Source organism: Acinetobacter sp. WC-323 (assembly GCF_000314615.1).
Taxonomy (GTDB): Bacteria; Pseudomonadota; Gammaproteobacteria; order Pseudomonadales; family Moraxellaceae; genus Acinetobacter; species Acinetobacter courvalinii.
The window spans coordinates 1-57,671 of sequence record NZ_AMZS01000023.1; the positions used below are offsets into that span (position 1 = coordinate 1).

The window sequence follows — 57,671 nt, forward strand, 5'->3', positions numbered from 1 at the left end:
CCGCTATAAGGCGGGTATCATAAGCTGAATACATAGGCTTATGAAGCGAACGAGGGGAAGTGAAACATCTCAGTACCCTTAGGAAAAGAAATCAATTGAGATTCCCTTAGTAGCGGCGAGCGAACGGGGAGCAGCCCATTAAGTTATGTGTGTTCTAGTGGAACGCTCTGGGAAGTGCGAACGTAGAGGGTGATATTCCCGTACACGAAAGGGCACACATAATGATGACGAGTAGGGCGAGGCACGTGAAACCTTGTCTGAATATGGGGGGACCATCCTCCAAGGCTAAATACTCCTGACTGACCGATAGTGAACCAGTACCGTGAGGGAAAGGCGAAAAGAACCCCTGTGAGGGGAGTGAAATAGATCCTGAAACCGCATGCATACAAGCAGTGGGAGCACCTTCGTGGTGTGACTGCGTACCTTTTGTATAATGGGTCAGCGACTTATATTCAGTAGCAAGGTTAACCGCATAGGGGAGCCGTAGAGAAATCGAGTCTTAATAGGGCGTTTAGTTGCTGGGTATAGACCCGAAACCAGGCGATCTATCCATGAGCAGGTTGAAGGTTGGGTAACACTAACTGGAGGACCGAACCCACTGTCGTTGAAAAGCCAGGGGATGACTTGTGGATAGGGGTGAAAGGCTAATCAAGCCTGGTGATAGCTGGTTCTCCCCGAAAGCTATTTAGGTAGCGCCTCGGACGAATACCATTGGGGGTAGAGCACTGTTTCGGCTAGGGGGTCATCCCGACTTACCAAACCGATGCAAACTCCGAATACCAATGAGTACTATCCGGGAGACAGACTGCGGGTGCTAACGTCCGTAGTCAAGAGGAAAACAATCCAGACCGCCAGCTAAGGCCCCAAAATCATAGTTAAGTGGGAAACGATGTGGGAAGGCATAGACAGCTAGGAGGTTGGCTTAGAAGCAGCCACCCTTTAAAGAAAGCGTAATAGCTCACTAGTCGAGTCGGCCTGCGCGGAAGATGTAACGGGGCTAAAACTATGTGCCGAAGCTGCGGATGTATACTTGTATACGTGGTAGGGGAGCGTTCTGTAAGCCGATGAAGGTGTATTGAGAAGTATGCTGGAGGTATCAGAAGTGCGAATGCTGACGTGAGTAACGACAAAACGGGTGAAAAACCCGTTCGCTGAAAGACCAAGGGTTCCAGTCCAACGTTAATCGGGGCTGGGTGAGTCGACCCCTAAGGCGAGGCCGAGAGGCGTAGTCGATGGGAAATTGGTTAATATTCCAATACTTCTGTGTAATGCGATGAGAGGACGGAGAAGGTTAAGTCAGCCTGGCGTTGGTTGTCCAGGTGGAAGGCAGTAGGCATGCATCTTAGGCAAATCCGGGGTGCTCTATGCTGAGAGCTGATAGCAAGCTGTACTTGTACAGTGAAGTGGCTGATACCATGCTTCCAGGAAAAGTCTCTAAGCTTCAGTTACACAGGAATCGTACCCGAAACCGACACAGGTGGTCAGGTCGAGTAGACCAAAGCGCTTGAGAGAACTCTGCTGAAGGAACTAGGCAAAATGGTACCGTAACTTCGGGAGAAGGTACGCTGCTGACGGTGATGGGACTTGCTCCCTGAGCTTTGGCAGCCACAGAAACCAGGCCGCTGCAACTGTTTATTAAAAACATAGCACTCTGCAAACACGAAAGTGGACGTATAGGGTGTGATGCCTGCCCGGTGCTGGAAGGTTAATTGATGGGGTTAGCGTAAGCGAAGCTCTTGATCGAAGCCCCAGTAAACGGCGGCCGTAACTATAACGGTCCTAAGGTAGCGAAATTCCTTGTCGGGTAAGTTCCGACCTGCACGAATGGCATAATGATGGCGGCGCTGTCTCCAGCAGAGGCTCAGTGAAATCGAAATCGCTGTGAAGATGCAGTGTACCCGCGGCTAGACGGAAAGACCCCGTGAACCTTTACTGCAGCTTGACATTGAACTTTGACCTTACTTGTGTAGGATAGGTGGGAGGCTTTGAAGTTAGAACGCTAGTTCTAATGGAGCCGTCCTTGAAATACCACCCTGGTAATGTTGAGGTTCTAACTCTGCCCCGTAATCCGGGGCGAGGACCATGTCTGGTGGGTAGTTTGACTGGGGCGGTCTCCTCCTAAAGAGTAACGGAGGAGTACGAAGGTGCGCTCAGCGTGGTCGGAAATCACGCGTAGAGTATAAAGGCAAAAGCGCGCTTAACTGCGAGACCCACAAGTCGAGCAGGTACGAAAGTAGGTCTTAGTGATCCGGTGGTTCTGTATGGAAGGGCCATCGCTCAACGGATAAAAGGTACTCTGGGGATAACAGGCTGATACCGCCCAAGAGTTCATATCGACGGCGGTGTTTGGCACCTCGATGTCGGCTCATCTCATCCTGGGGCTGAAGCAGGTCCCAAGGGTATGGCTGTTCGCCATTTAAAGAGGTACGCGAGCTGGGTTTAGAACGTCGTGAGACAGTTCGGTCCCTATCTACCGTGGGCGCTGGAAATTTGAGAGGATCTGCTCCTAGTACGAGAGGACCAGAGTGGACGAACCTCTGGTGTACCGGTTGTGACGCCAGTCGCATCGCCGGGTAGCTATGTTCGGAAGGGATAACCGCTGAAAGCATCTAAGCGGGAAGCCTACCTCAAGATAAGATTTCCCTAGGAATTTATTCCTCTAAAGAGCCGTTCGAGACTAGGACGTTGATAGGTTGGGTGTGGAAGCACGGTGACGTGTGAAGCTGACCAATACTAATTGCTCGTGAGGCTTGACTATACAACACCCAAACAGTTGTTGTATTCAAGATAAATTCAATACATAACTTGATTTAGTGTCAAAACTAGTTACAATACGACTCGATTAAACTAATCCGTTAATAACTCTTTCGGTACTAAGTGGCAAAAAATGTAAGACCACCCAAAACCAAAACAGTTTGCTGGCGACAATAGCAAGAGTGAACCACCTGATCCCTTCCCGAACTCAGAAGTGAAACCTCTTAGCGCTGATGGTAGTGTGGCACTTGCCATGTGAGAGTAAGTCATCGCCAGCTTTTAAATATGAAACACCCCCTAACTAACGTTAGGGGGTGTTTTTTATTGCGTGGAATGAATATTAAGTGCAAAAAAGCATTAAATGTTAAGAATATTGATCTAAAGAGCTTATTCTATTTATAAAAATAACAATGAAATGAATCAAATGGCGAAGGAGTTCAAACAATGGATCAATGCGTAGACTCATCCTTTATCTATTCTATTTTTTGGTCAATAATATTAGTTTTAGCAATAGCTAAGCTTAGAAGTGACAATTATATGAGACCATTTCTAATGGAGCTTTATAGTCCGCCTATATTGCTAGCATTCATCATAGCTATGGTATTTACATATTTCTTCTATGAATCTTTACCTGAAACAGAAAGACAAACTATAGGTACACTCTTTAGTAGGCTAACTAATATAATCCAAAAATTTATCTGTACTTTTCACACCACATTTAACATTCTAGGCCTAATTTTGCCATTTATTACCATATATACATTTCTTGAAAAAAATCATCCTCAAATCATTCGATCAGCCAAGAATAGAATTAAAGACTTATTTATGTAGAATTAACTTTGCACAAGGCTAGTGTGAAGTAGTATTTGAAAATCGTTATCTCAATTGAATTGTAATCCTATTGCCCTGTCTCGTTTCATTAAATTATATAAGAAAAGATACAGGTGCTTTAGTTTAATGAATTCAAGATAGATACGTCACTAAATTTAGGTTTTAATTATGATTGTCACCAAAATATGAGTCGCTACATATGAAACTCAACTCTTTCTCTCCACTCCCTGAAGATGATGATGAACTGTATCTTCCTGAGCTGGTGTATTGGGCATCTTTAGGTGATGTGGAACAGGTCGAGCAGCTATTGGCAGAGGGTGCAGATCCAAACCAGACCGATGATGAAGGCTATAGTGCGTTACAGGCTGCTTCCGAGAATGATCATCTAGCGGTCGTGAAGCTGTTAGTGACTAAAGGTGCGAATGCAGCTTATAAGGGAGAATATACCGCCTTACAGCTTGCTGAAATGGCAGAGCATCGCGATGTAGTCGCGTATCTCAAAAGTCTTTAAATCGCAGATCAAAATGATAGATAAAAAGAAGCCCCATCATCCTGACGGGGCTTCTTCATATTTCGCTTATGTCGTTGATATCCTATTAACGACCACGTCCTGTGTGTTTTATTATTCTCAATGAGACTTCCTGTCTCTCTATGATTTGTATAATAGGCGAAAAGTTGAGTTCGGGCTATTCGCCAATGGCTACGATTGTTGTAGGTTTTGGCGTACATCAATCGGGAATAATGAAATGATGAGCGATAAAAAACGGAATCTATAGATTCCGTTTCTGTGTTATTCGAATCTTAGAAATGAACATCTAGACCAATATAAGGACCTTTAAAGTTAAATTTAAGATCATTCTTTTCATAGTCATCTAACTTGATATCCAGAATACGGTAGCCTGCTTTCAAGCCTACATCGACCAGTAGATTGTCGATAAAGTTGTATTGCAATTCTGCTTGAGCATCGGTGATTTTAGTATCATTAAAGTTGCTATATAAGAGTTCTGCTTTGGCACTTAGGCCAGTAAACGGCAGTTTTACCCCCGCCGATCCATAGATCACCGGTACAGTTTTATCGATATCTGTTTTGCTGATATTCAGGGTTTTGACATCGCCATTTAAGTTGGTTGCACCTAAACCGACATCTGCATTTACAATCGTGTCTAAAATTTCATAGTATAAAATAAAATCGGTATGATCGATGTTGAGGTCGTAAACTGGTTGGCCTGCGACTTTATGATCGGTTTCGGTATTTAAATTGACATAACGGATTTTTGCATTGGGAATCAGGGGAATTGGATGCTCAACAGCAAGGGATACTTGAGCGGAACCTTTACGTTTAAGATCCTGATCTGGTGCATTGCTTTGGTCTGCCATATTGGCTTCGCCATTGTAGTTCCAGTAGCTGAGGTCGCCTTTAACACCAATAACGTCGGCTTGCGCCAGGCCACAAATGCTCGTTCCTAAAGCCAGCATTGATATTTTTAATAATTTCATTGCATTATCCTAATACATATCGAAAACAGTAATGAATTGTTGTGAATTCACCTATGAATGGGCGAATCATATAGTGATCTGGATAAATATGCAGTAGTCTAATTTTAAATTTTTATAAAGGAATAAATAATAATGACGGATAAACAAAGTGTGGTGGATTATCCGCTTTATGTGGCTGGGAAAGCCGTCACAACAGGACAATGGCTAGAAGTTTATGATAAGTATAACAATACCGTTTATGCACGAGTGGCATTGGCGGATGCCAAAGTACTTGAAAAAGCCATAGCGGCTTCGGTGAAGGCAGAAGCTGAGATGGCCGCCTTAAAACCATTTCAAAAACAAAAAATCTTGCTGCATTGTGTAAAGCGTTTTAATGAACTGCGGGATGAGCTGACTGAGATCCTGATTGCAGAAGGGGGTAAGCCACGGGGTGCAGCAAGTGCTGAAGTAGAACGTTTAATTAATACTTTTCAACTGGCCGCAGATGCGGTGACACAGCTTGATGATGGACAGTTAATTCCTTTGGCGGTGACACCCGCTGCCGCGCATTTTCGTGGCATGGTCAAACATGTGCCGATTGGTGCAGTTTCATTAATTAGTCCGTTCAATTTCCCTCTCAATCTGGTGGCGCATAAGATTGCACCTGCGATTGCTGCGGGTTGTCCCTTTGTATTGAAACCGGCCAGTTTTACTCCAATCAGCGCTTTAAAGATTGCAGCCGTATTGGCTGAAACCGATTTACCGAAAGGTTCGTGGTCGATCTTGCCTTGTAATCGTGAGGCAGCAGATATTTTAGTGACCGATGACCGTTTTAAACTCCTCAGCTTTACCGGTTCTGATCAGGTCGGTTGGGAGATGAAAGCGCGGGCAGGACGCAAGAAAGTCACACTGGAACTTGGTGGCAATGCCGCAGTCCTGATTGATGCAGATACAACCCTTGATGATGCCTTGATTGATCGTCTGATCAGTGCTGCTTATGGGCAGGCAGGGCAGGTCTGTATCAGTGTGCAACGGATTTTAGTGCATGCCGATCTTTATGCCGAGCTGAAAAAGAAAATGGTGGCCAAACTGAAAAAGATTAAAGCCACTGATCCTGCTTTAAGTACCACATTGGTTGGCCCAATGATTAAGGAAGCAGAAGCATTACGCTTAAAAAAATGGATTGATAAGGCGGAGAAAAAAGGCGCAAAAGTGCTGCTCGGTGGCAGTTTACAAGGTGTCTTGTTTGAACCAGTGTTATTGGAAAATGTCGATGCCAAACTGGAAATTTATAAGGATGAAGCGTTTGGTCCCGTGGCCATTTTAGAAAAATTTAAGCAATTTGAGCAGGGTATTGCCACCATTAATCAAAGCCGTTTCGGTTTGCAGGCAGGCGTCTATACGCAAAATCTAAATAACATGCTGTATGCGTGGGATCACTTACAGGTAGGTGGCGTCATCATTAATGATGTCCCGACATTCCGCGTTGACAATATGCCCTATGGTGGAGTCAAAGATTCAGGTTTGGGCCGCGAAGGCATCCATTCTGCCATCCGCGATATGCAGGAACAAAGACTTTTAGCAATTAAACAATAGAGGAGGAAAAGTGTGGTGAGGATTTGGCTTGCCTGTTTTATGTACTTGATTTTTATAGATTGACTGCAAGGTCAAATTTACAGGCAGTTGAAAAATAATCAGTTGTTCTGAAAAGTTGATATTTTCTTGCAGAATTTACAGTAAAAAGAAATAAAAACAGGTATTGTTCGGCTATTAAAAGCAGAAAAACAATGCCCAATCTTTAAGGAAGATGGTTTGGTTTTTTGTTTGTTTGGTCTTGAAAATAAGAAGCTCACAAGGTTGAAAGTTCATCCAAACAAAACAAGATTTTTTATGGCATTTTCATGTCTGTTGGATAATAAAAAACTGAAAGCAGCATGGAAGGTCAGCAGGACAATTTTAGGTGTTATATGGCAGATTCTCGTGAAAACTGGACATCACGATCTGGTTTTATTATTGCAGCTGTTGGTTCAGCTGTAGGTTTAGGTAATATCTGGCGGTTCCCGTATGTTGCTTATGAAAATGGCGGCGGAGCGTTCCTTATCCCTTATTTACTGGCGTTAATTACCGCCGGCTTACCTCTTTTATTTTTAGACTATGCTACAGGTCACCGTGCGCGTAACTCTCCACCCAAGGCCTATCGTGCCTTATTCAAAGGGGGCGAGACATTGGGCTGGTGGCAAGTCTGTGTCTGTATCATTATCGGTTTGTATTATGCCAGCGTGTTGACCTGGGCGGGGAGTTATGTGTACTTCTCGATTGGTCAGGCATGGGGCAGTGACCCGGAAAGTTTCTTCTTCAATACCTATTTGCAGACCTCAAAAGCGTCAGGATTTGATCTCAATTTTGTGAGCCATCTGTTCTGGCCAATCGTGGGTATCTGGGCACTGACCTTAATCATTCTGTATGGTGGCGTTAAAAAAGGCGTTGAATTATCCAATAAGATTTTCATGCCGCTATTATTTGTATTATTTACAGTGCTTGTGATTCAGGCATTACGTTTACCAGGTGCGGCTGAAGGCTTAAATGCATTCTTTACTCCGAACTGGGCTGCGATGATGGATTATAAAGTCTGGTTAGCAGCTTATGGTCATACCTTCTTCTCGCTGTCCGTTGGTTTCGGGATCATGGTGACCTATGCCTCTTATCTCAAACCAAAAACCAACTTAACCGGTTCTGGCCTGATCGTTGGCTTTGCCAATGCATCAACTGAAATTCTGGCAGGTATTGGTATCTTTGCTGCACTAGGCTTTATGGCCCATGTGGCAGGTAAAGAAGTACAAGATGTCGTAAGCGGTGGTATCGGTCTGGCATTTATTGCTTTCCCGAAAATCATTTCAAGCTTGGGCGCAGGTGCTGACTTATTCGGCTTACTGTTCTTCTCATCACTCTTCGTTGCGGGTATTTCTTCAATGGTGAGTATTCTGGAAGTGCCGATTGCAGCAATGCAGGACAAGTTGAAATGGAGCCGTAGCAAAGCTGTGACCATTATTGGTGGCGGTAGTGCGCTGGTTTCAGTGATCTTGTTCTCAAGCGTGAATGCGATCAAACTGGTGGATATCGTCGATCACTTTATCAATAACATTGGTATTGTCGGCGGTGCACTGGTTTCGATACTTTGTATTACTTGGTTTAAGCGTTCTGCCTTGCTGGAGCTGCGTGATCATATCAACCGCATTTCAACCATTCAACTGGGGAAAGGCTGGGCATTTACTTTAACGGTAATTACCTCTCTCATCTTGTTAACCACCTTAAGCATGACCGTGTTTAATCTGGTGAAAAATGGTTACGATAGTTATAGCATGAGCTTACAAGGCTTATTTGGCTGGGGCAGTGTGATTTTCTGTGCTGTTGTCGCTTTTATACTCAGCAAAGTAAAAGATCGCTAGGAGAATACAGATGAATACTTCGGCAATTATTATGATGGTTATTGCGATGCTGTTTGTTTGGGGAGGATTAGCATTATCCATCCTCCACCTGATGAAACATCCAGAAGAACTTGATGATGTTCTGGAAGAAGTCAAAGATCAGCACACGCTTTAAAACAGATTTAAAAAAAAGCAGGCCTCAAGCCTGCTTTTTTATTTTGATTAAGCTCGTTTTTTAATTCGGCAATAATAGAAACCATCGCCGGATTGCGCCGAAGGGAGCAACTGACGACCATGGGTCTGTTCCATGCCCCAATCTGCATCAATTTTGATTTCTTCAGCATCGGCATGTTCAGCAAAGAAAGCCGCCATTTGTTGCTCATTTTCAGCTTTGAGAATCGAACAGGTGATATACAGCAAGGTACCGCCCACTTTGAGTTGTTGCCACATCTGCTGCAAAATCTGTTGCTGTAAGGCCACCGTTTGCGCGATATCGGTTGACTGTCTGAGTAGACGGATATCGGGGTGACGGCGAATCACACCTGTGGCAGAACAAGGCGCATCCAGCACGATACAATCGACGGGTTCTGGTGCCTGCCACGTGGTCGCATCAGCGGTCACAATCTCAACATTGTTCTGGCCGAGGTCAAGACGTTCCAGATTTTCAGATACACGTAATAAACGTTTGGCATCATGATCCAGCGCAATCAATTTTTGAGGATTAAAGCGCTCAAGAATGTGTGCAGTTTTACCGCCGGGTGCAGCACAGGCATCGACAACAACTTTGTTATCTAAGTCCGATAACAGCGTCGCGCACAATTGGGCATGTTCATCCTGAACAGAAAAACCACCCTCTTCAAAACCCGGTAAATGGGTAATATTGCCCGTTTGCTCCAAAACAATCCCGACATCTGAAAGTAGGCAAGGGCGAGCATCAATCTGTTCTTCGTCTAAAATATCTAGATATTCGTTACGACTGACTTGGCGTTGATTAACGCGTAGGGTCAGTGGTGCGACTTGTTTTAAGGCTTGGCATAACGTTTCTGCTTGCTCAGGCCAATCTTTTTTAAGTCGCTTGAATAACCAGCTTGGTAAGCCATGCGTATGATTCAACGCGGTTTCAAATTCAGCTGTTTCACGTGAAACACGGCGCAGGATCGCATTGACCAAACCACTCATTGGCTCAAAACCCAGTTGCTTGGCCGCATTTACCGTTTCTGAAATCGCCGCATGCACCGGAATACGCGTACATAAAATTTGATATAAACCAAGATATAAACAACTTTCTAGCGCTTCATTGTCTAATGGTTTTGTCAGCAAGGGTAGAGTAATGGCTTTTAAAGAAAACCATTGGCGTAAACAGCCTAAAGTCAGTTCGTGATATAAACCACGATCACGTTCAGCAACGATATTGATATGTTGATTCAGAACAGAAGACAAGGATTGCCCATTTTGAACGGCCAAAAGTGTTTTGACCACTTGTGCACGCAGATTCAAATTTTTTGTAGATGATTGGCTCATGGGAGAATTTGTCCAATATGTAATTTTTGGGTTTGAGCAATTTGTACAGGATTTAGGGCTTTAGCACCTGGCCATTGCAGACTGGTGAGGCACACCGCGGTATTGTCGCCACACGCCACATGTACGCCTTGTTTATCGATCGCCAGGATTTCGCCGCTTTGTGCATCAGCTTTTTGATGCTGAGAAAGCATTGAACCCCACACACGTAAGGCATTGCTTTCATCCAGTTGAATAAACGCCACAGGCCACGGATTGAAGGCACGGATATTACGGTCGATTTGTACCGCATTCTGGCTCCAGTCAATACGGGCTTCTGCTTTCACCAGTTTATGGGCATAGACGGTCAGGGCTTCATCTTGTACTTCACGCTTTTCAATGAAATCCTGCAAGCTTTGTTCTGATTCAAGCACGGTACAAATCGCTTCGGCACCTTGATCGGCCAGTTTATCGTGCAAGCTGGCAGAGGTATCTTCTGCGGTGATTGGACAGTAAGTTTTATACATCATGTCGCCGGTATCCAGACCTGCCGCCATTTGCATGATGGTGATGCCTGTTTCTGCATCACCTGTGGCAATGGCACGTTGGATCGGTGCAGCCCCCCGCCAGCGTGGCAGTAAGGAACCGTGGATATTTAAACAGCCATATTTCGGCGTATCTAACACCGCTTGCGGCAAGATCAGGCCATAGGCTGCAACCACCATCACATCGGCACCCAAGTCAGCCAGTTGTTGGCGAGCTGCCAGACCTTCCTCTGTCGATGCTTTAAAATTCAAAGGCTGATACACCGGTAAACCGTGCTCAAGTGCCAATTGTTTCACAGGGGATGGCGTTAATTTTTGCCCACGGCCGGCTTTACGGTCAGGTTGGGTATAAACCGCAATGATCTGGTGGGATGTTTTTAATAATGCCGCCAATGCGGTTGCCGCAAATTCAGGCGTACCAGCAAAAATGATTTTCACAAAGACAATCCAACTAAAACTTGCTGCAAATTATAAGCGAAAAAGTGATGAGTCCCTAATCAGATGGCTTGAATTGCTTTTGTACAAAAAAAGATAGGCCTATTGGTCATCTGTTAAACGATAACTTGTAGTATGATGCAGAAAGCTCAGTATCATTTCGCCAGAGCGAATGTCCTATTCGTCTCGAGCACAAACTTGTTGGGAATACAAAATGCCTGATTATCGTTCAAAAACATCAACACATGGAAGAAATATGGCGGGCGCGCGTGGTTTATGGCGTGCGACCGGTATGAAAGATGAAGATTTTGGCAAGCCTATTATTGCGGTGGTCAACTCATTTACCCAGTTTGTTCCCGGTCACGTGCATCTCAAAGATTTAGGTCAACTTGTTGCGAGAGAAATTGAAGCGTCTGGTGGTGTGGCAAAAGAATTTAATACCATTGCCGTTGATGACGGCATTGCCATGGGCCATGACGGGATGCTGTATTCACTGCCATCACGTGATTTGATCGCCGACTCGGTGGAATACATGGTCAATGCCCATTGTGCCGATGCCATGGTCTGTATTTCAAACTGTGACAAGATCACCCCGGGAATGCTGATGGCGGCAATGCGCCTGAATATCCCGGTAGTGTTCGTGTCTGGCGGACCAATGGAAGCGGGTAAAGTGAAGTTCCGTGGTGATGAAAAGGCCATTGATCTGGTTGATGCCATGGTGGTTGCAGCCGATGAAAGCTATACCGATGAAGAAGTACAGGCTTTTGAACGTTCAGCATGTCCAACCTGTGGTTCATGTTCAGGCATGTTCACCGCGAACTCGATGAACTGCTTAACCGAAGCATTGGGTCTATCTTTACCAGGTAACGGTTCAATCGTGGCAACCCATGCCAATCGTGAAAAGCTATTCTTAAAAGCCGGTCGTTTGGTGGTGGAACTGGCGAAGCGTTATTACGAACAGAATGATGACAGCATTTTGCCACGTTCAATTGCAACCAAAGCGGCGTTTGAAAATGCCATGACACTGGATATTGCAATGGGCGGTTCAACCAATACCGTATTGCATTTGCTTGCGGCGGCGCACGAAGCCGAAGTTGATTTCACCATGGATGATATCGACCGTTTGTCTCGTCAGGTTCCGGTATTGTCCAAAGTTGCACCGGCAAAACAAGACGTACATATGGAAGATGTACACCGTGCGGGTGGCATCATGGCGATCTTGGGTGAGCTGGATCGTGCCAACTTGCTGAATACGTCATGTCCAACTGTACATGAACCAACGTTAAAAGATGCTTTGGACAAGTGGGATATTATCCGTATCGAAGATGCGGATGTTTATGAATTCTATCGTTCATCACCGGGTGGTATTCCAACGCAGGTGGCGTTCTCGCAAAACCGTTACTACTCAACCTTAGATGGCGACCGTGAGAAAGGCGTAATTCGTAATGCTGAACATGCTTTCTCTAAAGATGGCGGTCTGGCGGTGCTGTACGGCAACATCGCTCTAGATGGCTGTATCGTCAAAACTGCAGGTGTGGATGAATCCATCCTGAAATTCACCGGTACAGCACGCGTGTTTGAAAGTCAGGATGCAGCAGTAGAAGCCATTCTGGATCATAAAATCGTGGCAGGCGATATCGTGGTGATTCGTTATGAAGGCCCACGTGGCGGACCGGGTATGCAGGAAATGTTGTACCCAACCAGTTACCTGAAATCCAAAGGTTTGGGTAAAGATTGTGCCTTGATTACCGATGGACGTTTCTCGGGTGGTTCTTCAGGTCTGTCGATTGGTCACGTGTCTCCAGAAGCGGCTGAAGGCGGTGCGATTGGTCTGGTTGAAGATGGTGATACCATTCAGATTGATATTCCAAACCGTACCATTCACCTGGATATCGATGATGCCACCATGGCGCATCGCCGTACGGTTCAGGACGCCAAAGGCTGGCATCCTGCGGAAGAGCGTAAACGTAAAGTGTCTAAGTCATTGAAGATTTATGCAATGCATTCGACCAGTGCTGCTAAAGGCGCAGTACGAGTTTTGTAATCCCTTTGAGTCCCTCTTTCAATTAAGGGGGACTTTTGTCTCATTTTATAAGATACTGAACATACTTATTGGCTCACCTGTTCTGGCTCAGGTTTGAGTAAACTTTATCCATTTTGCATTTTATGACCATTAGAGGCTATCGACATGTCTTTGTTACGTCGTTGGTTTGATCCCATACGATCGAGTTGGTTCTATCAGAAACCTTCTCGTCAGGCGGAATTACCTACGGAACAGGGTTTAAGTATTTACCTGCGTCTAGACGATGTGTATAGCTATCTGGCAGTGCAAGAGCTGGATCAGCTCAATGAGATCCTCAGTGATGAGCTCAAACCGCTAAAAGTCATTATTTCGAGGCAAGATGCCGAGCCTCCGAATGGCATGTCCAAGCAAGACTGGCAAAGCTATTGCTTAAATGATGCCAAAATCCTGGCCAAGCAGCATCGTTTTGGTTTTGATGAAACCCCAGAAATACCGAGTGCAGAAGCCTTACAACAAGCAGAAACAATTTTAAGAAATACCCCGCTCAGAGAACAAAACTTTTTACATTTGCTCGAAGATGTCTTCCACATGCTGTGGCAGCAGCAATACGGTAAATTGCGTACCTTATATGCAATGGCCTCCCAGCATCAGAAACCCCAAGATTATCCTGAACGTATTTTCAAAGACGTGCCTGTGATCGCCAGTTATTTTGAATTTGGTGAACGAAAATATCAGGCGGTTGATGACTTGTTACGTCTGACACGCCGTTTAAAACAGCAGAAACTCCTGACCGGAAATCCCATTTTCCTGATCAATCATATCGAGTGGCGTGAGCATCTCATTAATGATGCCGAGGCATTGGCCGAAGTCCAGGCCTTGCATCCGGAACTGGATCTGTATATCGCGCTTGAAGACCCGATGAGCTGGTTATTATTGGCGTATATCCAGGAAGAACTGGCCAATTATTATAATATCCAGCTGAAGGTGTATCCGCTGAGTTATCACGGCCGGGACTGGTTTGACTGGGGCCTGGCAACTCGTGTTTCCAAGCGAACCCAGGTCGCATTTACCCCGTTCTGCCGACCAACCAGAGAAGCGACCTATGAAATGGCCCGACTGTTTTATAGCGTGCCTGAAGAACAGCAAGTGGATTGTATCCATGAAATTCTGGAAGCGGTATGGACACAGGGCAAAGACCTGTCGTTTAAAGCCCATTTTCAACGGATGCAGAGACGTCTGGACATTGCGCAGCTGACTGAACAGGATATCGACGCACAGTTAAAGCAAAATGATGAATGGTGCCAGCAGAAGCATCAGCCTGATTTTCCGGTATTGGAGTTACGGATTGATGGACATAGCTATGTCTTTAATAGCCTGTATCGGGTCTGGATGATTGAAAGCATTCTCAGTAACGTACTGGAAGAAAAATATAAAATGGCCTCAACTTTTGATTGAGGCCCACTCCCAAAAATAAGAATAGGGCAAGCCACGGTTTTTCCGTAGCATAGCTTCGATGCAAAATCGGAGTTAAAGCGTGACTTTTCTAGCCATTATTATCGTGGTCTTTGCCTTTGCCGGCATGATTAAAGGCATGATCGGACTGGGCCTTCCTGCGGTCTCTATGGGGTTACTGACCATTGCCATGAGTCCGTTTCAGGCTGCGTCTTTATTGATTGTGCCGTCGATGGTCACCAATATCTGGCAACTGTTTGCCGAAGGTCGGGTCTGGGCCTTTATTCGCCGTTTTTGGACGTTACTGGTTGGAATCGTGGTAGGGTCGATCTGGAGCTTTTTACCGACCCTAAGCCAGAGTCATGGGCACAGCAGTGAGATTTTACTGGGCTGTATGCTGGCGTTATATGGACTGTATGGTCTCTGTGTGAAAAGACTGCCTCATCTGGCGCAACATGAGCGCTGGTTATCACCTATTGTCGGATATATCGGCGGTGCAGTGACCGTTGCCACAGGGGTGGTGATTATTCCAGTGGTGCCGTATTTGCAGTCCCTACATTTGAAACGGGATGAACTGGTGCAGGCCTTAGGCTTGACCTTTACCGTTTCCACCTTCTGTCTGGCTTTTTTCCTGCATCACAATCCGATAGAGGGAATCACACTGGATTATCGTCTGTCTGCGATGGCTTTAGTTGCTGCTTTATTGGGGATGTGGCTAGGTAAAAAAATCCGTTATCAACTTAACGAGCAACGTTTTCGCCGTTTATTCTTTATTGGATTGATGGCCTTAGGTTTATATATGATTGCGCATTAAGGGCAGTTAACAGGATGGGCGATGTTGCATTAAAAACTCAGCAAATTGTTGATAAGCATGCGGGAGCTGAGCGAAATCCTGTGCTGCTAACAGCAGTTTACGGTTGGCCCAGGCGCCATGTAATTGTACTGCATAAAAATCATAATCTGGCTGTAAACGCTGTGCCGCACGTGCGGGCATAATCGCAATACCGACCCCTTTGGCGACAACCTCGGCAATGGCAGAAAAGTTAGGTAAGCGTAGCCGATACTGGATATTGAAACCCAAGAGCTTGGCTTGCGTTTCAATCGATTGCTGCAAAGAATGATGCGGCATCAGGCCAATAAAACCATAAGCTAAGGCATCGACCAGATTCAGCTGTGTTTGCCGGGTCAAGGCATGATGAGCGGGACAGATCAGCACCAATGGATCACTGGCAAACTCCTGTGTTTGCAAATGACGGGTATCAAAGAAGCTGGAGACCAGTCCTAGGCGTGCCACACCTTGAGTCAATGCTTCAACGATTTCAGAACTTTCTGCTTCATGTAGGTCCAGATTGATCTCGGGATGTAGCATCAGATAGTGCGGTAACAGCGGCGGTAAATATTCACTCTGTGCAGACGAATTACACCATAAAGTCAATGATTCAGGTGCCGTGGGCCGAAAGCGTTGCATGTCCTGTTCAAGCAGATCTTTTTGCTGCATCAGCCGTCGGGCATGCTCAGCCAGGGCATGGCCCGCAGTGGTCAGCTCAACACCTGAGGTCTGCCGAATAAATAACGGTGTTGCAAAATAGTGTTCGAGTTTTTTAATTCGTTCGCTGGCGGCTTGCAGGGAAATGGCAGAAAGCTCGGCGCCCTTGGTCAGGCTGCCTGTCGAAACAATATGCAGAAGCAGTTGTAAATCGAAGAAATCGAAACGCATGAGCGGAACGTATTGAAATATAAACAGCCATCATACTAAAAGTAAGCAAGATAAAGATAGGGGAGAAGTCCAAGACGGAAAAAAGGCAGCTTGCGCTGCCTTGAAGATTTTTAGTTTTTATCTTTTAAACTGAACAGCAGGTTCAGGAAAATTGCTGCAAAAGTTGCCGTCCCGATACCACCGAGATTGAAGCTACCAAATAACAATTCAAAGTTACCCGCCCCTAAAATAATGGTCACTGAAGCCACGATCAGGTTTTTATTGTTGGAGAAGTCGACTTTATTTTCGATCCAGATTTTTGCACCGGCAATGGTGATCAGACCAAACACCACAATAGATGCACCGGTGAGTACTGCATTGGGAATGGTACTAATGACGGCACCAAACTTAGGTGAAAGACCGAGGATAATGGCAAAGATACCTGCAATCACAAACACCAGTGTTGAGTAAACGCGGGTAACCGCCATCACTCCGATATTTTCACCATAAGTGGTCATACCGGGTGCACCCACACCGCCGGATAAGGTGGTTGCGACACCATCTGCAACAAAGGCTTTACCTAGTTGTGGCGTGAGGTTTTCACCTGTCATTGCGCCAACAGCCTTGATATGCCCTAGGTTTTCTGCCACGAGAATCAGGGCCACAGGGGCAATGATCAGAATGGCATTCAAATCAAAAGTTGGATGCGAGAAGCTTGGGACACCAAACCATGGCGCCGCTGAGATCTGGGAGAAATCAATCGGCTTGCCATAACCCAGACCATTGCTGGCAATGGCATAAATGGCATAGGCAATTAAAAGGCCAATCAACAGTAATAAACGTTGTAACAGGCCTTTGGTAAAGACCGCAATGATGCCCATGCTGAGGACGGTAGTTAAGGCCATCCACATTTCAAAAGGCTGACCCGCAACGCCTTTAATGGTGACAGGCGCAAGATTAAGACCAATGATCATCACGATTGCACCGGTGACCACAGGTGGCATCAGTTTTTCGATCCAGCGGGTTCCTGTCAGCATCACCGCAAAGCCAATCAGGGCATATACGATACCGCAGACCACAATCCCGCCCAGTGCGACGGACAGGTTTGGATTCGCACCTGAACCGGTAATATGACCCGTTGCCGCTGCCACCACGCCAATAAACGCAAAACTTGAGCCTAAGTAGCTTGGAACACGCCCACCTGTCATAAAGAAAAACAGGATGGTACAGATGCCTGACATTAAAATGGCCAGGTTCGGGCTAAAACCCATCAATAAAGGTGCAAGTACGGTTGAGCCGAACATGGCAAATGCGTGTTGAACCCCCAGCACCGCGCTTTGTAAGGGCGGTAAATATTCATTGGTCGCAACAGGGCGATGATCGACCGTCCCCTGATACGGCTGCCATTTTGGAAACCAACTGGACATAAATTAGACTCATGATTTGATATCAGCGCGTATGATACCCTGTCTTAAAACGAGCTTTCACCTATAAGTCCTTGAGAGGATTGTCACAATAGGCTGTTAGAGCTTAAATTTTTACCTTTTGGTAAAATTTGTTTCAAAATAAGCTAGTGGAATTATTATTTATTTTGTCTGGACAATTTAAAAAATTAACTCTTTTATTTTTAAAATAATTTTAAAAATTTTTTCAATTTTTTTATCGCAATGGCATATTTTGCCAATCTGGCCATCAACAGAAACGATTTCTGCGGATGGCCCTCTGAAAATGGCCACTTAGCCCGTGTTACGCAAGCCCGCTGCAATACCTGCAATGCTGACCATCAAGGCATGATCCACTGGACTATGTTCGGTTTGATGCTCTGCCAGATACAGGCGACGTCGTTTCATCAACTCGGCCTGTAATAAATGCAAAGGTAATAAATACGGTTTACGTACCTGCATCGATTGATCCAGTACCTCATTATTGCTCAGCAGTTTAGATTCACCTTTCAGGCTCAGCAGGGTATCGACTGCATTTTGCAGACGTTGGCGCAACTCGACACCAAGCACTTTTAAGTCCTGATCCTGAGTCAGATGCGATTCATAATACAGCGCGATATTGGCATCGGATTTGGACAGTACCATTTCCAGCATATCAATCAGTGTCTGGAAATAAGGCCATTGTTCCAGCATCTCATCCAGCGTGTTTTTGTGTTGTCCATGCACCTGATTGATGGCCGTGCCGGTACCGAGCCATGCTGGCAGCATCAGGCGAATCTGGGTCCATGCAAAGACCCAAGGAATGGCACGCAGCGATTCAATCCCGCCACTGACTTTACGTTTGGCAGGGCGAGAACCCAGCGGCAGCATTTGTAATTCCAGTTCAGGGGTTACGGTACGCAGATAGCTGACAAAATTTGGATTTTCACGCACGGTTTGGCGATAAACCTGTACCGATAAATCCGTCATCTGGTTCATCAGGTCACGCCATTCTTGTTTCGGTTCAGGTGGCGGTAACAAGGTTGCTTCCAGAGTCGCTGCAGTATAGATTTCCAGATTTTGCAGGGCGATCCCTTCCAGACCGAATTTAAAGCGAATCATTTCACCTTGCTCGGTAACACGGATCGCGCCTGAAATTGAACCGGGTGGTTGCGAGAACAGTGCTTGCTGTGTCGGTGCACCGCCACGGCTAATTGAACCGCCACGACCATGGAATAAGGTCAATTGCACCCCATGCTGCTGCGCAATCGCGGTCAGTTCTTCCTGAGCACGATATTGTGCCCAGTTGGCCGACATAAAGCCTGCATCCTTGGCGGAGTCCGAGTAGCCAATCATGACTTCATGTTTGCCTTGAATATGTTGTTTATACCAATGCATATTGAACAGGGTATTCATGGTTTTGGCTGCACCGTCGAGATCCTTCAAGGTCTCGAATAAAGGCACTACACGTAGCGGCTGCTGGATGCCTGCTTCTTTTTGCAGCAACAATACTGCCAGTACATCACTTGGATATTCCGCCATGGAAATAATATAGGCACCGAGACTCTCAGGTGGCTGTTCGGCCAAGGTGCGCATGGTGGCAAACACTTCCAGTACATCGGAATGCTGAATCAGGCTGCCTTCAGGCTCATTAAAAAACTTTGGCAGTAAGGGGCGCTTACTTTGCAGTTCCTGAATCAGGAAGTTCTGGCGGGCCTGCTCGGTCCAGGATTCAAAATTACCCAGACCCAGATATTCGGTAATCGCGGAAATGGCTTGGCGATGGCGACCTGATTCCTGACGGATATCCAGTTTGAGCAGCTCAATACCAAAACAGTTGACCCGATAAATAAAGTCGAGTAATTGTCCGTTGGCGATCTCAGCCAGATTACAATCCATCAGTGAGCGGTAGCACAGCAGTAGCGGCGCCAACAATTCATCTTTGGTTCTGATGATGTTGCTGTCATCGGCATCTGTGCCTTGCAGGCGATGGGCCAGCCATGAGCGGGTGGCTTTTAAACGTTCACGGGTTTCGCGTAAATATTCACGATAGGGTTCCGGATGCTCATAGCCCAGTGCCTGAGTCATTTCAGCGGAACAGCTTTGAATCGATAATTCCCAGCGTAGATTTTCGATATCACGCAGGTACAGATCAGCTGCTTGCCAACGCGATAACCACAGGACTTCTTGCGTGACTTGATGGGTCACGTTCGGGTTGCCATCCCGGTCTCCGCCCATCCATGAAGCAAAGCGGATCGGTGCAACATGCAGTGGCAGACTTTGTTCACAATGCTGCTGGGTCAGTTCATTCAGTTCACGGACGAATTTAGGGACCGCATTCCAGAGTGATTGCTCAATTGTGGCAAAGCCCCATTTGGCTTCATCGACTGGGGTTGGACGATGTTGACGGATTTCATCGGTTTGCCAGGCTGAACTGATCAATTGCTTGAGCGTGGCAATGGTTTGCTGACGCTCTTTCGGGGTCAGCTTTTGCTGATCTAATTGGGAAAGGCAATCGGTAATATCGTCATATTTTTGAATTAAGGTACGACGGCTGACTTCGGTCGGATGGGCCGTCAGCACCAGTTCAATTTTTAAATCACAGATTTGCTGGAGCAGTTGTTGTGCATTGATCTGCTGGTTTTTGAATTTTTCAAACAAATGCGGCAGCGGATTTGGGCTGGGCGCGTGCTCATCAAACTCGGCCTGACGGCGGCTGCGCACCACATGGTACTGTTCCGCAATATTGGCAAAGTTCAGAAAGTGAGAGAAAGCACGGGTCAGCGGCAGAATCTCTTCATCTTTTAAACCGAGAAATAATTGTTCTAGCTGTTTTTCTGCTTCGATCTGGCCGTCACGTGCGCCTTTAGCCAATGCCCGAATTTGCTCAATCTGATTAAACAAATCTTGCCCAGCATGTTGCTTTAAGGTCTCTCCGAGTAAATTGCCGAGTAAGCGGACATCTTCACGTAGTGGAGCAGTGATTTGCTGAATCATTCTAATTCTCCTGTTGTTCTCATCCGACTATAGCGCGATTGAAGGACAATCCAAGAGCAGAACGTAAAAAAATGTGAAATTTCTCTAAACTTTAGTCTGATATTTAAGCAAAAAAATCTCGATGGCATGCTCAATCATCTGATCAATTTCATCTGCCGTGGGCACAGGGGCTAAACCGAGCAATACCTGCTGATGACGGATCCCGAGCATCAGCGAGATGATCAGCTCGGTTTGCTTGATCGGTTCATCGGCCTGAATAAATTTAAAACTGATGGCCTGTTCAAAAAAATCACACCAGACATGGCACATGCGGGTATGTGAGGCATCAAAAAACTGTCGGGTTAAGGGGCTTTGTTCTGCTGCCAGTTCAAACAGCAAACAATCCAGTTTTAGGGCTTCTGGTAGATAAATAATACTTAACGCACGCTGACACATCAGAACCAAAGCCTGTTTAAAATCAGAATCCGCCGTCAGCTGAAACTGTTTGGCCCGAATCGATTCTTCGCAGCTTTCCTCAATTGCGCACATAAACAGATTGTTTTTATCCTGAAAGTGGTTATACACCGTCAGTTTGGTGACACCCGCTTCTTTGGCAATCTGGTTCATGTTGGTGGCGTGGTATCCCATTTTTAAAAAAATAGATTTTGCGGCCTGTAAAATCTTGGCTCTTTTTTCTAAATCTTTGGGGCGGCCACTATGGATTTGCACGTTATCTTTCTCTTTTCATGAATTTAAAAATCAAGCAGATAGATTTATTTTTTAATTAATGTACCTGTGAGTATATTAATTAAAAAATAAACAATCTATGATAATGCTCATATCACGCCTTAAAAATCAATTTGAATAAGAGCGCAAACAGATGAAGCAGATCAATCCTATCATATTGGGCTTACTCATTGTCAGTAGTGTCGTCCTCAGCGCCTGCCAGAAAGAGCTTCCCAAGACCGAGGAAATTCCTTATGTCATGGTGGCCCAGCCGAGTGGTAACCATGTTGATCAAAAGAGTTATGCCGGGGATGTTCAGGCCAGACAGCAAACCGCTTTGGCCTTCCGTGTCGGGGGACAGGTGACCGAACGTTATGTTGATGTCGGAGATCGGGTCAAAGTTGGACAGGTGCTGGCAAAACTGGATGTCAAAGATGCGCAATTGCAAATGAATGCGGCCAAGGCACAGTTACAAAGTGCACAGGCCGCTGCAAAAATTGCTGCAGAAGAATATCAGCGTTATCAGCAGTTATTACCGGTCAATGCAGTGAGCCGTTCGCAATTTGATGCGGTCAAAAATCAGTATGAATCTGCTCAGGCAAGCTTGCAGCAGGCCCGTTCTAACTATGAAGTATCCTCCAACCAGACCGGTTATAACCAGCTGATCTCGAATAAAAACGGGGTGATTACCCAGCGTCAGATCGAGATTGGACAGGTGATTGCCGCAGGACAGGCCGCTTACCAGTTAGCCATTGATGGTGAACGCGAAGTGGTGTTTGGTGTGCCTGAACAGGCGGTCAGCAGCATTAAAGTGGGGCAGCCTGCATGGGTCACCTTGTGGTCACAGCCAGATGCACGTTTTGCTGCCAGAGTGCGTGAGGTTTCGCCAGCAGCCGACCAGTCCCGGACCTTTACCGTGAAAGTGTCTTTACTGGAAGGGCAGTCCAGTATTCAGCTGGGGCAAAGTGCGCGGGTGTTCTTTGTCGCACAGGATAATAATGTGCTGAGTGTGCCTTTATCCAGTGTCACTGCCAATGATCAGCAAGCCTATGTCTGGGTGGTGAATACGAATCAAACCATTCGTAAAGTCCCAGTGACCTTAGGCACTTATGGGCGTGATAGTGTACCTGTCCTTGCCGGCTTAAAAGCCACGGATTGGGTCGTGGTCGGTGGCGTACATTTGTTACGGGATCAGCAAAAAATTCATCCCGTCGATCGTGATAACCGCGATATTCAAGTTAAAACGGGAGGTTAAACATGAAATTTAACCTTTCAGAATGGGCACTCAAAAATAAGGGCATTATCCTTTATTTTATGCTGCTGCTCGGCATCGTCGGCATCATGTCCTATTCCAAACTATCCCAGAGTGAAGACCCGCCATTTACCTTTAAGGTGATGGTGGTACAGACCTACTGGCCTGGCGCGACAGCCAAAGAGGTCTCGACCCTGGTCACGGATCGAATTGAAAAAGAGTTGATGACCACGGGGCAGTATGACCGTATCATGGCCTATTCACGTCCGGGTGAGTCCTTGGTGACCTTTGTCGCCAAAGACAGTCTACCGTCCAGTGCCATTCCGGATGTCTGGTATAACGTGCGCAAAAAGGTCAATGATATTCGGACCCAGTTGCCAAGCGGTGTACAGGGACCATTCTTTAATGATGAATTTGGCGATACCTTCGGCAATATCTATGTACTGACTGGCAAAGACTTTGACTATGCGGTAATGAAAGAATATGCCGACCGTTTGCAACTGCAATTGCAACGGGTCAAAGATGTCAGCAAGGTTAATCTGGTCGGTCTACAAGACCAGAAAATCTGGATTGAACTGTCCAATACCAAGGCGGTGCAATTAGGAGTACCGGTCACCGCGATACAGGAAGCTATCCAGAAGCAAAACGATATGGCGGGTGCCGGTTTCTTTGAAACAGGCACGGATCGTATTCAAATCCGGGTCAGTGGACATTTACATAGTGTCGATGACCTGAAAAAAATGCCATTACTGGTCGGTGACAGAACCATTCAACTGGGAGATGTTGCCGAGGTTTATCGTGGCTTTAGCGAACCTGCCCAGCCACGCATGCGTTTTATGGGCGAGAACGGGATCGGGATTGCGGTGTCGATGCGTAAAGGTGGCGACATCATTGCCTTGGGTAAAAATCTCGAAACCGAATTTAACCGCCTGCAAAAAAGCTTACCTCTGGGCATGAAACTGCAAAAAGTGTCTGATCAACCTGTGGCGGTACAACGCAGTATTCAGGAGTTCTTAAAAGTTCTCGCGGAAGCGGTGATCATCGTTTTATTGGTGAGCTTTTTCTCGCTGGGTTTCCGTACTGGCTTGGTGGTGGCACTTTCTATTCCACTGGTGTTAGCCATGACCTTTGCCGGCATGAATTTGTTCGATGTGGGACTGCATAAGATTTCACTGGGCGCATTGATTCTGGCGCTCGGGTTGCTGGTCGACGACGCCATTATCGCGGTTGAAATGATGGCGATTAAGATGGAGCAGGGCTACAGTCGACTCAAAGCCGCAGGTTTTGCCTGGCAAACCACGGCTTTCCCGATGCTGACAGGCACCCTGATTACCGCAGCAGGTTTCTTACCGATTGCCACCGCTCAATCGGGGACAGGTGAATATACCCGTTCGATTTTCCAGGTGGTAACCATTGCCTTGATCGTGTCATGGATTGCCGCCGTGTTATTTGTGCCTTATCTGGGGGAGAAACTCCTGCCTGATTTCACCAAGCAGCAACAGCAAGCGGCGTGGTATGTGCGCTTGTGGGCAAGATTGCGCAAGCAACCTGCGCCTATTGTGGAAGCGCATGGACAACAGCATGATCCTTACCAATCCAAGTTTTATCAGTCTTTTCGCCGTGTGGTCGAAATCTGTATCACCTATCGAAAAACCGTGATTGCCGTGACCGTCGGGATTTTTGTGTTGTCGGTGGCGATGTTTAAGCTGGTGCCACAACAGTTCTTCCCGCCATCCAATCGTGCTGAAATTCTGGTGGACTTAAAACTGGAAGAAGGTGCCTCCCTGACCGCGACAGAACAAGCTGTACATAAGGTGGAACAATTCCTGTCCAAACAAAAAGGCATTGATAACTATGTGGCTTATGTCGGGACGGGTTCACCGCGTTTCTACTTGCCTTTGGATCAGCAACTGCCGCAAGCCAGCTTTGCCCAGTTTGTGGTGCTGGCCTCATCTTTGGATGATCGGGATGAAATTCGTCGTTCTCTAGACACACAAATCAAGCAGCTCTTACCTCAAGTGCGTACCCGGGTGTCGTTACTGGAAAATGGTCCGCCTGTGGGCTATCCATTGCAGTACCGGGTCTCAGGTGAAGATCTGGCAACGGTTCGGGCCGAGGCACAAAAAGTTGCAAAAGTCCTGAGTGAAGATCCAAATACCACCAATGTGCATCTGGACTGGGGCGAGCCAAGCAAAATCATTGCGATTGACATTGATCAGGATCGTGCCCGTCAAATGGGGGTGTCCAGTGTCGATCTGGCCAATTTTCTCAATGCTTCGGTCACGGGCTCGGTGATGAATCAATATCGTGAAAAACGTGAATTGATTGAAATCCGTTTGCGTGGCGATCAATCGGAACGGGTTGAAGTGGCGTCTTTAGCGAGTCTGGCGGTACCGACCAGTAAAGGCAGCACTGTGCCACTGGCGCAAATTGCCACAATCGAATCGCGCTTTGAAGAGGGTTTAATCTGGCATCGTAATCGCCTGCCAACCATTACCGTTCGCGCGGATATTCGCACGCATTTGCAACCTGCCACTGTGGTGCAACAGCTGGCAGACAAGATGCAGAGCTTACGTGCAGACCTGCCAAGCGGTTATTTACTGGAAGTGGGCGGCACAGTTGAGGAGTCGGCCAAGGGACAAAACTCGGTCAATGCCGGTATGCCTTTATTCCTGGCCGTGGTGATGACTTTATTAATGATCCAGCTACGCAGCATGTCACGCGCGGCCATTGTGTTGCTGACTGCACCATTGGGGTTGATCGGGGTGGTGGCATTCTTGCTGCTGTTTAATAAACCTTTCGGTTTCGTGGCAATGCTCGGTACGATCGCACTGTCAGGCATGATTATGCGTAACTCGCTTATTTTGATTGATCAGATCGAGCAGGATATACAGGCGGGACATGTGCCATGGGATGCGGTCATTGATGCCACCATGCGCCGTTTCCGTCCCATTGTCTTGACCGCACTGGCTGCGGTACTGGCGATGATCCCGTTATCTCGCAGTATTTTCTTTGGTCCGATGGCCGTTGCGATTATGGGCGGATTGATTGTTGCGACCTTATTAACCCTGTTTTTCCTGCCTGCACTTTATGCAGCATGGTTTAAGGTTAAAAAAACAACATAACTATCGTAATTATTTTGTGAATAAAGGTGCGAAATATTGAAAATTTCAATATAGTAGCACCTATATTTTAAGACCAAAAAATAATTGAATTTCATTGCATGACAAATTTTGCACAATGCTGTGAATGAGGTGATATAGAGCATGGGGCAAGACAATATTGAGCAGCATCGCCGCTATGTGGTGATTTCTTACGTGTTCATGTTTCTTGCATTATTTACAATCGTGTTTGCAGTGTTTGCCTACCTGTTAGCACGAAAAGTTGCGATTGTGGATAATGCTGAAGTATGGATACATGCGCATGCACTGTGGATTATGCGTAATGTGCTGTTATTTATCTTGATGGCCTTTTTTGCTGCCTTATGGTTTATTCCATTATTCTTTTTTGCGTGGGACAGCGCGCTCTGGGTGACTGCAATGACCGTTGCAGGCGTGGTCTTCAGTTCGATTGCCTGGTTATTTTTATTGAATACATGGCTCAAAGGCATTGCCAAGTACTTTAAAAATAAAGCAGTTTTTTAATTTTACTGCTTTTTTATTGAATTAGACCTTGTAAATTTATCGTACAGCCCCTATTAAGGCTCTGTTGACTTTAGAAATAAAAAGTCGGCAGAGCCTATTTGTTTTTTTAGATTTGAATAAATTCCGTGAGGAGCATCGCCAACCATGGCTAAACGTGATTATTATGAGGTTTTAGGCGTTTCGAAAACCGCAAGTGATGATGAGATCAAGAAAGCCTATCGTAAGTTGGCGATGAAGTATCATCCAGACCGTAACCCTGACAACGCAGAAGCTGAAGAAAAGTTCAAAGAAGCATCAGAAGCCTATGAAGTGCTGTCTGACGGCGAAAAGCGCAGCATGTATGACCGTGCTGGGCACAGTGCCTTTGAAGGTGGCTTCGGTGGTGCCGGTGGCGGCTTCGGCGGTTTTAGCGCAGAAGACATTTTTAGCCAGTTTGGCGACATTTTTGGTGGTGCGTTTGGTGGCGGTGGCCGTCAGCAACAACGCCAACGCCGTGGTTCAGACCTGCGCTATGTAATGGAACTGACGCTCGAAGAAGCGGTTAAAGGGGTGAAAAAGACTATTACCTTTACTGCGCCAGCGCCATGTGAAACCTGTGATGGTAAAGGTTCTCAAAATCCGAATGATGTCGAAACCTGTCGAACCTGTCATGGTGCAGGTCAAGTGCGTATGCAACAAGGTTTCTTCTCGGTGCAGCAAACCTGTAGTACCTGTCGTGGTCAAGGTAAAATCATCAAGAATCCATGTAAGAGCTGTCATGGTTCAGGCGTTGCCGATCGTCAGCAAACACTTGAAGTGACCATTCCTGCAGGCGTGGACAATGGCGACCGCGTACGCTTAACCGGCAAAGGTGAAGCGATCCGTGATGGTCAGGCCGGTGATTTGTACGTTGAAGTCGTGGTACGTGAACACGAAGTCTTCCAGCGTGATGGTGCGGATCTCTATATGGACGTGCCAGTCAGCATTGCAGATGCGGCTTTAGGTAAAGAAATTGAAATCCCGACCTTAGAAGGCCGTGTCAGCTTGAAAATTCCTGAAGGTACACAAACAGGCAAATTGTTCCGCTTACGTGGTAAGGGTGTTCGTCCGGTACGTAGCAGCATGGTCGGTGATTTACTCTGCCGTATTGTGGTAGAAACGCCGGTGAACCTGAACAGTCGCCAACGTGAATTGCTGAAAGAGCTCCAAGCCTCTTTTGATGGGGATGGTCATGCTTCATCGCCAAAGAAAAAATCATTCTTTGATCGCCTGTTTGACTAATTGGCATTCATAAAAAAAACCTGCTACGGCAGGTTTTTTTTATGGGAAATTTTTAGCGCAAGCACAGAGTTTTGCTATAGTAGCTGAATTGTTTAAATAAAAGACTGGGAAAAATTATGTCAACTTCTCCACGCATTGGGATCTTGGGTGCAGGCGGACGCATGGGGCGTATTCTGATTCAAGCGGTACAACAGGCAGGTTACCAGCTTGCAGCCGCAGTGGAACGTCCGGAAAGCAGTCTGGTGGGTGCAGATGCAGGTGAGCTTGCAGGGATTGGCAACATCGGCGTCAAGATCGTGGGAAGTTTGAGTGAAGTATTGAAAGACTGTGATGTGGTGATTGACTTCACTGCACCGGATGCCACTGAACAGCATTTGAAGCTGTGCCGTGAAGCCGGTGTGGCCATAGTGATCGGGACCACGGGGATGTCAGATCAACAAAAGGCATTCCTTGAAGAAACTGCAACCCATACACCGGTCGTGTACGCTGCCAATTATTCAGTGGGGGTTAATGTTTCGATTAAATTACTGGAACTTGCAGCCAAAGTATTTGGCGATACGGTGGATATCGAAATCATTGAAGCGCATCATCGCCATAAAGTGGATGCACCGTCAGGTACTGCATTCATGATGGGTGAGGCGATTGCCGATACTTTAGGCCGTAACCTGAAGGAAGTGGCGGTATATGGACGTGAAGGCTATACCGGCCCGCGTGACCGCCAGACCATTGGCTTTGAAACCATTCGTGGCGGTGATATCGTCGGTGAACATACCGTGATGTTTATTGGTGAAGGTGAACGTGTTGAAGTGACGCATAAAGCCACCAACCGTATGAACTTCGCCTCAGGTGCAGTTCGTGCAGCAGCCTGGGTGGTTGGCCGTGAAGCGCGTAAATACGATATGAAAGATGTTTTGGGCTTTAACGAGATTGAAGTATAAAACGTTCCTTTTTGGTACTATAAAAGAGCTTGTTGAGCTTTCTTTCCGTCAGGAGTGAAACAAGCTCTCGCTATCATTAAAACAATCGAGCATGACATGAATAAAAAACATATCGTCCTTGCTACACTGCTCAGTATCAGCAGCTTTACCGTCAATGCAGCAGCTGATAAGGCCAAGCTGAGCTTACATCGTAATAATATCAAGGTCTGGACCTATCAGACCGAAAATAATCCGATTATCCAATATAAAGCAGAAACCACGTTCGACGTACCACTGGAACATGCCGCTGCGGTAGTGTTGGACGTAGAGCGTACACCGCAATGGGTGCCCTATGTCGGAAAGGCAAAAATGCTGTCGCGGGATGACAAAAAAGGCGAGTTTACCTTGTACATGGTACTGGATTTTCCTTTCCCCTTAAAAGACCGTGATGTGGTGATTAAGGGCAAAATGACCAAGAACGCGGATGGCAGTATCAGTATTAAAAACAATGCCATTCAGGATGATTATCCGGAACAGCCCGATGTGGTGCGTTTAAGCAAATATGCTGGTGACTGGACTTTCCAGAAATTGGCCAGCAATAAGGTCAAAGTGACCACCAGTGGATACGCTGATCCGGCAGGTTCGATTCCACTCAGCTTTGTGAATATGTTTGTACAGCAGCAACCTTATCAAATGCTGATGAAAATGAAAAAAGAAGTGCTCAATCCGATCTATGCGCAACCGAAGTTGCCCGAGTTATTGAAGTAATAAAAAAGCCTGATTCAATCAGGCTTTTTTATATGGCTTATGCTTGCGGGCATTGTTTGAGTTGAGCCGCCGGTTTCTTGGCCAACTTGATCTGGATAAACACCAGAATTAAACCAATACCTGCCAGTACCGCACCGATCATGGAGACCGCTGTGTAGTTTAAGCCGAGACTCAAGACTGCGCCGCCTGCCGCTGCACCAATGGCATTGCCCAGATTAAAGGCGCCGATATTGACAGAAGATGCCAGTCCGGATGCTTCACGTGCAACCGACATCACACGCATTTGCAAAGGCGGTACAATCGCAAATGCTGCCGCACCCCAGATCACCAGACCAATGGCTGCACCCAGTTGTGATTGCGCCAGGAATGGGAAAATCACCATCAAGCTGATCAGCAAGACCAGAAAACCAATCAGGGTTTTGTCGATCGACATATCTGCAAACTTACCGCCGAAATGGTTACCGATAGAGAAACCAATCCCGATCAAGACCAGCATCATGGTGATAAAGGTCGGTGAAGCATGGCTAAATTCAACCAGACTCGGCGCGATGTAGGTATACAAGGTAAACATGGCCGAAGCACCAAACACGGTGGTCAACAGCGCCAGCACCACAGGCAGGCGGGTCAGCACTTTTAGCTCCATTTTCACATTCGGTTTTTGACCGACGGAGCCTGCAGGCAGGGCTTTCCAGAGCGATAGCATGGTGATGACACCGAGTATAGAAATCGCCAGGAACGACATACGCCAGCCAATATTTTGTCCGACCCAGGTGGCGAGGGGTACACCACCAATATTGGCAATGGTCAGTCCCATAAACATGGTCGCTACCGCACTGGCCTGTTTATTGGCTGGCACCACACTGGCTGCCACCACCGATCCAATCCCGAAGAAGGCACCATGGTTAAGACTGGTCAGCAGACGAGCCCCCATTAAGCTCATGTAGTTCGGCGCAAAGGCTGCAATCAGGTTGCCAAGGGTAAAAATTGCCATCAGTACAATCAATGCATTGCGACGGGCAAAACCACCAAACCATAAGGTCATGATTGGCGCACCGAGCATCACGCCCAGTGCATAACCCGTGATCAGCATACCTGCACTTGGAATTGACACGCCCAGATCATTGGCAATATTGGGCAACAGTCCCATGGGAGAAAACTCGGTTGTCCCAATGGCAAATGCGCCAATGGCCAGTGCCAGCAACGGCAGGTTGATGCGGCTGCTCATGTTATTTGTCCCATTCAGGCGCAAATGGTTCAGGACTCACTTCTCGACCATTACGTTCTAGTTGAGCAATCAGCTGCATTTCCTCTGCACTTAAGGTTAAGTCTTGCGCTTTTAAGTTGCTGATCAGGTTTTCACGTTTTGTTGATGAAGGAATCACCGCAAAACCATTTTGCAATGCCCACGCCAATGCGACTTGTGCCGTGGTTGCCTGATGCTGTGCAGCAATTTCAGCCAAGGTTGGATCATTCAGCACTTTGCCATAAGCCAGGGTCATGTATGAGGTCACGTCAATGTTTTGTTCACGTAAGTAGTTCACCAGATTACGGTTTTGTAAATACGGGCTGAGCTCGATCTGGTTAGTGGCAATGTGTTCTACACCAATGCTGTCAATCGCTTGCTGGGTCAAGGCAATATTAAAGTTCGAGATCCCGATTTGTTTGGTCAAACCTTGTTGTTTCGCTTCCAGAAGTAATTGCATCACGCTCGGAATCGAGACACCCAGTGCTGGAGCTGGCCAGTGGATCAGGGTCAGATCGACGGCATCGGTACGAAGTTTTTGTAAGCTGTCTTTTAAGCTGGGAATAAATTTGTCTTCGGCAAAGTTATCAACCCAGATTTTTGTGGTTAAAAACAAATCCTGACGGGCAACGCCACTTTCAGCAATGGCTTGGCCTACAGCCGCTTCATTTTCATAAATCTGTGCGGTATCAATGGTACGGTAACCCACATCAAGGGCCGTTTTAACCGAGTCAATCACGGCCTGATCTTTAAGACGGAAAGTACCTAAACCAAATTGAGGGATACGCATATTATTCACCTAATCTTGTCATGCTCAATTGAGCGTATTTTGTTGATGGGTAGAATTTTGCAATAATTATTGTTGCTAAAAAATAGAGGAATTTGCAAAATATAGTTGACTAAATATCAATAATTGAAGGGTTCAATGAAATCAACCATTGAAGAATTACTCGCTTTTATGACCATTGTTGATACCGGTTCCTTTATTGCTGCCGCAGAAAAACTCGGACAGACGGCATCGGGTCTCAGCCGTTCGCTCAGCCGTTTGGAATCAAAGCTGGAAGTGACCTTGTTAGAACGGACCACGCGCAAATTAAAACTAACACAAGAAGGGCAACAATTTCTGAATCATGCCCGTAAAATCTTAAGTGACTTAAATGCAGCGGAAGAGGCGTTGCAAAAATCCGATCAAGATACTTCCGGTCTCATCCGGATTGATTCGGCCACACCGTTTATCCTGCATGTGATTGCACCATTGGTGCATAAGTTTCGCCGTTGTTATCCCAACATTGAAATTGAGCTCAATAGTAATGATCTGGTGATTGATCTGCTGGAGCATAAAACCGATGTGGCTTTCCGTTTTGGTGAACTGCATGATTCCAGTCTGCATGCCAAACTGGTGTGTAAAAGCCGGATTTATATTGTCGCCAGCCCGGACTATTTAGGTCGTCATGGCATTCCACAACAGCCAAAAGAGCTGCTTCAACATGATGTGATTGGCTTTACCCGACCAGCCTATATCAATAAATGGCCATTAAAGATTGAGGGAGAATATTTTCAGGCCCAGCCTAAAATTAAAGCCTCAAGTGGAGAAACCGTACGGCAACTGTGTCTGCGCGGGCAGGGGATTGCACGACTATCAGAATTTGAAGTCTGGAAAGACCTCAATGAAGGTAATCTGGTGGCCCTGTTTGAAGACCAGATCGAACATTCTTATCAACGCATCCATGCGGTGTATTATCAGCAAGAACACTTGCCAAAACGTATCCGTTTATTTATTGAGTTTTTGACTGAGCAATTAAGTCAGGGCTTCTCGGTTTGCCAATAGCATCATTTTGAAGCTGCACATTCAGAACCGGAATGGACGGACCTGTTTTTGACAGGACAGACACCACAATATGTTGCTGTTGTAGCTTGCATTCCAGTTCTAGCGTTGGCAATAAGTTACTGGCTAGCATGACCCCATTTTCATTGGGTTTTTTATAGGTCATCTTGATGATGCGACTCTCTGCGGTGGCTGCGCCTTTTTCCATTTTCCATAACTCATAAGTCGGTTGATTCTGCAGGCGTAAGTAACCTTCCGAGAGTGACTTACACACCTGTTGTTGTGGGTAGGTGGCTTGGTCACTGAGTTCACAGCCGCTCAGTAAAATTATGCCGTATATAAATAAGATATTATTTTTCATTGGTTTATCCTGTGGCAGTTGATTTTTATAGCTTAACGGTGTTGTATAAACCAATACAGATACAGAAATTTATAAAAAAGCAGTACAGAGATGACCTTCCAATATCAACGTCTGGCAGAACAGCTGGCGCATAAGATCTATCAACATGAATTACAGCCACAACAGAAGCTGAGTTCTTTAAGGGAATTTGCTCGTCAGCACAGTATTAGCCTGAGTACGGCGCAACAATGCTATGAGTTGCTGGAAGCCAAAGGGTTGATCTATGTCAAAGCAAAATCGGGTTATTTTGTCAGTTCGAGACAATATCAAAGTCCCGTGCCAGATAGTCCCGGGTTCGAGTCGATGAGTCGGCAAGTTTCAAATTTAGACCTGCAGAACCAGATCCAAACCGCTTCGATCCAGAACCATTTGACCCCTTTGGGTGCCATTCAGCTATCTCCCCATCTAATTCCAGTCGAGGGCTTGCGCCGTTCCTTGCAACGTGCGCTGAAACACTGTCAGCCAGAAGATTTTCTATATTGCAATAAACAGGGACATCAACAGTTGCGGCAGGCCTTGTCAGATCATTGGCGCGAAGATGGTATCTATGTTGCGACGGACGATATTTTTATCAGCAATGGATGTATGCCCGCGTTGTCGCTGTTGATTCAGCAGATCACCAAACAAGGCGATAGCATTCTGATTCCAACGCCTACCTTTAACGGGCAGTTGCAAATGCTGGCCAGTTTGAAACGCCAGATTATCGAAATTCCAGCCGACCATCGTGGCATTGATCTGGAACGTTTAGAATATTTTATGCAACAGGGCAGTGCCAAGCTGTGTTTGATGACCGCCAATTTTCAGAATCCCTTGGGCTATTGCCTCAGCAATCAGCAGAAGCAGCACATCGCCAAGCTGGCTCAGCAGTATGAGTGTTTTATTCTGGAAGATGATATTTATGGAGAATGCAGTTTTCAGAAGGAGCGACCTTTACCCATCCGCTATTGGGATCAGGATGGCTATGTGATCTGGTGTGGCTCGGTGTCTAAATCCTTATCAGCGGCTTATCGTGTTGGCTGGTTCTGTTTAGGACAACAATTACAATATTTAAGACCACGTTTATTGGCGAATAATATCGGAGTAAATACTCCTTTACAGTTAGGGCTGGCTGATTTTATTTATAGCCGGGGTTATCGGGAGCATCTTGATCAACTGAGACCTAAACTCATGCAACAGGTGCAACAATATCGGGCATTTATTTTAGAGGCATTTCAGGGAATCCCGATTGCCTTGAGCCGGTCACAGGGCGGTTATGCCTTATGGCTACAACTTCCGGCGAGCATTACCGGTCTGCAACTGTATTATCTGGCGCAGGCGCAGGGCATTAATATTGTGCCGGGGGAAGTATTTGGTGAAGACCGACGCTATCAGCATTTTCTGCGTTTAAATGCAGGCCATGCCTTAACCGAAGAAATCCGCCAAGCGATACAGCAATTGGCGGACTGGACGCGTAAAAGTCTGAACTAGTTGAAGTCTGCTTTTAGAACGATGCGATAACGTGCCTGACCTGAATGCAGTCGTTCAATTGCCTCATTCAGCTGCGACATCGGGTAGAGTTCAATCTGTGGGGCAATATTTTTGCGTGCGGCAAACTGTAACAGCTGGCGCAGTGCCAAAGGGGAACCCGTAGGTGAGGAGGTGACTGACTTGGCACCATTCATCAAGGTTCCAACCGACACTGGAATCGGTTCTAGAGTCACCCCTAAGAAATGTAAACTGCCATTTGCTGCAAGCGTACTCAGGTAGGCTTGCCAATTCAGCGTTACATTCACGGTACTGAGCAAGAGATCAAACTTGCCGCGTTGTGTCTTAATTGCCTGGGCATCACGACTATTCACCACATGATCTGCGCCCATGGCTTTGAGCTCTTCGGTCTTGTCCGGACTCGAACTGAAAGCCGTAATTTCACAGCCCCAGGCCTTGAGTAACTTAATCGCCATATGACCTAAGCCACCAATCCCAATCACCCCAACATGATGGGTGGCTTGAATTTTATGTTTCAATAACGGATCAAATACGGTAATCCCGCCACAGAGCAGTGGTCCGGCACTTTCCGGATCTAAATCTTCTGGCAGTGGAATTACCCATTGCCAGCCAGCGCGGACTTTATCGGCAAAGCCGCCGGCATGTCCGACGATGGTTGAAATCTTTTCACCGGTACAGAGCACCTGATTGCCGCCAATACAGGGATCACAGGCCTGACAGGTTTCAGCGGTCCAGCCAATTCCGACACGTTGGCCGATCTGTAAACCCTTGGCTTCGGAACCGAGTGCGATGATAGTGCCGATAATTTCATGGCCTGCGACAACCGGATACACTGATGAGCGCCATTCATTATCAATCACCGAAAGATCGGAATGGCACAGACCACAGTACTCAACTTTGACTTCCACCTGATGCGCCTGTAACTCGCCTGCATCAAATTGATAAGGAACTAACTGCTCGCCCGCCTGCATGGCGGCATAAGCACGAATCTGGTTATTGCTCATTGGGGGAACTCCTGTTGAAGGAAAATTTATACTTTATGATTATTTAAAATGGCAATGATTTTCATGGTCATTGACCATACCAACCGCTTGCATAAAGGCATAGCAGGTGGTCGGGCCGACAAATTTAAAACCATGCTTTTTGAGGGTTTTGGAGAGTTTCTGGCTGGTTTCAGTTTGTGCAGGTGCTTCGCGATAATTGATGACATCATTATGTTCAGTTTGCTGATCCACAAAGCTCCATAGCCAGGCCGGAACATCGCTGACTTGATCTTTAAGCTTGAGCCAGGCAATGGCATTGTCGCGAATCGCTTTCAGTTTACCGATATGACGGATTAAACCAGTATCACTGAGTTTGAGCTGCAGTTGCTCATCGCTCAGTGCGGCAATTTCGGTAAGCGGATGGTCGAAGAAATGGGTGCGGTAATGTTCACGTTTTTTTAGCACCGTGATCCAGGACAGGCCAGCTTGCTGACCTTCCAGGCAGAGCATTTCAAACAGGTGTGCTTCGTCGTGTTGGGGCTTACCCCATTCCTGATCATGGTAAGCGATATATAGCGGATCATCGGAGCACCAGCCACAGCGTTGAATTGACATATTGGATGCTCCTTATTGTTATGGGTACGAATAATTAAAGTTTGAATGCCACCCATTCATTTGGGCGTGTATCCCAATAATACAGTTCTGCGCTGCTTAAATCAGCAAATTTAAGCCAAAAGTCTTTGCCGGATTTATCCGCAAAACCGGTGCTGATCAGCAGGGCATCCTCACTGATTTCCATGATCCAGCCTTGATAGCTGGTGCCATTGATGATGATCTTTTGCTGATTGCCTGACTCTGCAAACTCAACCAGACGTTCAATCAATGCTTCTGACATTGTATGTTCCTAACGTAAATACGGGTATGGATTGACTGCTCCACGCCCTTTGCCATTCAAATAAATACCATAGTGTAAATGTGGAGCGGTATAACGCGCATTACCGGTATTGCCCACATAACCGATCAGATCGCCCTTGCGAACGTAATCCCCGACATTGAGCCCACGCTTGTGGCCGTTGAGGTGGGCATAATAATGCCACGAACCTGCTGGACCCATGATCCAGATGACCTTGCCACCTAAATTATTATTACGTAAATCAGCAACTAAGCCTTCAGTTGCACTATACACTTTGGTGCCGCGCTCTGCCATGATATCAATGCCTTCATGGTTACGACCTTGACTGCGGGCAGCGCCCCAGGTGTCCCGTAATTCATTGCGGCTGACGCCTTTGACCGGAACAGGCAAGCGGCTATCCAGTCGCATGTTTTTTAGTTTATTGACCTGTGCATTCGGTAACGGTGTCGCTTTCTTCGGCGCTGTGGCACAGGCTGAAAGTAAAATAATCAACACACCCAGCAACGTATAAGAAATCGGATGGCGCACAAAAACTCCTTATCTTTTGAGATACAGCAGGGAGGGCGTTTAAGCTTTTTGCTTTGCTGTAATCAGTTTCTTCATTGCCGTAGGGACCCCTCTGGCAATGGCGGCCTCAGGACTCAGCCAAATGCCCTTCAGTTCAATACTGAGCTGTTCTTTTTGGTCGTGTTCCACGTGGAACAGCCGCTCATTCAGTAACCAGGTAAAATGGGTAAAGCTATGGCTAATCTGCAACGATGATACTTGAGCTTGCAATTTAAAGTGCTGCTCAATCTGTTGTAATTCGGTTGCTTGCTCAATGATCGGCAGGCAGTATAAGCCGCCCCAGAGCCCATGGGCTTCCCGTTGTTGCCACAGCCATTCATCACCTGACTGAATCACTAATAGATTCGCTGTTCTGACCGGAACCGGTTTCTTGGCTTTTTTAAATGGCAGTTCTTGTTCTAAGCCTTGTTGATAGGCTTGACAGTGTTGCTGCATCGGACAATATAAGCACAACGGTTTTTTCGGGGTACATATGGTCGCCCCCAGGTCCATGATCGCCTGCGTGTAATCATGGTTGCGTTCTTTTGGACAAAGTTCTTCTGCAATTTGCCACAGGGCCCGTTCGTGTTGCGGTTTAGATAGATCATCTTCAATGGCAAAAAAACGCGCTAAAACGCGTTTAACATTGCCATCCATAATCACGCCATACTGGCGTAAACCGAGTGACATCAGTGCTCCAGCGGTTGAGCGCCCAATGCCGGGTAATTCTATCCATTGTTCGAGTGTTTCTGGAAATTTACCTTGCTGGCTGACAATGCCTGCAGCTTTATGCAGGTTGCGTGCACGGGCGTAGTAACCGAGTCCTGCCCAATAGGGTGCGACATCATCCCAACTGGCCTGCCCCAGATCTTTGACAGTTGGAAAGCGTTCAATAAAACGACCGAAATATTGCAGTACCGTTTTGACCTGGGTCTGTTGCAGCATGATTTCTGAGACCCAGACCGTGTAAGGATCATCGGCGATTTGCCAAGGTAAGTCATGGCGACCGTGTTGGTCGAACCAGTGAAGCAGGGCATCAGAAAATGAGAAATCAGGCATGAATCAGGTCAGTAAAAAGCAGGGCTGTAGTATAGCGGAAATGCGGCTTTTTGCGGCGTTAAAATTATGTTGAAACATAAACAGGGTATAGATCGCAAAGTATTTCAAACTTGTATTAAATTTCAGTCGTTATTTGTGTTTGGGTAGGCGGCATGGATGCCGCCCGTTGAGCTGTAGTATCAGGGAAGTACCATCAGCTCAATAGAGGATTTTTGCCTACCTTGCGGAGTATACTCCTCACCTATGAAAAGTAAGTCATCGAAGACATATGCTGAAATTCGATCAGAACTCGCTACGACTCTGTAATGCAGTCCAACAGTCAGCATCCATACCGCCTTGGCATGAGCTTAAATATCAGGAGGATGTTGACTAGGATTGACGTTTTGAAAAATCATTTACCGATTATTTCAAATGTTTATCTAACAGCTCATACATTGCTTCAAGCCCTTGGCGCTCTGCTTCTGCGTTATAACCCAAGTCAACATTATTGGCTTTGGCGCGTTCATCCGCAAGCGGGTTACTGAAACCATGCTTGGCATCTTCAAAAATAATCACTTCATGGTCGACTTCAGCATCATGCATTTCCTGACGGAAGCTGGCCACATCATCTAAAGTGACCATACTGTCCAGTTCACCATGCAGGACTAAAATCTCGGCCTTGACCTTGCCTTTTTCAGCCGGTGCTTTCGGGCTTAAGACTGCGTGAAAGGTCGCAACCGCTTCGATTTCTGCGCCTGAACGAGCCAGATCCAGCACCACCTTGCCCCCATAACAGAAACCAATGGCCGCCAGTTTTTCAGCATTGACTTCCGGTTGTGTGGCTAAAGTCTGTAGACCTGCCTGTGCACGCTCTACAATGGTCTCTGGTTGTTCAAAGGTCTGGTTCATCCACGCCGATGCTTGCGGTACAGCTGTCGTGACTTTTTTATCGCCATACATATCAATCGCGAGCGCGGCAAAACCATGCGCTGCCAGCTCACGTGCGCGCTGTTCGGTATATTCATTACGGCCCCACCATTCAGGCGCAACAATCACCCCGGCAACAGCCTGATCGGTGACGGGTGTTGCGAAATAACCAACCAAGCGTTGGCCGTCTGGAGCGGTATATTCAATTTCACGGGTATTGATCGAAAAGCTCATACGATAATCCTGATCTGTATTGTGAGAATGCATTGATTAAAACATAAAAAAGCTCAATTGAAGATATGGTCAAACAATAGATGCCGCGGTCTGGATTTTGCTCAGGCATAAAAAAAGAAGAATACGGAGATTCTTCTTTTTTTATTATAGGGGTTAAATCCTTAGACTTTACCTCGTGATATAAAGCCGACAATGGCTAGAATCACCGCTACAACCAGCAAGATTACAGCGAAATCTTTCGATAAACCGGCAACACCACCAAAACCTAATAAGCTGGCAATGAGTGCGATTACAGCAAAAATAATGGCCCAACGGAACATGTCGTGTTCTCCTAATTTTTCGTTATGAATCTAATATAGCGTGGGTTTTTTGAACAAAATGTGGTGTTTCTGTGGTTCAAATGTTTAATACTTAAAGAAATGTTAAGTGAAAAAAAACAGATTGAAAGAAAGAGATGGGGTAGCAATGCTATAATCATAAACTCGCTTGAAATAGAAACAACTGGTATGTCCGTCGAACTGCGCCCTAACTTCTGGAAACAATATTCGCTTGATCAGCTTAATCAGGCGGAATGGGAAGCATTGTGTGATGGTTGTGGTTTATGTTGTCTGGTCAAACTGGAAGATGAAGAGACTGCCGAAGTTGCCTATACCAAAGTGTCATGCAAATTACTGGACTGTAAAACCGCGCGTTGTTCGGATTATCCTAACCGTCAGCAGCAAGTACCGGATTGTATCCAGCTTACCCCAGAGCGGCTCACCACGATTTCATGGTTACCGCCGAGCTGTGCCTACCGTCGCTTGAGTGAAGGCAAGAATTTGCCCTCATGGCATTATTTAAATACCGGTTCGCGTCAAAGCGTGATACGGGCCAAGAAATCTGCTGCGGGACGTTGTATCTCCGAAAGCGAGATCGATGAAGAGCAGATCGAAGACTATATCGTGCGTTGGGTGCGCTAAGGGCATATTGAACCCGATGTTCAAAATCTGCTTTGCATAAAACAACATTTTTACAGTATTTTGATGGGCATATCTCCTTAAGATGAGTCTTATAACGAGGGAGATAAGCAATGAATAAAGTATTGATAACACCTTTGATATGTAGCAGCTTTTTATTTTTGTTGGCCTGTGGCCCCAACAATACCAATTCCAAAACCCCTGATCAAAATGCTGAGCAGCAGACCTCGTCCACTACCGCACAGCAGAGATACCGCACTGAGACGGTGGCTTCATTTAATGAGCCTTGGGCAATCGCCAGTTTGCCTGATCAGCGTTTGCTGATTACCGAGCGCAAAGGACAACTAAAATTATTTGATCCGAAAACCAAGACCAGCCTGAATGTTTCAGGTGTTCCGGTGGTGAGTTATGGTGGACAGGGTGGTCTTGGCGATGTGATATTGCATCCCGATTTTCAGAAAAATCACTGGCTCTATTTGAGTTATGCCAGCAAGGGACAAGGTGGATACGGCGCGGAGATTGCACGTGCCAAACTGGATTTATCCAACCCGCAGCAACCTAAACTGACCGAGGTAAAAACCATCTGGCAGCAAGTACCGAAGGTTTCGGGACAAGGGCACTATGGCCATCGCATGCTGTTTGGTTCAGATGGAAAGTTGTGGGTCAGTTCAGGGGAGCGCCAGAAGTTTGATCCAGCTCAGGATTTAAAAACTAATCTCGGTAAAGTGTTGCGCCTGAACGATGATGGCACCCCTGTGGCTGGTAATCCATTTCAGCAGCAAGGTGGCGTGTCGGCAGAAATCTGGTCACTGGGTCATCGGAATCCACTCGGCATGGCCTTTGATGAAAACGGACAACTCTGGGTGGTCGAAATGGGACCTAAAGGTGGTGATGAGCTGAATCTGATCCTGAAAGGGGCCAACTATGGATATCCAAAAGTCTCCAATGGCGATCATTATTCTGGTTTGCCAATTCCTGACCACAGTACCCGTCCCGAGTTTAAAGCTCCGGCAATTGACTGGACACCCGTGATTTCACCATCCAGCCTGATCATTTATTCAGGTCAGCAGTTCCCCTTATGGCAACATAAGGCAATTATCGGTGGATTATCTTCCAAAGCGATTGTGGTGGTGGACCTGAAAGCTCAACCGGTGCAAGAGATTCAGCGACTGGAGATGAAACAGCGGATTCGTGGTTTGCATCAGGCTCAAGATGGTTCGATCTGGGTCATTGAAGATGGTCCACAGGCCAAGTTACTTAAACTCAGCGCTTCTTAACGATTAACTTAAAGTGAAATGATCCATGCTAAATTCAAAACGTCTCTCTAGACCTGTAAAACAATTGCTTGTATTTGCAGGACTTCTATCTGGCAGTGCGCCACTTTGGGCACAACAGTTATCCGAGCAGCAGGTTCAGGCGATCGTTGATCAGCAATTTAAACCGCTTTTACAGCAATACAAAATCCCGGGAATGGCAGTTGGGATCACCCTGAATGGACAACATTATTTTGTCAATTATGGCGTGGCTTCCAAACAGAGCCAGCAACCCATCCGCAACAGTACCTTATTTGAACTTGGCTCGGTGAGTAAGACTTTTAATGCAACCCTGGCAGGCTATGCACAGGCACAAGGCAAACTGTCATGGTCTGATCATCCTGCCAAATATTTCCCTGAATTGAAAAATAGTGCAGTGAATCGTGCCACCTTATTGAATCTGGGCACCTATACTGCGGGCGGTTTTCCGTTGCAATTCCCTGATGAGGTAGTTCAGCAACAGGAGATGATCAAGTATTTTCAGGCATGGCAGCCGAAGACCACCGTTGGCGCTGCGCGTCAATATTCCAACCCAAGTATCGGCTTGATGGGCTATGTCACGGCCTCGGCAATGAAAAAGCCCTATACCGAATTGCTGGAAAAAACACTTTTCCCTCAGTTAGGTCTGAAACAAAGTTTCATTCAGGTGCCTGAGCAGCAGCTGCCGAACTATGCATGGGGGTATAAGGCGGATCAGGCCATGCGTGTATCGCCTGGAATGTTTGATGCTGAAGCCTATGGTGTGAAAAGTAGCAGCGCGGACATGCTGAAATTTCTGGATGCACAAATCAATCCGCAACAGTTGCAGCAGCCACTGCGGAAAGCCATTGAAAATACCCATGTCGGCTACTTTAAAGTCGGCGCGATGACACAGGGTCTGGGGTGGGAGCAATATGCCTATCCGGCGAAATTGGAAACCCTGTTACAGGGTAATTCCAGCAAAATGGCCTTAGAAAGCCATGCAGTGACTCCCATCGCGCAGCCAAAAATTGCTCCAGCAGCGACTTTCTTCAATAAAACCGGTGCGACCAACGGTTTTGGTGCTTATGCCGCCTTTATTCCACAACAAAAGATCGGCATCGTGATGTTGGCCAATACCAATTTCCCGAATGAAGAACGGATTAAAGCCAGCTACCACGTGATCCAGCAACTGCTTCAGCACAACAGTGCGCAATAGAATGACGCAGTGAGTGCAGATTCAAATTGTAGATTTGTGTCAGACACAATAGACTAGGATAAAACAGCATAAAGCCATTGATGATGTCAGATACGCATATTCCTTTACCTGAACGTTTACGTCCTCGTGATTTGTCAGAAATTATCGGACAGGATCATTTACTGGGCGACAACGCACCTTTACGTCAAATGATTGATCAGGGGCATTTGCCTTCGATTATCTTCTGGGGACCGCCTGGGGTAGGAAAAACCACGATCGCATTATTACTGGCGCAAGCGGTGGATCGTCCTTTTGTGAGTCTGTCTGCGCTGAATACGGGCGTGAAAGAGCTTCGGGAAGTGATTGCCGAAAGCGGTGATCTGTTGACCCCTGTGGTGTTTATTGACGAAATACATCGCTTCAACAAGTCGCAGCAAGATGCCTTACTCAATGCTGTTGAGAAAGGCAAAATTACCTTGATCGGTGCGACCACAGAGAATCCTTCCTTCGAAGTAAACAGTGCGTTGCTGTCGCGCTGTCAGGTCTATACCCTGAACAGTCTGGATGCAGACGCGATTCAAACCTTGCTGAATAAAGCGATTCAAACGGATAAGTTTTTAAAAGAGCGTTTTATTCATATCGAAGAATATGATGCGCTGATTCAATTCGCAGCGGGTGACGCGCGCAAGGCACTGAACCTGATTGACCTGATCGCCAGTACTTTTGAGCCTGACGTGGAAAATATGGTCACCAATGCGATTGTGGTCAAAGTGGCGCAGCAAAATATTGCCCGCTATGACAAATCCGGTGAGCAGCATTACGATCTGGTGTCGGCATTTATCAAATCCATTCGCGGGAGTGATCCGGATGCAACGTTGTACTGGATGGCACGTATGCTGAAAGGCGGTGAAGATCCGGTGTTTATCGCACGTCGAATGTTGATTGCTGCATCGGAAGATATTGGTAATTCTAATCCCAATGCCTTGTTGCTGGCGGGTGAATGTTTCCGTTCAGTACAGGCGGTGGGCATGCCAGAAGCACGGATTATTTTGGGCCAATGCGCTGTTTATCTGGCGACCAGCCCGAAAAGTAATAGTACTTATCTGGCGATTAACCGTGCCCTGGAGCTGGCAGAAAAAACGGCGAACTTGCCTGTGCCTTTACATCTGCGCAATGCACCGACCAAGTTAATGAAACAGCAGGGCTATGGCGTCGATTATCTCTACCCGCATAATTATCCTGAACATTTTGTATTACAGGAATATTTGCCACCTGAGCTACGCGGTACCAAGCTGTATGAGCGTGCCCTGAATAAGCGTGAAGTTGAAGGCGAACGTTTACAACAGCGCCGTTGGCAGCAGCAAGATCAGCAACAATAAATTATCTCTAGTTTTATAGCGCTGGATGGTCACAGCTTTGGCGATCCAGTGCTGCATTACATCAATTTCATTTATTCATAAAAACAGCTACATCTCTCACATTCTTTTTGGCTTATCGTGGTTTTAAAGAGCATAGCGAGACGGCAGATGAGTAGCAGAACAATCAATATTTACGGCGCGCGGCAAAATAATCTTAAAAATATTTCATTAAAAATTCCCAAAAACAAAATCGTTGTGTTCACGGGTGTTTCAGGTTCAGGTAAATCTTCACTGGTTTTTGAGACCATTGGCGCCGAAGCGCAACGCCAAATCAATGAAACACAGGACAGTTTTGTGCGCAATCGCTTGCAGCATTTTGGTGTGGCGGATGTCGATAAAATTGAAAATCTGAATGTTCCCGTGATCATCAACCAGAAGCCGTTGACCGGAAATATCCGCTCGACCATCGCGACCATTACCGATATATATGCCAATTTGAGGTTATTGTTTTCACGCATGGGTGAGCCTTTTGTGGGCTATTCGCATATTTTTTCGTTCAATCATCCCAATGGCATGTGCCCGCAATGTGAGGGGATTGGTCTGGAACAGACCATTGATATCTATAAAATTCTGGATCTAGACAAATCACTGAATGAAGGCCCAATCGACTTTCCGACCTATCAGCCACATGCCTGGCGCTGGACCCGTTATGCCGACTCGGGTTATTTTGATCTGGATAAAAAGCTTAAGGATTATGATGCCGAAGAGTGGGAGCTTTTCTTACATGCAGCGCAGCATAAACCGCGCCATCCTCGCCAAGACTGGAGAAAAACCGCCTTATATGAAGGTCTGATCCCACGGTTTGAGCGCAATTTTCTAAAAGGTGAAGCCCAAGAGCGTAACCGTTATCGCCATATTCTGGACAAGGTCATTATTGTCAAAAAATGCAGTCTCTGTCAGGGACAACGTCTGAATCAAACTTCGCTGAGCTGTAAAATACAGGGTAAAAATATTTCCGACTGCACCGCCTTATCGGTGGCTAAATTGCTGAATTTTATCGATTCGATCGAGAATGAAAAGCTGGAGACGGTATTACATGAGATTCGCAATAAACTGCATTATCTAAATCTGGTTGGGCTGAGTTATCTAACGCTAGATCGGGTCAGTAATACTTTATCGGGTGGCGAGTCGCAACGGATCAAAATGGTCAAGCATCTAGGCAATAGTCTGGTCGATCTGCTCTATATTTTCGATGAACCCAGTATTGGCCTGCATCCTAAAGATCTGGAAAATATTATCCAGATCATTCAAAAAATCAGGGACAAGGGCAATAGTGTGCTGTTGGTAGAACATGACCCAGACCTGATCCGGATTGCGGATCATGTGATTGATATGGGACCTTTTTCCGGAAAAAACGGTGGTGAAGTAATTTATCAGGGTAGTTTTGCCGATCTGAAAAGCTCCTCGGGTTTAACCGGACAGTTTTTCCAGCGCCCCAATCACTATAAACAGATCCCACGCAGCAGTCCGGAAAAAGTGACCATAAAAAATGCGCGGCTCTTTAACCTGAAGAATATTCGTGTCGATATTCCCAAGCATTGTCTGACGGTGGTAACGGGCGTTGCGGGCTCAGGTAAAAGTACACTGATGAGCAAAGTATTACCGCAACAATATCCGGAAGTCAAAATCATTGATCAATCCGCCATAACTACAACGATCCGGTCAAATTTACTGACTTATCTGGACCTGCTGGACAGCATTCGCCAGTTATATGCGCAACAGAATAAGGTCAGCGCGAAACTGTTTAGTTTTAACAGTGAAGGGGCCTGTCCGCAGTGTAAAGGTTTAGGGATTGAGAAAATTGAGCTGGCCTTTCTGGATGATGTCGAAATGGTCTGTGAGGTCTGCCATGGCTCAGGCTATGCAGCGCAGGTCCTCAACTATCTTTATAAAGACAAGAACATTGCCGATGCTTTAAAAATGACGGTGGCAGAGGCGTATGAATTTTTTGAAGAAGCCAAATTAAAGCAACAATTCAGGACCTTGATGGATTTAGGACTGGACTATATTGCTATCGGGCAACGCCTGAATAGCTTTTCCGGTGGAGAGCGACAACGCCTGAAACTCAGCCGTGAGCTTAACCAGAGCGATAATATTTTTATACTGGACGAGCCGAGTACAGGTTTGCATCCGTCTGATACGGTTAAACTGATCCAGCTGCTAAATCGCATCGTTGATCAGGGCAACACGGTTATCGTGATTGAGCATAATCTGGAAATCATGACACAGGCAGACTGGATTATTGATATTGGCCCATTGGCGGGTGAACAGGGCGGAGCACTGATGTTTGCAGGTCCTGTGAGCCAGTTATTAGCACATACCGAATCTTATACGGCGCATTATTTAAGAGATTATTTAAATCGCTAATAGAAAAAGATGGCAGGGTCTACCAGCAAGTCAGGCTCATGTCATCACTTGGTATCGAGCATGATATTTTTGTAAGCGGCCCCTAGACACTCTGGATAAAAGGTCGCATCATCCCCGCTTATCAAGGATGATCAAGCTTCAGCATGACCACAAACAAAATTAATGCAGCGGAAAGTATCCGGGGCTTGGCATGTCTCGCCGTTGTGTTATCACATTTGTCATTAACCTTCTTTCCCCAGATGCATAATTTTGGCTGGAGCAAGGTTCCCGGATATCCTGTTTTTGCACAATTACATCATTCTCCCTTGGCCTTCTTTTATTCAGGCACCGGCGCGGTTTTTGTCTTCTTTGTCTTAAGCGGCTTTGTCTTGGCCTTGTCCAGTTTTAAAAAACAGAATACCGCCATTCAGCTGAAAAAGTCACTGATCAAGCGTTATCCGCGTTTGGCCATCCCGGCATTTGTCTCTTGTATCATCGCCTATCTGGTCTGTTTTGTACCGGTTGATGTGTCGCATGTTTCAGAATGGGGGGCTGCTTTAGCCAATCCTCATCCCCAGCTGACCACGGCACTTTATGAGGGCAGTATCGGTGCATTTCTGTTTGGAGATTCAAGCTACAACTGGGTGTTGTGGACCATGCAAATTGAATTGCTTGGCTCATTGGTGATTTATCTGGCCAGTTTCCTATATGGCAAACAGCCGATTTTATCTGGCCTCTTTTTGCTCCTCAGTGTTGCAGCCGCTTCCATGATTTCGCAAACCGTATTGCTTGGCATACTCAGCTTTATTTTGGGAATGGGGCTATTTCTCTATGCGGCAGAGTTAAGCACCGCTATATCTATACTGTTGTTTTTATTAGGACTGTATTTTTGCGGGGCACATAATAGTAGCTTGAGCTATCAGTTGTTTAGATCATTTCTGGGCGAACAGACCTACGATTATTTGAATTTTCTTGGTGGCTTTCTAGTTGTGTATGCTGTGTTAAAAGGCAAATGGCTGGCCCGGTGTTTTGATCGACGTGCCTTGGTGTTTCTGGGCAAAGTGTCTTTTTCAATTTATCTGATTCACTTGGCGATCCTGTATGCGTTGGGGATTCCATTCTTTAATCTTTTACATGTGCAGCTGGCGTTCTCTTATTTCAATGCAGGATTGCTGGCGAGCCTGTTTACGATGTTGGTCAGTATCGTTTTGGCGCAGTTATATAGCCGTTATATTGACGATGCCGCGATTAAGCTATCGAACAAACTGGCGAAATTATTTTAATCTTTAGGATAAGATCAGATTCTTTGCCATAACCCTTAAAAAATTGAACAAACATTACAAAAATAATCAGTGAATGCTTTCTATTCGGGGCAGAATCAGTTTTAATCAGAAAGGCATAATAAAAATATGGGTTTAAAAATATGAACCGTAACCATCTACGTCAATGTGCATGGGTCACTTCTTTTTCAATTGTTCTATCAGGCTGTGCAACGTCATCCATCCCCGTCAGTTCCAGCGAAAAACTGTTTTATGGTGGGCCGATTCTGACCATGTCGGGCAATAGGCCTGAATATGCAGAAGCACTGTTAGTGAAAGATGGAAAAATCCGTTTTGTGGGTGCAAAGCAGCAGGCTGAACGCTTGGCAGATAAAACTGTTCAAACCATTGATCTCAAAAATAAAACTTTATTGCCCAGCTTTATTGATGCGCATAGCCATGTGAATATGGTGGGTTTTCACCAGATGGTCGCCAATCTATATCCGCAACCTGATGGACAGGTCTCGGATATCAATTCACTGGTGAATGTGTTGAATCAATGGAAAGCCCAGAATCCAGCTGTGATTAAAACCATGGGCGGCTGGATTTTGGGGAATGGCTATGATGACGCGCAACTCAATGAAAAAAGACATCCTACCGCAGCCGATCTCGATCGCGTCTCAACCGAGCAGCCGGTGATGATTCTGCATCAATCCGGACATCTGGCTTCTGTAAATCATAAAGCACTTGAATTGCTGAAGATTGATCAGAATACGCCGAATCCAGCGGGTGGCGTGATTCGCCGTGAAGCCCATTTAAATGTTCCCAATGGCGTGTTAGAAGAATCCGCTTTATTTAGCGCCATTGGCTCAATTTTTAAAGATGTACCTCCTGCGGTAATGTTCCAGATTGCAGAAAAAGGCATAGATGCCTATGTGAAAAATGGTTTTACCACCGTGCAGGAAGGGCGGGCAGATCAGGGCACCACGGAAATGTGGCACGCTCTAGCCAAGCAGAATCGACTGCCAATAGATGTGGTGTCTTATCCGGATATTACCACCAGTGAGGACTATATGCTCAAACAGGGCAGCAGCCATCACTATGATCAGCATTTCCGTATTGGTGGCGTGAAAATCAGTCTGGATGGCTCACCTCAGGGCAAAACTGCCTGGCTGACACAACCCTATGTCGTGCCACCCGAAGGCAAGGATAAAAGCTATAAAGGCTATGCGGCAATCAGCAATGATCAACAGGTGAAGGATTATATCAATTTAGCCTTTAAACAAGGCTGGCAAGTCCTTGCGCATGCCAATGGTGATGCGGCCATTGACCAGTTCATTAGAGCAGTGAAAGATGCGACTACGAAACAAGGACCAGCAGATCGGCGCAGTGTACTGATCCATTCGCAAACCATTCGTGATGATCAGCTGGATCAGCTTCAGGCCTTAGACATTATTCCTTCCTTCTTCTCGCTACATACTTTTTACTGGGGAGACTGGCATCGTCAGCAAACCTTAGGCGAAACTCGAGCTGCCCATATTTCGCCAACCGCAACGGCTTTAAAAAAGCATCTGATCTTTACCGAACATCATGATGCACCTGTGGTACCCCCGAGCAGTATGATGATGCTCGATGCCACGGTAAACCGAGTCACACGGAGTAATTATGTTTTGGGGGCAGAGGAGCGCATTAGCCCTTATCTGGCATTAAAGTCCATGACAGACTGGGCTGCCTATCAATATTTTGAAGAGCAGCAGAAAGGAACATTAGCCCAGGGTAAACTGGCAGATCTGGTAATTCTAAATCAGAACCCGTTGACTGTCCCAAGTCGAGAGATTAAAAACATTAAGGTGTTGGCAACCTATAAAGAAGGCAAACTGATTTATCAGGATATAAGAAACTAAAGACATAAAAAAACCGAGCCATTTAGCTCGGTTTTTTTATGCGATCTAAGCTCAGCTTAGATGTCATCTAGGTTAATGCCTAAACGTGCCGCAACTTCTTCATATGCTTCGACCACACCACCTAAACCTTGGCGGAAACGGTCTTTATCCAGTTTTTTCTTGGTATCTTTATCCCATAAACGGCAACCGTCTGGAGAGAATTCATCACCCAATACGATACGGTCGTGGAACACGCCGAATTCAAGTTTGAAATCGACCAGAATCATATTACCCGCATCGAATAATGCCTTAAGCACATCATTGACCTGGTAAGTGAGTTCTTTCATTTTTTCCAGCTGTTCAGCAGTCGCCCAACCTAAAGCAATTGCTTGAGATTCGTTCACCATTGGATCGCCAAGCGCGTCATCCTTGAAGAATAACTCAAATGTTGGTGGTGTTAATTCCTTACCTTCTTCAACGCCTAAACGACGGCAAAGTGAACCAGCAGCATAGTTACGAATAACGCATTCCACCGGAATCATCTGAAGTTTTTTAACCAATACTTCAGTTGGAGAAAGCAATTTTTCAAAATGCGTTTCAATACCTGCTTCAGCCAGTTTATCCATGATGAAGGCGTTAAAACGGTTGTTGACCTTGCCCTTACGATCGAGTTGCTCGATTTTTTCGCCATTGAATGCCGAGGCATCATCACGGAAGACTAAAATCAGGTGATCAGCGTTATCTGTTTCATATACAGATTTAGCTTTACCAGTATAGAGCAAGGTTTGTTTTAACATGAGGGAACCTTTTGAAAAAAATGCCTAGTAAACGACTAGGCTGGCCAGTTTTGGTAAATCTGGGCTAATACTTCCGTTGCAACCGCAGGGTCTGCAAAGGTTGTATCAAGTTTGAACAATGCAATGGTATTGCTTGAGCCAACAGCCGTAAGCTTGAGTAGATAGTTTTGCTCACCGACTTGAATGGTTGCTTCATAGCCATGATCTGCCTGAGAGATGACTTTGTAGTTGAGGCTGCTCACCGTTGCAAAAGTATATTGCCAAGCCGTTGCAGTCGGACCATCCACTTTCAGCAATGGATTTTTATTTCCGTCCATCACCAGTTGTGGGCGACCCAGGCTAGTTGCTGTCGCTTCAGTTGTGTTGCTAGGTGCAGTTTGCACTGACTCTGGGCGAGGAAGTGCATAACGGTTGCCGGTCTTGTTTTCAAATGTCGGCGCATGTTCAATCGCAAGCGGGTCAACCGTTGGTGCCGGATACAATGGCGTAAATGGTCTTACCGTTGCATTCTCAGGGAACTTGAGTGGTTCAAGCGCTTGCGCTTTTTTATAATCTAAAGAATGATTATTGAGGGCAAAACGACCACAACCAGCCAAACTTAAAGCTGAAATGACTAGGACAACACCAAGACGTAATTGCATCATAAATTGCTCGTATTAAATAATTCCCGCAGTTTTCAAATCTGTGCGGAGAGGTTCACGATATTGTTCTGCTAGAGCGGTTAATGGCAGGCGTAAACCTGTACTGATATATCCCATCTCATGCAACGCCCATTTCACAGGAATTGGGTTTGATTCGCAAAACAAAATATTGTGTAGATTTGCAATTTGCTGATTCAGACTTTGTGCTTTGGCTTGATCGCCCGCTAATGCAGCTTCACAAACTTCGCTCATTTGTTTTGGTGCGACATTGGCAGTCACCGAAATATTACCTTTCGCACCACGCAAGATCAGTTCCCAGGCCGTTTCATCATCACCTGAGTAGACTGCGATTTTACCTTTTAAACCTTCGATGAGGGCTTGACCGCGGGGTACATCGCCAGTTGCATCTTTAATCCCAACAATGTTTTTAATATCAGCAAGACGAATAACAGTCTCGTTGTGCATATCTACGCCAGTACGACCTGGAACATTATAAAGAATTTGTGGAATATCAACTGCTTCAGCAATTGCTTTATAGTGTTGATATAAGCCTTCTTGGGTGGGTTTGTTATAATATGGCGTTACCAGCAAGGCGGCATCTGCACCGAGTTCTTTTGCTGCTTTGGTCAGCTCAATTGCTTCGCGTGTGGAGTTTGCACCGGTACCCGCAATAATTGGGATGCGTTTATTGGCTACACGGATCACTTCTTTGATGACTTGTGTATGTTCTTCCATGCTTAATGTTGAGGCTTCGCCCGTTGTGCCAACAGCAACAATACTATGTGTACCTTGTTGGATGTGCCACTCAACGAGCTTCTCCAGGCTCTTCCAATCTACGCGACCATCTTCAAACATAGGGGTGACGAGTGCGACAATTGAGCCTTGAATATTCTGTGCTAGCTGAGTCATTTTAAAAAACTATCCTATTTTCCCATCCGAGATTGAATTAGTTGAAACGAAATAGTGGATGGTTGCAGTATTTTGATTCGTCGTCCAATAATGAATTCGATTGAATGACAATTATGCAAATTATGACTGATCAGCGGCATAAGAACAATATGCTTTAGTCAAACAGCCGAAAACTTTAATTCAACTTTTACCTGAATAATTTTCATGTTAAGAAAAGTTCAATTGAAAGTAGCCAGACGATACAGAGCAGCGTATGTTAGAAAGGAGCCAGCAATCCAGAATGAATCACAATATGCATACACATGTGAAACACAGCGCACTCATTGTTGTGGATGTACAAAACGGGTTTACCCCAGGTGGAAACTTGGCAGTCACGGATGCCGATCAGATTATTCCACTGATTAATCAGCTGGCGCGACAGTTTGAAATGGTGGTGCTGACCCAAGACTGGCATCCCGATCAGCATATTTCCTTTGCCGATAATCATCAGCATAAAGCACCTTTTGAAACGATTGAATTGCCTTATGGCACCCAAGTATTGTGGCCCAAGCATTGTGTGCAGGGCACAGCGGATGCCGACTTTCATCCGGCGCTGGATATTCCAACGGCGCAGTTGATAATCCGTAAAGGTTTTCACCCCGAGATTGACAGTTATTCTGCTTTTATGGAGGCAGATCGTAAAACACCGACCGGTCTCAACGGCTATTTAAAAGAACATCAAATTGATACGGTTTATATTGTGGGAATTGCCACTGATTTTTGTGTGGCATGGACGGCACTGGATGCCGTACAGATGGGTTTTACAACCTATGTGATTGAGGATGCCTGTAAAGCCATAGATTTGAATGGCTCACTGCAGAGTGCATGGCAGAGCATGTTGGTACAGGGCGTACAGCGTATTCAGTCGGGTGCGATTTTGGCATCAGCTTGAGCTGCCTGAGCGAAAGGCGTTAAACTGCTGGAAAATGATGGATCAGCATCCGCTAAATCATAACTTAAGGCAGAATTGAGCATTTTATGACAGTCGAACTCGATGATTTTGATCAGAAAATTATTCATCATTTACAAATGAATGGACGTTTGGCCAATCAGGAACTGGCTGAACTGGTAGGTTTGTCGACCTCACAATGTTCACGCCGTCGTGTGCAGCTGGAACAGAAAAAAATCATTACTGGTTATTATGCACAAATTGCGTTGAGCGCTGACCCTGCGCCAATCATGGGCATTATTGAAGTGAAATTACAGAATTATCATGATGCGACCCATGATCGTTTTGTGGAGTTTCTTCTGAATGAACCGGCAGTGAAAGACATTCATAAACTGACCGGAAGTTATGATTTTGCCCTGAAAGTTGCGGTGAAAAATCTGGATGAAATGGTCAAATTGATCGGTATTCTTTCTTCGCAAACTTTTGGCGTCAGCAATCTGAATACCTCGATTGTTTTGGAAAAGCTCAAGGAAAACGGGATCGCGATTAAATAAAAACGAATTTCCCATCAATGGGAAACAAGCGCTGATTGAAAATAGGCTGTTTATACAAAAAGGCTTATTTTGAATATAAATTGCATTTATGGCAAAAATATAAGAATAAATTGCGTATTTAGAATAAAAATGATCAAATATGCCGCCCTTTCTTTGAAAGGCGTCTCTCCCTTCTGCTGTTCCGTGATTGAGTTATATCTTTATGAATACCGAGCAAAATGTATCTCTGGTCAGTCCAGTCGTGCCTATTATTGACCAACATTCCAAAATTGAAGATGCGTTGGCACTGTTGACGGGAACATTTATCCTTTCTTTTGCCATGACCTTATTACAGCAAGCCGGCATTATGACGGGTGGTACAGCAGGACTGTCTTTGCTACTGCATTATATTACCGACATCAAATTTGGTATTTTATTTTTCTTTATCAATATCCCGTTCTATTATTTTGCCTATAAGAAAATGGGGATGGCATTGGTGGTAAAAACCTTTATCGCTGTTGCCTTACTGGCCGGGTTTACTGCCTTCATTCCGCAATTTTTTCATCTCTCTGATGTTCATCCGATTTATGCGGCGATTTTTGCCAATGTCTTGATGGGGGTGAGTTTCCTAATTTTATTTAGACATCGTTCCAGTTTAGGCGGTATCAATTTACTGGCTTTATATTTACAGGAACGCTTCAATATTCCAGCGGGTAAGGTACAGTTGGGAATTGATCTGGCAATTTTGCTCACGTCGCTGCTGTTCGTCGACTGGAAGTTGATTCTGGTTTCTATTATGGGCGTGGTTATTCTTAATTCGATTATTTTGCTGAATCATAAAACCACACGCTATATCGCATAAAATTATTTTAAATTATTGTTTTTATATGAATTAATAAACTGTAAAAGCAGAGAAGAAGGGCGAACCCTTCTTCTCTTTCTCTCTTTATTCTACCGTTACACTCTTGGCAAGGTTACGCGGTTGATCGACATCGGTTCCACGTAATACGGCCACATGGTAAGACAACAGTTGTACCGGGACGCTGTAAACGATTGGTGCTAACCATTCATTGACAGCTGGAACATGCACAACATGCTGACGGTCTTTGCCATGGATACCGCTATTTTCATCTGCGAAAACAAACAGTTCACCACCACGGGCCTGTACTTCTTCCATGTTCGATTTGAGTTTGTCGAGCATATCATCCTGCGGAGCTAAAATGACCACCGGCATTTCATTATCTACCAAAGCCAGTGGGCCATGCTTCAATTCACCTGCGGCATAGCCTTCAGCATGAATATATGAAATTTCTTTTAGCTTCAATGCGCCTTCAAGTGCAATTGGGAAATGCGTACCACGACCCAAGAACAGGCAGTGATTTTTTTCAACGAACAGCGCTGACAAACGCAGAATTTCAGTATCACCCTGTAAGGTATCCAAAATCACTTTCGGGCAGTGCCATAATGCAGTGGTGATTTCATTGAGCTGTGCATCAGACAGGCGTTGTTTCACCTGACCGATTTTCAGGATCAATAACATTAATGCTGCAAGTTGGGTGGTAAAGGCTTTGGTTGAAGCCACCCCGATTTCAGGGCCTGCCAGTGTCAGTAAATGATGATCTGTTTCACGCACCATAGAAGAGGTCGCAACGTTACAGATGGTCATGGTGCTGATGGTAATGTTATTGGCTTTGGCACGTTTTTGGGTTTCACGCAATGCAGCCAAGGTATCTGCCGTTTCACCAGATTGAGAAATACAGATATACAAGGTATTTGCCACAATCACAGGGCTGCGGTAACGGAATTCGCTTGCGATTTCAACCTGACACGGTACACCAATTAATTGTTCGAACCAGTATTTGGCAATCATGCCGGCATGGTAGCTGGTACCACAGGCAATAATTTGAATTTGCTGGATTTTACTGAAATCTGCATCGGCATGATTGAGGAAATCTTCGCGTAAGCTATTGCCATTCAATGCCTGAGAAATGGTTTGCTGGATCGCTTCAGGTTGCTCATAAATTTCTTTGAGCATGAAGTGCTTATATTCACCCTTAGACGCATTGCTAACGGTCGCATCTAATTCCTTGACCGGACGCTGTACAGGCTCGCCGTTAACAAAAACTTCAATACTGTTACGGGTTAAGCGTGCAATATCGCCTTCTTCTAAATAAACGAAGCGATTGGTCACAGGTAATAAGGCCAACTGGTCAGAACTGATAAAGTTCTCGCCGATCCCGACCCCAATCACCAGTGGTGAACCTTCACGTACGGTGATCAATTCGTCTGGGTGTGCGGTATGCACAATACCCAGTGCATAAGCACCTTTCAGGCGAGGAGTAATCTGTTGTACTGCTTCTAGCAGACTATCGGTTTGCTTGAGTGCATCATTCACCAGATGCGCCACAACTTCGGTATCGGTTTGTGAGGTAAAGACATAACCCAAAGCTTGTAATTCATCTTTAAGTTCTTGATAGTTTTCGATAATACCGTTATGGACTACTGCAACATTGCCAGAAACGTGCGGATGCGCATTGTTTTCAGTCGGCTTGCCGTGGGTTGCCCAACGGGTGTGTGCAATCCCTACATTGCCGGTTAAATTTTGTTCTGCTACAGCTTCAGCCAGATTAGCCACTTTACCCACGCGACGTTCACGTAAGATTTGCTGTTTATTCAATAAGGCTAAACCTGCAGAGTCATAGCCACGATATTCCAGACGCTTGAGACCTTCGATCAGAATCTCGGTTACACAACGTTCAGCAACGCCACCAACAATACCACACATAATTTTATCCTCTTATTTTTTCAGTTTTTGGGGACGTTGATAATCCGCTTTTTCAAACTGCTTTGATCGTTCCACAGCCAAACTACGCTCAGCTACATCTCGTGTTAAGGTAGATCCCGCACCTGTAGTCGCACCCTGACCGATTCTGATCGGTGCAACCAGTGAGTTATTGGTTCCAATAAAGACATGATCTTCAATGATGGTACGATGTTTGTTGGCACCGTCATAGTTGCAGGTAATGGTGCCTGCACCAATATTACAGCCTGCACCAATGTCAGCATCACCTAGATAAGTGAAATGATTGGCTTTAGAACCCAGACCGATATTGGAATTCTTGACTTCAACAAAGTTACCGATATGGACGTCATTGGCAAGATTGGCGCCTGGACGTAAGCGTGCGAAAGGCCCAATCTGGGTATTCTCGCCTACAACCGCATTTTCAAAAATACTATAGGCCTGTACTTTGGTTCCGGCAGCGATACGGGTATTTTTTAAGATACAGCCTGCACCGAGCTGGACGTTATCACCCAGTTCACAGTCACCTTCAATAATGACATTGATATCAATCTGCACATCCTGACCGCACTTGAGGTTGCCACGTAAATCAAAACGATTCGGGTCAATCAAATGCACGCCCTGTTCCATCAGCTCTTTAGCTTGCTGTTGCTGAAATTGACGTTCTAGCGTCGCCAGCTGGAGACGGTTATTGACACCATCCACCTCAAAGGCCAGATCTGGTTCAACTGAGGCAACTTCCATTCCGTCCGCAATGGCCATTGCCACAATATCGGTCAGGTAATATTCGCCTTGGGCATTTTCATTGGAAAGTTGAGGCAACCACTGATGCAGTTTTGCGTTGCTCACCGCATAAATACCAGTATTAAATTCTTTAATCTGGCGTTGTGCTTCACTGGCATCTTTATGCTCAACAATGGCCTGAATTTTACCGTCTTGACGGACAATGCGGCCATAGCCTGTGGCATCTTCTACCGTCAGTGTTACCAGGCCAATGCCGGTCTGTGTAGCGGCATCTAATAATTTTTGTAGGGTATTAGCATGAATACATGGAACATCACCGGATAAAATCAGCGAAATACCCTCTTGTGGTAGCACCGGTAAGGTCATTTGAACCGCATGGCCGGTACCTAATTGTTCTGCTTGCTCAACCCATTCAACCTGTTCCGTTGCAAAGCGTTGTTGAACCAGCTCGCCGCCATGTCCATAAATCGTAATAATCTTATCGGCATGTAACTTTTTTGCGGTCTGGATCACGTGCCCAAGCAATGGACGTCCTGCAAGTGGTTGTAATACTTTTGGTAATTTTGAACGCATTCGCGTTCCTTTTCCTGCTGCAAGAATAATAACAGTTGTTGACATAACTAACTCTAATTCAATGGCTTAAGTCAAAATATAAAAATGGATAATAAAAATACACAGTGCTGCCCAAATTCCTGCAATGATGTCATCCAGCATGATTCCGAAGCCGCCAGAGACTTTCTGGTCTGCCCAACTGATCGGGAAAGGTTTCCAGACATCAAATATACGGAATAGAATGAAACCGGCAATGACCCATACCCAGTTTACTTGTTGTAAATAAAGTAAAGGCAGCAAGGTAATGGATTGTCCTGCAAACTCGTCCCATACAATACGTCCATCGTCGTGAACGTTGATCACTTTTGCGGTATGTCCACAGATGTAAATGCCAATCAAGGACATGAAAATCACGACAATAATACTGGCAGACAGACCGAGATAAACCCAGAGCGGGGTAAATAACAGGGCAAAGGCCGAACCAAAGGTCCCCGGTGCTTTAGGCGCTAAACCAGAACCGAAACCGACACCGCAAAACACGATGAAACGGTCAAACCAAGTCATTTGGTTAAAGTGAATGGGAGGTTTATGCAAAGTGTTGGTATCCATGAACATGTAACGGGCAGGGTTTGCCCTGATACTCAAATAACAATCCAGTTTGTTGGGTAATTTCGCCGATTATTGTAATCGGAACATCTAATTGTTGTCGCGACAGTTCTTTAAAGTTTTGCGGTGATATTGTAA

Annotated in this window: 49 protein-coding genes and 2 rRNA genes (1 of these 51 running past the window's edge); 27 read left to right on the forward strand and 24 right to left on the reverse strand. The window is 45.9% G+C overall.

Features of this window, described 5'->3' with window-relative positions; genetic code table 11:
- The 3 genes from ACINWC323_RS15620 to ACINWC323_RS15610 all read left to right on the forward strand — a co-directional run.
- A 23S ribosomal RNA gene (locus ACINWC323_RS15620) occupies positions 1 to 2,758 on the forward strand; the annotation flags it as partial.
- Between the two features lie 159 nt (positions 2,759 to 2,917).
- Positions 2,918 to 3,032, forward strand: a 5S ribosomal RNA gene (gene rrf, locus ACINWC323_RS15615).
- Positions 3,033 to 3,784: 752 nt separating this feature from the next.
- Positions 3,785 to 4,096 (forward strand): ankyrin repeat domain-containing protein, encoded by a 312-nt coding sequence (locus ACINWC323_RS15610; RefSeq protein WP_009508837.1) that lies wholly within the window; start codon positions 3,785 to 3,787, stop codon positions 4,094 to 4,096.
- Positions 4,097 to 4,386: 290 nt separating this feature from the next.
- Here ACINWC323_RS15610 and ACINWC323_RS15605 read toward each other — a convergent pair whose 3' ends face one another.
- The gene (locus tag ACINWC323_RS15605) at positions 4,387 to 5,082 is read right to left on the reverse strand and encodes a TIGR04219 family outer membrane beta-barrel protein (protein WP_005228142.1); all 696 of its coding nucleotides are present in this window, start codon (positions 5,080 to 5,082) and stop codon (positions 4,387 to 4,389) included.
- Between the two features lie 132 nt (positions 5,083 to 5,214).
- Here ACINWC323_RS15605 and ACINWC323_RS15600 point away from each other — a divergent pair, with 132 nt between their 5' ends.
- From ACINWC323_RS15600 to ACINWC323_RS19615, 3 genes are all read left to right on the forward strand, one after another.
- Complete coding sequence (locus ACINWC323_RS15600) at positions 5,215 to 6,657, forward strand: aldehyde dehydrogenase family protein (RefSeq protein WP_009508882.1); 1,443 nt, start codon at positions 5,215 to 5,217, stop codon at positions 6,655 to 6,657.
- Positions 6,658 to 7,028: 371 nt separating this feature from the next.
- Complete coding sequence (locus ACINWC323_RS15595; RefSeq protein WP_005282160.1) at positions 7,029 to 8,507, forward strand: sodium-dependent transporter; 1,479 nt, start codon at positions 7,029 to 7,031, stop codon at positions 8,505 to 8,507.
- A gap of 10 nt (positions 8,508 to 8,517) precedes the next feature.
- The gene (locus tag ACINWC323_RS19615) at positions 8,518 to 8,661 is read left to right on the forward strand and encodes a methionine/alanine import family NSS transporter small subunit (RefSeq protein WP_005282163.1); all 144 of its coding nucleotides are present in this window, start codon (positions 8,518 to 8,520) and stop codon (positions 8,659 to 8,661) included.
- Positions 8,662 to 8,708: 47 nt separating this feature from the next.
- On the opposite strand, the gene rsmB is transcribed toward ACINWC323_RS19615, so the two are convergent.
- Positions 8,709 to 10,007 (reverse strand): 16S rRNA (cytosine(967)-C(5))-methyltransferase RsmB, encoded by a 1,299-nt coding sequence (gene rsmB / locus ACINWC323_RS15590; protein WP_009508850.1) that lies wholly within the window; start codon positions 10,005 to 10,007, stop codon positions 8,709 to 8,711.
- Positions 10,004 to 10,966 (reverse strand): methionyl-tRNA formyltransferase, encoded by a 963-nt coding sequence (gene fmt / locus ACINWC323_RS15585; protein ID WP_009508832.1) that lies wholly within the window; start codon positions 10,964 to 10,966, stop codon positions 10,004 to 10,006. The genes rsmB and fmt overlap by 4 nt, the downstream gene beginning before the upstream one ends.
- A 211-nt stretch (positions 10,967 to 11,177) precedes the next feature.
- Here fmt and ilvD point away from each other — a divergent pair, with 211 nt between their 5' ends.
- The 3 genes from ilvD to ACINWC323_RS15570 all read left to right on the forward strand — a co-directional run bounded on the left by ilvD (position 11,178) and on the right by ACINWC323_RS15570 (position 15,252).
- Positions 11,178 to 13,007 carry a dihydroxy-acid dehydratase gene (ilvD, locus tag ACINWC323_RS15580; protein ID WP_009508856.1) on the forward strand — a complete coding sequence of 610 codons (1,830 nt, stop codon included), beginning with the start codon at positions 11,178 to 11,180 and terminating at the stop codon, positions 13,005 to 13,007.
- 144 nt (positions 13,008 to 13,151) lie between these two features.
- Entirely contained in the window at positions 13,152 to 14,441 is a 1,290-nt protein-coding gene (locus ACINWC323_RS15575) for a hypothetical protein (protein ID WP_005228130.1), read from the forward strand.
- A 79-nt stretch (positions 14,442 to 14,520) separates the two neighbouring features.
- A complete protein-coding gene (locus ACINWC323_RS15570; protein WP_009508854.1) occupies positions 14,521 to 15,252 on the forward strand; it encodes a sulfite exporter TauE/SafE family protein in 732 nt (243 codons plus the stop codon).
- A 6-nt stretch (positions 15,253 to 15,258) separates the two neighbouring features.
- Here ACINWC323_RS15570 and ACINWC323_RS15565 read toward each other — a convergent pair whose 3' ends face one another.
- The 4 genes from ACINWC323_RS15565 to ACINWC323_RS15550 all read right to left on the reverse strand — a co-directional run bounded on the left by ACINWC323_RS15565 (position 15,259) and on the right by ACINWC323_RS15550 (position 21,260).
- The gene (locus ACINWC323_RS15565) at positions 15,259 to 16,155 is read right to left on the reverse strand and encodes a LysR family transcriptional regulator (RefSeq protein ID WP_009508841.1); all 897 of its coding nucleotides are present in this window, start codon (positions 16,153 to 16,155) and stop codon (positions 15,259 to 15,261) included.
- A 110-nt stretch (positions 16,156 to 16,265) separates the two neighbouring features.
- On the reverse strand, positions 16,266 to 17,561 hold the full coding sequence (locus tag ACINWC323_RS15560; RefSeq protein ID WP_009508818.1) for a solute carrier family 23 protein: 1,296 nt from the start codon (positions 17,559 to 17,561) through the stop codon (positions 16,266 to 16,268).
- Between the two features lie 309 nt (positions 17,562 to 17,870).
- Positions 17,871 to 20,552, reverse strand: coding sequence for a phosphoenolpyruvate carboxylase (gene ppc / locus ACINWC323_RS15555; RefSeq protein WP_009508891.1), 2,682 nt, complete (start codon positions 20,550 to 20,552; stop codon positions 17,871 to 17,873).
- An 84-nt stretch (positions 20,553 to 20,636) separates the two neighbouring features.
- Positions 20,637 to 21,260, reverse strand: coding sequence for a TetR/AcrR family transcriptional regulator (locus ACINWC323_RS15550; protein WP_009508874.1), 624 nt, complete (start codon positions 21,258 to 21,260; stop codon positions 20,637 to 20,639).
- Positions 21,261 to 21,411: 151 nt separating this feature from the next.
- On the opposite strand from ACINWC323_RS15550, the gene ACINWC323_RS15545 reads away from it, so the two are divergent.
- The 6 genes from ACINWC323_RS15545 (at position 21,412) to ACINWC323_RS15520 (ending at position 29,098) form a co-directional block, all read left to right on the forward strand.
- The gene (locus tag ACINWC323_RS15545; protein WP_009508899.1) at positions 21,412 to 22,512 is read left to right on the forward strand and encodes an efflux RND transporter periplasmic adaptor subunit; all 1,101 of its coding nucleotides are present in this window, start codon (positions 21,412 to 21,414) and stop codon (positions 22,510 to 22,512) included.
- 2 nt (positions 22,513 to 22,514) lie between these two features.
- Positions 22,515 to 25,634, forward strand: coding sequence for an efflux RND transporter permease subunit (locus ACINWC323_RS15540; protein WP_009508861.1), 3,120 nt, complete (start codon positions 22,515 to 22,517; stop codon positions 25,632 to 25,634).
- 141 nt (positions 25,635 to 25,775) lie between these two features.
- Positions 25,776 to 26,153 (forward strand): hypothetical protein, encoded by a 378-nt coding sequence (locus ACINWC323_RS15535; protein WP_009508844.1) that lies wholly within the window; start codon positions 25,776 to 25,778, stop codon positions 26,151 to 26,153.
- Between the two features lie 144 nt (positions 26,154 to 26,297).
- Positions 26,298 to 27,413 carry a molecular chaperone DnaJ gene (gene dnaJ, locus ACINWC323_RS15530; protein WP_005228114.1) on the forward strand — a complete coding sequence of 372 codons (1,116 nt, stop codon included), beginning with the start codon at positions 26,298 to 26,300 and terminating at the stop codon, positions 27,411 to 27,413.
- Positions 27,414 to 27,529: 116 nt separating this feature from the next.
- Positions 27,530 to 28,351: a 4-hydroxy-tetrahydrodipicolinate reductase gene (gene dapB, locus ACINWC323_RS15525; protein ID WP_009508813.1), complete on the forward strand. Its 822-nt coding sequence runs from the start codon at positions 27,530 to 27,532 to the stop codon at positions 28,349 to 28,351.
- A gap of 96 nt (positions 28,352 to 28,447) precedes the next feature.
- Positions 28,448 to 29,098, forward strand: coding sequence for an START domain-containing protein (locus ACINWC323_RS15520; RefSeq protein WP_009508835.1), 651 nt, complete (start codon positions 28,448 to 28,450; stop codon positions 29,096 to 29,098).
- A 37-nt stretch (positions 29,099 to 29,135) separates the two neighbouring features.
- Here the strand turns inward: ACINWC323_RS15520 and ACINWC323_RS15515 are convergent, their stop codons facing one another.
- The gene (locus tag ACINWC323_RS15515) at positions 29,136 to 30,323 is read right to left on the reverse strand and encodes an MFS transporter (RefSeq protein ID WP_009508886.1); all 1,188 of its coding nucleotides are present in this window, start codon (positions 30,321 to 30,323) and stop codon (positions 29,136 to 29,138) included.
- A gap of 1 nt (position 30,324) precedes the next feature.
- Complete coding sequence (gene dkgB / locus ACINWC323_RS15510; RefSeq protein ID WP_009508865.1) at positions 30,325 to 31,131, reverse strand: 2,5-didehydrogluconate reductase DkgB; 807 nt, start codon at positions 31,129 to 31,131, stop codon at positions 30,325 to 30,327.
- 135 nt (positions 31,132 to 31,266) lie between these two features.
- Here dkgB and ACINWC323_RS15505 point away from each other — a divergent pair, with 135 nt between their 5' ends.
- A complete protein-coding gene (locus ACINWC323_RS15505; RefSeq protein WP_009508889.1) occupies positions 31,267 to 32,169 on the forward strand; it encodes a LysR substrate-binding domain-containing protein in 903 nt (300 codons plus the stop codon).
- Here ACINWC323_RS15505 and ACINWC323_RS0118790 read toward each other — a convergent pair.
- Complete coding sequence (locus tag ACINWC323_RS0118790) at positions 32,117 to 32,527, reverse strand: hypothetical protein (RefSeq protein ID WP_032881074.1); 411 nt, start codon at positions 32,525 to 32,527, stop codon at positions 32,117 to 32,119. The two genes, ACINWC323_RS15505 and ACINWC323_RS0118790, sit on opposite strands and share 53 nt — an antisense overlap.
- A gap of 90 nt (positions 32,528 to 32,617) precedes the next feature.
- Here ACINWC323_RS0118790 and ACINWC323_RS15500 point away from each other — a divergent pair, with 90 nt between their 5' ends.
- Positions 32,618 to 34,033: an aminotransferase-like domain-containing protein gene (locus tag ACINWC323_RS15500; protein WP_009508816.1), complete on the forward strand. Its 1,416-nt coding sequence runs from the start codon at positions 32,618 to 32,620 to the stop codon at positions 34,031 to 34,033.
- On the opposite strand, the gene ahr is transcribed toward ACINWC323_RS15500, so the two are convergent.
- The 7 genes from ahr to ACINWC323_RS19620 form a co-directional block, all read right to left on the reverse strand.
- Complete coding sequence (gene ahr / locus ACINWC323_RS15495) at positions 34,030 to 35,055, reverse strand: NADPH-dependent aldehyde reductase Ahr (RefSeq protein WP_009508879.1); 1,026 nt, start codon at positions 35,053 to 35,055, stop codon at positions 34,030 to 34,032. The two genes, ACINWC323_RS15500 and ahr, sit on opposite strands and share 4 nt — an antisense overlap.
- 39 nt (positions 35,056 to 35,094) lie before the next feature.
- Entirely contained in the window at positions 35,095 to 35,649 is a 555-nt protein-coding gene (locus ACINWC323_RS15490; RefSeq protein WP_009508823.1) for a DNA-3-methyladenine glycosylase I, read from the reverse strand.
- Positions 35,650 to 35,683: 34 nt separating this feature from the next.
- On the reverse strand, positions 35,684 to 35,929 hold the full coding sequence (locus ACINWC323_RS15485; RefSeq protein ID WP_005228096.1) for a hypothetical protein: 246 nt from the start codon (positions 35,927 to 35,929) through the stop codon (positions 35,684 to 35,686).
- Positions 35,930 to 35,938: 9 nt separating this feature from the next.
- Positions 35,939 to 36,475 carry a M23 family metallopeptidase gene (locus tag ACINWC323_RS15480; RefSeq protein ID WP_005228094.1) on the reverse strand — a complete coding sequence of 179 codons (537 nt, stop codon included), beginning with the start codon at positions 36,473 to 36,475 and terminating at the stop codon, positions 35,939 to 35,941.
- A 39-nt stretch (positions 36,476 to 36,514) separates the two neighbouring features.
- Positions 36,515 to 37,552: an A/G-specific adenine glycosylase gene (gene mutY / locus ACINWC323_RS15475; RefSeq protein ID WP_009508808.1), complete on the reverse strand. Its 1,038-nt coding sequence runs from the start codon at positions 37,550 to 37,552 to the stop codon at positions 36,515 to 36,517.
- A gap of 402 nt (positions 37,553 to 37,954) precedes the next feature.
- Positions 37,955 to 38,692 carry a dienelactone hydrolase family protein gene (locus tag ACINWC323_RS15470; protein WP_009508827.1) on the reverse strand — a complete coding sequence of 246 codons (738 nt, stop codon included), beginning with the start codon at positions 38,690 to 38,692 and terminating at the stop codon, positions 37,955 to 37,957.
- A gap of 161 nt (positions 38,693 to 38,853) precedes the next feature.
- On the reverse strand, positions 38,854 to 39,012 hold the full coding sequence (locus ACINWC323_RS19620) for a DUF1328 domain-containing protein (RefSeq protein WP_004776391.1): 159 nt from the start codon (positions 39,010 to 39,012) through the stop codon (positions 38,854 to 38,856).
- A 186-nt stretch (positions 39,013 to 39,198) separates the two neighbouring features.
- Here ACINWC323_RS19620 and ACINWC323_RS15460 point away from each other — a divergent pair, with 186 nt between their 5' ends.
- From ACINWC323_RS15460 to ACINWC323_RS15430, 7 genes are all read left to right on the forward strand, one after another.
- On the forward strand, positions 39,199 to 39,651 hold the full coding sequence (locus ACINWC323_RS15460; protein WP_005282236.1) for a YcgN family cysteine cluster protein: 453 nt from the start codon (positions 39,199 to 39,201) through the stop codon (positions 39,649 to 39,651).
- A 110-nt stretch (positions 39,652 to 39,761) separates the two neighbouring features.
- A complete protein-coding gene (locus ACINWC323_RS15455; RefSeq protein WP_009508906.1) occupies positions 39,762 to 40,925 on the forward strand; it encodes a PQQ-dependent sugar dehydrogenase in 1,164 nt (387 codons plus the stop codon).
- 25 nt (positions 40,926 to 40,950) lie between these two features.
- On the forward strand, positions 40,951 to 42,138 hold the full coding sequence (gene ampC / locus ACINWC323_RS15450; RefSeq protein ID WP_009508908.1) for a class C beta-lactamase: 1,188 nt from the start codon (positions 40,951 to 40,953) through the stop codon (positions 42,136 to 42,138).
- An 83-nt stretch (positions 42,139 to 42,221) separates the two neighbouring features.
- Positions 42,222 to 43,496 carry a replication-associated recombination protein A gene (locus ACINWC323_RS15445; RefSeq protein ID WP_126687574.1) on the forward strand — a complete coding sequence of 425 codons (1,275 nt, stop codon included), beginning with the start codon at positions 42,222 to 42,224 and terminating at the stop codon, positions 43,494 to 43,496.
- Between the two features lie 147 nt (positions 43,497 to 43,643).
- Entirely contained in the window at positions 43,644 to 45,902 is a 2,259-nt protein-coding gene (locus ACINWC323_RS15440; protein ID WP_009508852.1) for an ATP-binding cassette domain-containing protein, read from the forward strand.
- A 143-nt stretch (positions 45,903 to 46,045) separates the two neighbouring features.
- Positions 46,046 to 47,164, forward strand: a complete 1,119-nt coding sequence (locus ACINWC323_RS15435) for an acyltransferase family protein (protein ID WP_009508847.1) — start codon at positions 46,046 to 46,048, stop codon at positions 47,162 to 47,164.
- Positions 47,165 to 47,304: 140 nt separating this feature from the next.
- A complete protein-coding gene (locus tag ACINWC323_RS15430; RefSeq protein ID WP_009508871.1) occupies positions 47,305 to 49,044 on the forward strand; it encodes an amidohydrolase in 1,740 nt (579 codons plus the stop codon).
- Positions 49,045 to 49,100: 56 nt separating this feature from the next.
- Here ACINWC323_RS15430 and purC read toward each other — a convergent pair whose 3' ends face one another.
- The 3 genes from purC to dapA are packed head-to-tail and all read right to left on the reverse strand — an operon-like array spanning position 49,101 to position 51,370.
- Positions 49,101 to 49,820, reverse strand: coding sequence for a phosphoribosylaminoimidazolesuccinocarboxamide synthase (purC, locus tag ACINWC323_RS15425; protein WP_005260273.1), 720 nt, complete (start codon positions 49,818 to 49,820; stop codon positions 49,101 to 49,103).
- Between the two features lie 35 nt (positions 49,821 to 49,855).
- A complete protein-coding gene (locus ACINWC323_RS15420; RefSeq protein WP_005228071.1) occupies positions 49,856 to 50,461 on the reverse strand; it encodes a hypothetical protein in 606 nt (201 codons plus the stop codon).
- Between the two features lie 15 nt (positions 50,462 to 50,476).
- Positions 50,477 to 51,370 carry a 4-hydroxy-tetrahydrodipicolinate synthase gene (dapA, locus tag ACINWC323_RS15415; protein WP_009508863.1) on the reverse strand — a complete coding sequence of 298 codons (894 nt, stop codon included), beginning with the start codon at positions 51,368 to 51,370 and terminating at the stop codon, positions 50,477 to 50,479.
- 292 nt (positions 51,371 to 51,662) lie between these two features.
- On the opposite strand from dapA, the gene pncA reads away from it, so the two are divergent.
- The 3 genes from pncA (at position 51,663) to ACINWC323_RS15400 (ending at position 53,693) form a co-directional block, all read left to right on the forward strand.
- Entirely contained in the window at positions 51,663 to 52,301 is a 639-nt protein-coding gene (gene pncA / locus ACINWC323_RS15410) for a bifunctional nicotinamidase/pyrazinamidase (RefSeq protein WP_032881083.1), read from the forward strand.
- Positions 52,302 to 52,387: 86 nt separating this feature from the next.
- Entirely contained in the window at positions 52,388 to 52,852 is a 465-nt protein-coding gene (locus tag ACINWC323_RS15405; RefSeq protein WP_005228065.1) for an Lrp/AsnC family transcriptional regulator, read from the forward strand.
- Positions 52,853 to 53,054: 202 nt separating this feature from the next.
- The gene (locus ACINWC323_RS15400; protein ID WP_009508846.1) at positions 53,055 to 53,693 is read left to right on the forward strand and encodes a YitT family protein; all 639 of its coding nucleotides are present in this window, start codon (positions 53,055 to 53,057) and stop codon (positions 53,691 to 53,693) included.
- An 84-nt stretch (positions 53,694 to 53,777) separates the two neighbouring features.
- Here ACINWC323_RS15400 and glmS read toward each other — a convergent pair whose 3' ends face one another.
- The 4 genes in view from glmS to thiL are tightly spaced (at most 21 nt apart) and all read right to left on the reverse strand, a layout consistent with a single transcriptional unit that may run on beyond the window.
- Positions 53,778 to 55,616 (reverse strand): glutamine--fructose-6-phosphate transaminase (isomerizing), encoded by a 1,839-nt coding sequence (gene glmS / locus ACINWC323_RS15395; protein WP_009508858.1) that lies wholly within the window; start codon positions 55,614 to 55,616, stop codon positions 53,778 to 53,780.
- 12 nt (positions 55,617 to 55,628) lie between these two features.
- Positions 55,629 to 56,993: a bifunctional UDP-N-acetylglucosamine diphosphorylase/glucosamine-1-phosphate N-acetyltransferase GlmU gene (gene glmU, locus ACINWC323_RS15390; protein ID WP_032881077.1), complete on the reverse strand. Its 1,365-nt coding sequence runs from the start codon at positions 56,991 to 56,993 to the stop codon at positions 55,629 to 55,631.
- 21 nt (positions 56,994 to 57,014) lie between these two features.
- Complete coding sequence (locus ACINWC323_RS15385) at positions 57,015 to 57,536, reverse strand: phosphatidylglycerophosphatase A family protein (protein WP_005228057.1); 522 nt, start codon at positions 57,534 to 57,536, stop codon at positions 57,015 to 57,017.
- A protein-coding gene (gene thiL / locus ACINWC323_RS15380) for a thiamine-phosphate kinase (RefSeq protein WP_009508877.1) crosses the window boundary here: on the reverse strand, positions 57,514 to 57,671 show its 3' portion. It continues 760 nt past the right edge of the window; only the last 158 of its 918 coding nucleotides appear in the window; its start codon lies off the right edge, out of view; it ends in the stop codon at positions 57,514 to 57,516. The genes ACINWC323_RS15385 and thiL overlap by 23 nt, the downstream gene beginning before the upstream one ends.

What these genes read in the sequence shown, in the direction of transcription:
- ACINWC323_RS15610 (WP_009508837.1), top strand. Translation starts at nt 3,785, where the DNA reads ATGAAACTCAACTCTTTCTCTCCACTCCCTGAAGATGATGATGAACTG.
- ACINWC323_RS15605 (WP_005228142.1), bottom strand. Translation starts at nt 5,082, where the DNA reads ATGAAATTATTAAAAATATCAATGCTGGCTTTAGGAACGAGCATTTGT.
- ACINWC323_RS15600 (WP_009508882.1), top strand. Translation starts at nt 5,215, where the DNA reads ATGACGGATAAACAAAGTGTGGTGGATTATCCGCTTTATGTGGCTGGG.
- ACINWC323_RS15595 (WP_005282160.1), top strand. Translation starts at nt 7,029, where the DNA reads ATGGCAGATTCTCGTGAAAACTGGACATCACGATCTGGTTTTATTATT.
- ACINWC323_RS19615 (WP_005282163.1), top strand. Translation starts at nt 8,518, where the DNA reads ATGAATACTTCGGCAATTATTATGATGGTTATTGCGATGCTGTTTGTT.
- rsmB (WP_009508850.1), bottom strand. Translation starts at nt 10,007, where the DNA reads ATGAGCCAATCATCTACAAAAAATTTGAATCTGCGTGCACAAGTGGTC.
- ilvD (WP_009508856.1), top strand. Translation starts at nt 11,178, where the DNA reads ATGCCTGATTATCGTTCAAAAACATCAACACATGGAAGAAATATGGCG.
- ACINWC323_RS15575 (WP_005228130.1), top strand. Translation starts at nt 13,152, where the DNA reads ATGTCTTTGTTACGTCGTTGGTTTGATCCCATACGATCGAGTTGGTTC.
- ACINWC323_RS15565 (WP_009508841.1), bottom strand. Translation starts at nt 16,155, where the DNA reads ATGCGTTTCGATTTCTTCGATTTACAACTGCTTCTGCATATTGTTTCG.
- ACINWC323_RS15560 (WP_009508818.1), bottom strand. Translation starts at nt 17,561, where the DNA reads ATGTCCAGTTGGTTTCCAAAATGGCAGCCGTATCAGGGGACGGTCGAT.
- ppc (WP_009508891.1), bottom strand. Translation starts at nt 20,552, where the DNA reads ATGATTCAGCAAATCACTGCTCCACTACGTGAAGATGTCCGCTTACTC.
- ACINWC323_RS15545 (WP_009508899.1), top strand. Translation starts at nt 21,412, where the DNA reads ATGAAGCAGATCAATCCTATCATATTGGGCTTACTCATTGTCAGTAGT.
- ACINWC323_RS15540 (WP_009508861.1), top strand. Translation starts at nt 22,515, where the DNA reads ATGAAATTTAACCTTTCAGAATGGGCACTCAAAAATAAGGGCATTATC.
- ACINWC323_RS15535 (WP_009508844.1), top strand. Translation starts at nt 25,776, where the DNA reads ATGGGGCAAGACAATATTGAGCAGCATCGCCGCTATGTGGTGATTTCT.
- dnaJ (WP_005228114.1), top strand. Translation starts at nt 26,298, where the DNA reads ATGGCTAAACGTGATTATTATGAGGTTTTAGGCGTTTCGAAAACCGCA.
- dapB (WP_009508813.1), top strand. Translation starts at nt 27,530, where the DNA reads ATGTCAACTTCTCCACGCATTGGGATCTTGGGTGCAGGCGGACGCATG.
- ACINWC323_RS15520 (WP_009508835.1), top strand. Translation starts at nt 28,448, where the DNA reads ATGAATAAAAAACATATCGTCCTTGCTACACTGCTCAGTATCAGCAGC.
- ACINWC323_RS15515 (WP_009508886.1), bottom strand. Translation starts at nt 30,323, where the DNA reads ATGAGCAGCCGCATCAACCTGCCGTTGCTGGCACTGGCCATTGGCGCA.
- dkgB (WP_009508865.1), bottom strand. Translation starts at nt 31,131, where the DNA reads ATGCGTATCCCTCAATTTGGTTTAGGTACTTTCCGTCTTAAAGATCAG.
- ACINWC323_RS15505 (WP_009508889.1), top strand. Translation starts at nt 31,267, where the DNA reads ATGAAATCAACCATTGAAGAATTACTCGCTTTTATGACCATTGTTGAT.
- ACINWC323_RS0118790 (WP_032881074.1), bottom strand. Translation starts at nt 32,527, where the DNA reads ATGAAAAATAATATCTTATTTATATACGGCATAATTTTACTGAGCGGC.
- ACINWC323_RS15500 (WP_009508816.1), top strand. Translation starts at nt 32,618, where the DNA reads ATGACCTTCCAATATCAACGTCTGGCAGAACAGCTGGCGCATAAGATC.
- ahr (WP_009508879.1), bottom strand. Translation starts at nt 35,055, where the DNA reads ATGAGCAATAACCAGATTCGTGCTTATGCCGCCATGCAGGCGGGCGAG.
- ACINWC323_RS15490 (WP_009508823.1), bottom strand. Translation starts at nt 35,649, where the DNA reads ATGTCAATTCAACGCTGTGGCTGGTGCTCCGATGATCCGCTATATATC.
- ACINWC323_RS15485 (WP_005228096.1), bottom strand. Translation starts at nt 35,929, where the DNA reads ATGTCAGAAGCATTGATTGAACGTCTGGTTGAGTTTGCAGAGTCAGGC.
- mutY (WP_009508808.1), bottom strand. Translation starts at nt 37,552, where the DNA reads ATGCCTGATTTCTCATTTTCTGATGCCCTGCTTCACTGGTTCGACCAA.
- ACINWC323_RS15470 (WP_009508827.1), bottom strand. Translation starts at nt 38,692, where the DNA reads ATGAGCTTTTCGATCAATACCCGTGAAATTGAATATACCGCTCCAGAC.
- ACINWC323_RS19620 (WP_004776391.1), bottom strand. Translation starts at nt 39,012, where the DNA reads ATGTTCCGTTGGGCCATTATTTTTGCTGTAATCGCACTCATTGCCAGC.
- ACINWC323_RS15460 (WP_005282236.1), top strand. Translation starts at nt 39,199, where the DNA reads ATGTCCGTCGAACTGCGCCCTAACTTCTGGAAACAATATTCGCTTGAT.
- ACINWC323_RS15455 (WP_009508906.1), top strand. Translation starts at nt 39,762, where the DNA reads ATGAATAAAGTATTGATAACACCTTTGATATGTAGCAGCTTTTTATTT.
- ampC (WP_009508908.1), top strand. Translation starts at nt 40,951, where the DNA reads ATGCTAAATTCAAAACGTCTCTCTAGACCTGTAAAACAATTGCTTGTA.
- ACINWC323_RS15445 (WP_126687574.1), top strand. Translation starts at nt 42,222, where the DNA reads ATGTCAGATACGCATATTCCTTTACCTGAACGTTTACGTCCTCGTGAT.
- ACINWC323_RS15440 (WP_009508852.1), top strand. Translation starts at nt 43,644, where the DNA reads ATGAGTAGCAGAACAATCAATATTTACGGCGCGCGGCAAAATAATCTT.
- ACINWC323_RS15435 (WP_009508847.1), top strand. Translation starts at nt 46,046, where the DNA reads ATGACCACAAACAAAATTAATGCAGCGGAAAGTATCCGGGGCTTGGCA.
- ACINWC323_RS15430 (WP_009508871.1), top strand. Translation starts at nt 47,305, where the DNA reads ATGAACCGTAACCATCTACGTCAATGTGCATGGGTCACTTCTTTTTCA.
- purC (WP_005260273.1), bottom strand. Translation starts at nt 49,820, where the DNA reads ATGTTAAAACAAACCTTGCTCTATACTGGTAAAGCTAAATCTGTATAT.
- ACINWC323_RS15420 (WP_005228071.1), bottom strand. Translation starts at nt 50,461, where the DNA reads ATGCAATTACGTCTTGGTGTTGTCCTAGTCATTTCAGCTTTAAGTTTG.
- dapA (WP_009508863.1), bottom strand. Translation starts at nt 51,370, where the DNA reads ATGACTCAGCTAGCACAGAATATTCAAGGCTCAATTGTCGCACTCGTC.
- pncA (WP_032881083.1), top strand. Translation starts at nt 51,663, where the DNA reads ATGCATACACATGTGAAACACAGCGCACTCATTGTTGTGGATGTACAA.
- ACINWC323_RS15405 (WP_005228065.1), top strand. Translation starts at nt 52,388, where the DNA reads ATGACAGTCGAACTCGATGATTTTGATCAGAAAATTATTCATCATTTA.
- ACINWC323_RS15400 (WP_009508846.1), top strand. Translation starts at nt 53,055, where the DNA reads ATGAATACCGAGCAAAATGTATCTCTGGTCAGTCCAGTCGTGCCTATT.
- glmS (WP_009508858.1), bottom strand. Translation starts at nt 55,616, where the DNA reads ATGTGTGGTATTGTTGGTGGCGTTGCTGAACGTTGTGTAACCGAGATT.
- glmU (WP_032881077.1), bottom strand. Translation starts at nt 56,993, where the DNA reads ATGTCAACAACTGTTATTATTCTTGCAGCAGGAAAAGGAACGCGAATG.
- ACINWC323_RS15385 (WP_005228057.1), bottom strand. Translation starts at nt 57,536, where the DNA reads ATGGATACCAACACTTTGCATAAACCTCCCATTCACTTTAACCAAATG.